Source organism: Saccharopolyspora ipomoeae, from assembly GCF_029952525.1.
Lineage (GTDB): Bacteria > Actinomycetota > Actinomycetes > Mycobacteriales > Pseudonocardiaceae > Saccharopolyspora > Saccharopolyspora ipomoeae.
In genome coordinates this window covers 55,998-113,137 of sequence record NZ_JASAOF010000011.1, presented here as the reverse complement: position 1 = coordinate 113,137, position 57,140 = coordinate 55,998, and the positions used below count along the sequence as shown (strand labels likewise).

The following is a 57,140-nucleotide window of genomic DNA, read 5'->3' as shown; positions in this document are numbered from 1 at the left end:
TACCCGGTGCGAACGATCCGCGCAGGTCGCAGCCGCACCGTGCTCGCCATCAGCGCTGAGCAGTCGGGGCGCGAGATCGTCACTGGGATGGTGTCCCTGGGGCCAGGAGAACCGAGCAGTTCCAGTGCGTCGATCCGGCCACCGCAGGTGCCCGATCCCGAATCGCTTCCCTCGCTGCCACAACGCCGGGCCGCGGGGATGGCGGCGGGAGGGGTGCGCCTGCCCCCGCTCGGCGACTGGCGCACCGCCTCCCGCCCGCTCGACGTGCGCCCGGTCGACGGGCCGCCGGGCGACACGGCCGCACCGCGCTGCCTGTGGCTGCGCGCCGAATCCGTGCCGGAAGCGAGCAGCCACCTGCGACGCGCCGTGCTGGCGTTCGCCTCCGACCGCTCGCTGTTGCCCGTGATCGCCCGCGCCCGCGGTGAACGGGCGGACCTGCACCGGCCCGCGGTCAGCGCGGACCACGCGATGTGGTTCCACGCCGACCTCGAACCCGGCGAGTGGTTCCTCTACGTGCAGGACTGCCCGGCTGCGGGAGAGGCCGGCGGCCTGGCCCGCGGGACGCTGCACGCTCGCGACGGCCGAGTCGTGGCGTCGGTCGCCCAGCACGCCGTGCTGCTCTGACTCCAGCGGGCGCATGAGTCAGCCCAGCAGGACAGGGTCACCTGGCTGGAAACCCCATCCGACGGCATTTTTCAGCCGTTCCAGGGCCGCTGCGTGATCCGCCGCCGAGCGGGTGCTCGCCCAGTGGCACGGTCCACCGAGGCTTTCCGGGAACCCGTACCCCCACGTCATCAGGACGTCGATGTCGCCGGGCCTGGCGGCGACTCCCTCGGCGAGCACGAGGGCCGCCTCGTTGGCCGTCGCGGTGAGCACCCTCTCGACGATCTCGACTCCGCGGATCTCCCGAGGGGTGATCCCGTTGGCCGCACGAGCGTCGTCGATCAGCCCCGCGGACTCCGGATCGTCCAGGGGCGTTCGGTCGCCGTCGAGGTAGCGGTACCAGCCGGCACCGGTCTTCTGCCCGAGCCGCCCCTTCTCCACGAACCGATCGGCGAGGTCCGAATAGCGTTCCCGCGGGTCCCGGCTCGCGTCCCGGCGCCGCCGCGCGTGCCAGGCGACGTCCAGTCCGGACATGTCGGCCACCGCGAACGGCCCCATCGCGAAGCCGACGTCTACCAGCGCATCGTCGACCTGGCGCGGCGTCGCGCCCTCTTCCACCAGCAGCTCGCACTGGTGCCGGTACGCGGAGAAGATCCGGTTGCCCGCGAAACCGTCGCAGACCCCGACGATCACCGGGAGCTTTCCCAGCGCCCGCGCTGCGGACAGCACGTGTTCCAGGGCTTCCCGCGACGTGGCGCTCCCGCGCACGACCTCCAGCACGCGGGTGCGATGCGCCGGTGCCAGGAAGTGCATTCCCAACACCCGCTCCGGATCGGCGACCGCTGCGGCCAAGGCATCGATGTCGAGATAGGAGGTGTTGGTCGCCAGCGGCACGCCCGGGCGGACGACACCGGCTGCCTCGCCGAGCACGGCGATCTTGACGTCGAGGTCCTCGACGACGGCTTCCACCACGAGGTCGACGTCCGAGATCAGGTCGAACGCGGTCCCCGTGCGCAGTCGTGCCACAGCATCGCCACCGGCGCGCGCCACGTGGTCGGTCGCGCGCTCCAGCGCAGCGGTATCGCGGTCGACGAGCGCCACGTCAACACCCGCCGAGGCGAATGCGCGGGCGATGCCGGCCCCCATCGTTCCGGCGCCGATCACTCCGACCGTCCGAACGGGACGCTCGACGCCAGGCCGTGCTTCGCGCGCGGCAGCTACCCGGGCGAAGAACACGTGCCTCCGGGCCGCGGCCTGCGGGCCGCGCCGCAGCCGGGTGAACTCGGCGCGCTCGTGCCGCAACGCGGTCGGCGCGGGCAGTGCGGTCGCGGTCAGCACCGCGCCCACAGCCGCGACGACTGCCGGGTCCGCGCCGCGCCCGGCGATCAGTCGACGAGCTCTGTCCTCGAGCAGACCCGGTGCACCTTCACGCGTCGGCAGGGAGGTGAGCACGCGCTTGGTCGTGGTTCTCGCCGCGGCAACCGCGGCCTCTCGCAAGTCGTCCACGACGTCATCGACCAGGCCGAGCTCCGCAGCGGATTCCACCGGAATCGGTTCGGCCGACACCACCAGGTCCAGCAGCTGGTCGGGTTCCAGCAGACGTGCGCTGCGCACGATTCCGCCGGCGCCCGGGATCATGCCGAGGCTGACTTCGGGCAGTCCGACCCGGCTCCCGGTGTGCGCGATCCGCCGATCGCAGGCCAGCGCGAGTTCGAGCCCCCCGCCGAGCGTGGAGCCGGACATCGCCGCGACCACCGGCCGGGGGTGGTTCTCGATCGCGGAGAGCACCTCGGGCAGCTGCGGTTCCGGGACGTCGTCGGCGGAGAACTCCCGCAGGTCCGATCCGGACATCAGGTGCTTGCCCGCACCGATGAGCACCACACCGGTCACCGCGTCGTCGTTCGCGGTCTGCCGCAACGCCTCCAGCAGACCAGACCTGATCCGAGCCGTGCTCGCGTTCACCGGTGGGTTGTCGAGCACGACGACGGCGACATCGCCGTCGTGCTCGACGCGCACCGGCCCGAATCCGGCGGTCACGACGTCGCTCGCTGCGGGAAGCGCCGGCCGAAGATCTCCTCCGCAATGCGGTTCTTCATCATCTCCAACGACCCGCCCGCGATCATCCAGCCGCGGGTGCGGCGCTGGCAGTACTCGACGAGTGACTCGGTGCTGTAGCCGAGCGCGCCCATCATCTGCATCGCCGCGTCCGCCGCTTTGAACCCGGCGGTGTTGGCCGCGTACTTCGCGACGGTGGTCTCGTACGCGGACGGCAGACCGTCTTCGGCGTTCGCCACCGCGCGAGCGAGCAGCGCGTCGGCGGAGTCCAGAGCGACTGCGGCTTCGGCGAAGGCCCACTGCACGCCTTGGAACTCGTTGAGCGTGCGGCCGAACTGGGTGCGGTGGGAGACGTGTTCCCTGGCGAGGTCGAACGCGAGCCTTCCCAGCGCCAGCGAGCGGGAAGCGTTGCCGATGCGTTCGACGTTGAAGCCGCTCATCTGCTTCTTGAATCCGCCCGGGCCGAGCAGGATCCGCGACTTCGGGATCCGGCAGTCCTCGAAGTAGAGCTGGGCCCAGGTCTCGCCGCTCATGTAGGACGATGGCTTGCCGACTTCGAGGCCGTGATCGCCGCGTTCCACCAGTACCGAACCGATGTTGCGGGTACCGGGACCGAAGCGGACGTAGACCAGGTACAGCGTGGCGTCCACGCTGTGGGTGCCCCAGATCTTGGTGCCGTTGATGACGAGGTCGTCGCCGTCCTCGACGGCGCTGGTGGCCAGCTCGGTCGCGGCCGAGCCGGCTTCCGGCTCGCTCATGCCGAGCGAGAGCAGGCCCCGTCCGGCGAGCAGGTCCGGGAGGTACGCCGCCTTCTGCTCCGGCGTTGCGAACTGGGCGAAGGTGCGGATGGCACCGAAGTTGCCTGCTTGCAGGATGTCCGCGCTCTTCGGGCAGTGCTGGGCGACCGCCTGGATCACCGCGACCGCCGTGGCCAAACCGGCTCCCTGCCCGCCGTCCTGTTCGGAGATCGTCAGGCCCAACAAGCCCTGCTCCCCCAGCTGGGCTGCGATGTCCCAGGAGTAGCTCGGCTCATGAGCCCGTTCCAGCGCGCCAGGTGCCAAGTGCCGTGCGGCGAACGCGTTGACCGATTCGAGCAGCTCGTTGCGCGCGAGGTCGTCATCGGCCGATCGGTCGAGGGTCGAAGTCATGCTGGGATTTCCTTGTCTTTGCGAGAGGTTGGTTCAGCCGATGAAGTTGAACTTCTGCTTCCACAGCGCCTGGTCGGCCTTCGCGTGGCGGGCGAAGCCCTCCTCGTCAAGCAGGTGGAAGCGCGGGGAGTCCGCGGCCGGCAGCTCGTACTCCCCGGCCTGCACCGGGCCGACGTCGGTGCGGACCGGGACGAAACCTTGGGAACCGACGAACTTCTGACCGGACTTGGACAACGACCAGTTGGCGAAGACCTGGGCGGCCGGATTGTCGGCTCCCTTCGGGGTCAGACCGAGCGGCCCTTCGGACGCCGACACGCCTTCCTCCGGAATGACCAGCCGGATCGGCGCGCCGTTGGTCTGCGCCCCGAACGCGTTATTGAAGCTGACGGTCGCGATCGAGATCTCACCGCGCGCGAGGGCGTCCACCTCCGTCGAGGTCGAGTTGAACACCCGGGGGTCCTGGGCAGCCATGCGGTCGAGGAATCCGACGCCGAACTGCTCGATCTGGAACCGCGTGAGCGCGCTCAACGTGCCGCCCGTGGTGATCGCCACGATGCCGAGCTGACCCTGGTACTTCGGGTTGGTGAGGTCTTCCCAACCGTTCGGCGGGTTCTCGGTGTGGATGGCCGAGTTGTAGGCCATCGCGTTCACGAAGTAGTAGCCGGGGAACCAGTTCGCGTCGACCGTGGCACCGGCTGCGGCCAGCTTGTCGTGGAACGGCGTCCGGTACGGCACGTACAACCCCGCCTCGCCGAACTTCCGCGCCGTGCGCGGGTCGGTCAGCCGGATCACGTCGGCCTCGAGCCGACCTGCGCCGTGTTCGGACAACGCCCGCTCGGCGAGCTTGTTGTTCGGCAAGCGGGTCAGCTCGACCTGGATCCCCGTCTCGGCCGTGAACCGCGCGATGGTGAGGTCTTCGGCCTCCTTGCCGGCTGCCGAGTACAGCACGACCTTCTTGCCCTTCGCGGCGTCGTAGAGCGCTTTGTCGGCGATATGCTCACCGTCGATGGTCAAACCGTTGCTGGTGTCCACCCGCGGCGGCGCGAGCAGCTTGGCCGCACGAGCGGTCGGGGTGTTGTGCGCCGAGCCACCACAGGCCGACACCAGCAGGCTCGCGGCGGCGACCAAGGCCACCAGCGCGCCACCGCGTCGCCGACCGGAGCGGGTGCGGGGAAACGTCGTCGTCTCAGGCACTGTGGCCTCCCGAGCCCGCGCCAAGCCGGCGGGGCAGGTAGCTGAGCAGGAACATGATCGCGCAGTAGATGAGCGCGGTGGCCGAGGCTTCGTTGAGCGCACCACCGTTCTCGAACTGGTCGTAGATGGCGATCGACAGGATTTCGGTGTCTGTGGTGTAGAGGAACAGCGGCACGGTCAGCTCACGCATGCTCAGCATGAGCAGCAGGAGGAACGTGGACAGCACGGACACCCGCAGCAGCGGCACCGTGATCACCGCGATCGCTCGGCTGCGACGGGCGCCGAGCATCACGGCGCTGTCCTCCAGGTCGCGGTCAGTGGCGCGGATCGAAGAGGCGATCCCCCGGAATCCCTGGGGCATCTGCACGGCCACGAACCCGATGATCAGCACCCAGAGCGTGCCGTAGACCGGCAACGGCATGACCAACCACGTCCAGAGAAGACCGATGCCGAGCACGACGTGGGGAATGGCCAGCGGGACCATCGACACATTCTCCAGCGCACCGCGACCCCACGACTTGGTCCGGTAGACCACGTAGCCGACGACGAAGGCCAGTGCGGTGCCGACGGCCGCGGCAGCGATCGAGACCACGACGCTGTTGGTGGTGGCCGCGAGGAATCCTTCGGACGACAGTGCCTCGGAGAACGAACTCGCGTCGAGCGCGCCCGGCTCGGCCAACGCGAAGAACGAGCTCATGTACGGCGAACTCCGCACGGCCGACAGCAACAGGGCGAGCAGTGGCAGCACGATCGACAGCACGAAGTACGCCAATGCGGCGACCAACGCCGGTGTCCGCCACCGGCCGAGTGCGATCTTGCGGGCCTTCACGCCCTTGCCCGACACCGTGGTGAAGGACCTCTTGGCCAGGTAGCGGCGCTGCATCCACGTCACCGCCAGCACCACCGCGACGAGCACGATCGCGATCACGGCGGCTTCGTTGCCCCGCGACGGGGTGGAGTTCATCAGCTTGTAGATGAAGGTCGGGAGGGTGTCGATCCCGCCTGGGGTTGCCAGCACCTGAGAGACCGGGAAGTTCTCGAACACGAGCACGAAGATCAGCAACCCGGAGCCCAGGATCGCGGGCAGCGCCAGCGGCACGGTGACCGATCGGATGGTCCGCCAGGGCGCGCTGCCGTGCACACCGGCGGCGTCTTCGAGGTCCGGGTTCATCAACGACATCGAGCTGTGGATCATCAGGAAGGCGTAGGGCGCGTAGTACATCGCCATCACTACGATGACCCCGGCGATCGTGTAGACGTTCACGACCGGCCCTGTCCCACCGAGGTCGCGGACCGCGACGTTGATCAGCCCGGCTCCTGGGCTGGCCAGGATCGACCAGGCCAGCGCGCCCACGTAGGACGGCAGGAACAGCGGCATCAGCCCGATCAAGTATAGGAACCCGCGGGCCCGGACATTGGTCCGCGCGGCCAGGAAGGCCAGCGACCCACCGATCAGCAGGGCCAGCACCGTCGCGCCCACCGCGATGAGCAGCGAGTTCAGCGCGGCGGTGAGCACCCCTTCGGCGGCGAGGACCTGCAGGTTCGCCAGGGTGAAGGACAGGTCGGAACTTCCCGGCCTCGGCACGTCGGTGGCGAAGGCGGCCACCGCGATCAACAGGGCCGGGACCAGGACCAGGAACGACACGAACGCCAGCAGCGGCAGTCCCAGGACTCGGGTGCGCAGCGGTACCGGGTTGCGGCGTCTGCGGGCTGTCGCGGTCGCAGGGGGCGCGGGTCTGGTCGGTGTGGTGGTCATACCGCGACGACCTCCTGCGCCTGCTGGAGCTCGGTCACGTCTTCCGGCAGCAGCCGGACAGCACGGGCGTCGACCTCGAGCGAGACCTCGGACCCGGTGGCGAGCGTCCCGGTGACCGGCGGCGGGCAGATCGCCTCGATCGCCAAACCTGTTCCAGTGCGCACGGTGCAGCGGATCGAAGCACCCTGGAAGACCGCGACTTCCACGGTCCCGCGCATCCGGTTCGTCGCCGTGGCCGCACCCTCGCCCGTGGCCGGGGTGACGCGGACGTGCTCGGGTCGGATGCAGGCGAAGCGCGTACCCGGGATACCGGCTTCGGCTTCGTCGACTAAGAGTTGTCCGCCCTGATCAGCCAGGACGGCACGGTTCCCGTCGAGGCTGTCGACCTCGAAGACGTTGGTGACGCCGAGGAAGCTCGCGATGGACGCGCTGGCAGGAGCTGCGTAGATCTCCTCGGGCGTTCCCAGCTGGGTGATCCGGCCTCCTTGCATGATGGCGATGCGGTCGGCCAGCGCGAGGGCCTCCTGCTGGTCGTGGGTGACGTAGAGGCTGGTCAGCCCTCGGTCGAGCTGGATCCTGCGCAGTTCGACCCGCAGCTCGTCGCGCAACCGCGCATCGAGGTTGGACAGCGGTTCGTCCAGCAGCAGCACCGCGGGTTCCATCGCCATCGATCGGGCCAGCGCAACCCGTTGCATCTGGCCGCCGGAGAGCATGCTGGCCCCGCGCTCCCCCAGGTGACCGAGCCCGACGACTTCGAGCACGTCGATCGCTTTGCGGCGAGCTTCGGCCCGCCCGACGCCCTTCATCTTCAGCGGGAACGCGACGTTGTCGAGGACGGTCATGTGCGGCCACACGGCGTAGGACTGGAAGACCATGCCGACGTTGCGCTTGTGCGACGGGATCGAGGTGCCGCTCGCGCCGTCGTAGACGGTCCGTTCGCCGATGGTGATCCGGCCGCCGGAGGGAGATTCGAGACCGGCGATGCACCGCATGGTGCTGGTCTTCCCGCACCCGGACTGCCCCAGGAGCACGACGGAACTGCCGTCGGGGATCGTCAGGTCCAGGTTCTTCACTGCTCGGTGCTCCCCGTAGGTGAGCTCCAGTGCTTCGACACCAACCTTCATTGGATGGCTCCTCGCAAGTGGTCTGGTGTGTGGTGGCGGGGTGCTGGTCAGCCGGCGACGAGTGCGCTGGACCGGATCGCCCGGTCGATGTCGGCCAGGAATCCCAGATCGTCGAATGCCTGGACCGAGGTGATGAGTTCGGTGGTCGCGGCCGCACCCACCACCGGTTCGCACAATCCGCGCACCTTGTCCTCGAGCGCCTCGTCGGACAGCGGGTTCGCCGGTTCTCCGTACGGGTGCTGCACCCAGGTGGTGTGCGCGCGCCTGTTCCCGAGCTCGATGGTGGTCCGGGCCGGGCGGCCGGACCGGGGGTAGGCGGCATCGGCATCCGGATCCACGGTCACCGAGATGCGCCCCATCAGATCCCGCACGGCGGTGTCAGCGCGACCGGCGGGCTCGAAGTCGGTCAAGGTCACCGACCCGCGGACGAGAGCGGCGGCGACCGTGTAGGGCAGGCTCAGCTGTGCCTGCAGGGTCGTGTTCAGATCGGTTCCGGTGTGCCGAGCGGCGATCGGGAACGTCTCGACCTTCACCGCGGTGATGTCGGCGGGGTCGATCGCGTGCTCGCGGCGCAGCTGCAGCGCACCGTCGATGGCGCCGTGGAGGTGGCGGCAGCACGGGTAGGGCTTGACGTAGGTCCTCAGCAGCACCCACCCCTCCCCGAGCCCGTCGATGACGTGCTCGGGGAACCACGCCTCGCCGGCCGCGCCCGCATAGGCGGCGAAGTAGCCGTCAGTGCCTTCCAGGACGGTGGTTGGACCCGTGAGCCCGGCGGCGGCGAGATCCGCTGCGGCGATGCCATCGCGCGCCGCCTTTCCGGGGTGGAAGCGCTTCACCTCCGCCGAGCCGCTGAGGAACTCGAACAACCCGCCCGCGTGCGAGCCGGCGATGCCGAGCGCGTTGGCGACTTCGGCCTCCGGCAGTCCGCGCAGCACGCACGCCGCGGCGGTCGCGCCGAACACGCCTGCCAGCGGGGTGTTGTGGAAATGCCGGTTGCGGGTGGCCGGGTGGCCGGCAGCGGCGATCCGGCACGCGAGTTCCATGCCGATCGCCGCAGCGATGCGCACGCGTCCCGCGTCGGCGCCGAGGCTCTGCCCGAGGGCGAACACCGTGGGCAGCACCACCGACGTGGGATGCATGCTGCCCGGCGTGTAGCCCTCGTCGGACTCGATGCCGTGGCCGCTGGTGCCGTTGACCAGTGCAGCGCCGAGCACCGACGAGCTCCCGCGTCCGATCGAGGTCGCCACGTCGCCGGGGTACAGAGCTGCGGCGTGACGTGCGACCGCAGCCGACACCGGCCCCACCGAGCTGGCGACCATGCCGGCCACCGCATCGAGCGTCAGCCGTCGCAGGTGCCGGTCCAGGTCCGCGGGCAGAGGCCGCGCCTGCTGTTCGACGATCCACTTCGCGACGTGCCAGGTCAGTCCCGTCTGCGCGTCCATGCACTTCTCCCGCTGGGTGATCGGGCCGCCCCCGTTGGCGGCAGCCAAGAAGCTACATACTCTATAGAGTGTTGTCCATGGATAAGACTCGGTTACCGTGGGTAAGTCGATAGGCAATAGACTGTTGACCGTTTCACCGCGCTGAACGATCAGAAGGGCGACACATGAGCTTCGGGAACGCGGACTCCCCTCCTCAGAGCCGCACCGCCTGGGTCGCCGACCGGATCCGCGAGGACGTCGCGGCCGGAACGCTCCGGCCCGGTGAGCTGATCAAGCAGACGGTCCTGGCCAAGCGGTACGGGGTCAGCCCCACCCCGGTCCGGGAAGCGCTGCGCATCCTGGAAGCCGACGGCATGATCGTCTACTCCACCCACAAGGGCGCCTCGGTCCGCGAGATGACCCCGGAGACCGCCGCAGACCTCTACCGGCTGCGCGCCGCCGTCGAATCCGTCGCCTCGGAGATGGCCGTCGAGCGGATGACTCCCGACAAGCTGCAGGAGATCGAGCAACAGCACGCCGAGATCGACCAGGCACTCCGGGACGGGGCTACTCCCGCTGAGCTGTCACGCCTGAACAAGCAGTTCCACTTTACGATTTACGAGCAAGCATCGCCGCTGGTCCTGCAGTACGTCGAGACCTTGTGGGTCCGTTTCACCCCACCCGCGACCATCTGGGGAAGCAAGGACGCCGCCGAGGCGCTGCAACGCGACCACGACGCCATCCTGAAAGCCCTGCGGGACGGCGATGCGAAGGCCGCTGCTCAGCTGGCAACCGACCACGTCCACCACGCCGCAGCCATCCGCGCGGCGAATCCGGACCTGCGTGCCTCCGGCGGACAGGATCGCGAAGACATCACCAGCATCTGACCACCGCGCCACCGACCGGGCCGCGCGGCTCGCGGTCAGCGCTGGCTGAAATCCTTGTGCAGCGCGAAGGTCCGCCGTTCTCGCTCGATCACGCGGCGGTGGATCCGGCTGCGCCACGAGGTCGTGGTCGCCGTCCTGTAGCCGTCGGTGTCGAACACGCCCGGACCGCTCAGCTCGTGCAAGGCGAGAAAGGCCGGTCCTCGACCGCTCGCCTTCCGATACCGGCGGATGCGGTTCCAACCCGGGATCGCCGTCAGCAGCGGGATGTGCTCCTGCTCGTACCAGTCGTCCAGCTCGGGCTCGTCCTCTGCCCGTACTGTCAGCGACGTCGCGACCAGCAGCGGCGCGGGCCGGCCGGTGTCGTGACCATGCTTACCGAGCAGTTCGTAGGTGCGCCGGTCCAGGATGGGCAGCGCCGCCATGACGGCCTTCTCCCGATCGCTTCGACACGCGCGCAGGCTCCGGTACCGGTCGGATTCCAAAACCTCGAGGTCGAGGTCGTAGAGCGCCAGCCAACCCGGCTCTCGTCTATCGGTGGCCCGGTAGCGGCGCGCCGTGCGAATGCCAGGAAGACGCGCCCTGGCGGGTGCGTGCTCTGTGTCGTACCAGTCGTCGAAGAGAACTTCCTGGCCCACCGCGGGCTCGGAGAGCACGAACAGCACACCTTCTGTCACCCGGACTCCTCACAGCATCGGTTCACCGACCAGGGACGCCGTCCACGGAGGTGAGGGAATCGAGCATGGTCGCCCCGTGCGCACCAGCGCGTTTCAGCGGTGGCTGATCTCCGCCGAAATGGAGTCGGCGTGTTCGCGAACGAGCGGTGCGCATCGCTGGCGAAGTTCGTCGGTCGACATGCGTGCGGCGTTGACCGAGATGTTGAGCGCAGCGATGACACCACTGCGATCCCTGACGGGTGCGGCGACCGATCGGACACCCTCCTCGCGCTCGCCGTCGATCAGGGCGTAACCGTCCTCGCGCACGGCCATCAGAGCCACGCGCAGCTCGCTGGGATCGGTGATCGTGCGTGTGGTGAGCGGCACCAGCTCGGCCTGCTCGAAGTAGGCGTCGAGCTCGTCGTCCGGCAGAGCAGCCAGCAGGACGCGTCCCAGCGAGGTCGGGTACGCCGGCAGCCGAGAACCGATGTTCAGCGTGATGGACACGCTTCGCGGGCTCGGCACTCGGGCCAGGTAGACGATCTCCGTGCCGTCCAAGGTCGCCAGCGAGGACGATTCCTGGGTCGCGTTGGACAGGCTGCGCATGTGCGGTTCTGCGTGTTCCCACCACGGGGAGGACGACAGGTACCCGTATCCGAGGCGCATGACCTTCGAGGTGAGCCTGAAACGGCGGTCGCGCTGTTCGGCGAACCCGATCCGCGAGAACGTGAGCAGCACGCGACGCACGGTCGCACGGGTGAGTCCGGTGAGCTCGGCCGCTTGGCTGATGGTCAGCTCCGGGTGTTCCGCTGAGAAGGCCATCATGACCTGCAATGCCTTGTCCACGGAATCGATGAAATCCGGATCTTCCCGCGACACTCCTGCGTCTCTCCGTTGCTCGTCCGCCTGCTTCTCTACCTCCGAACGGGCCAAATTTACCCCATCCCACAGCAGCGAAGAGCGGTCCTCGGCACCTCGGAGTGGCGGCTGCGCCGTCAAGCATGGAACCCGAAGCACTCAGCGGGGTTGTCCACCAGCAAACGCTTGCGGTCTGCCTCCGCTGGCACGACTTCGGCGAGCAGGTCGACGAGGTCGCCGTCGTCGGGCACGAAGCCGTGGGTGTTGGGATGGGGGAAGTCGGTGCCCCAAACAACGCGCTCCGGAGCACTCCTGGCGAGCAAGCGGGCCAGGGCCGTGGAGTCACACATGTCCGGCGGTGACGTGGCGATGCGATCCGCACCGCTGAGTTTGACCCAGACCCGACCGGTGTCGAGCAGCCTCCGCAACGCCGTCACCGCAGGCGAGTCAAGTCCTTGATGCAGGTCGACCCGGCCCATGTGGTCGATGACGACCGGGAGCGGGATCGACCGGATGAAGTCCTCGTGCTCGGCCAGCCCGTCGCCGGCGACGTGCAGCGCGATGTGCCAGCCGTAGGGACGAACCAGCGCGATAATCGCTTCAATCGCCTCGGGAGCCGGTGCTGCGCCGAGGTGTGGTGTGAAGTGCAGGCGGGTCCCCCGGACTCCGGCCTCGTGCAGCCGCGCGACGCCCGCGGCCGAGGTGTCGGGGCGGATCAGGGCGACACCGCGGTAGCGGCCTCGCCCCTCCTTCAACGCCGCGAGCAGCGACCTGTGGTCGGCTCCGTGGGCGGCCGACTGGACGATCACCGCCCGCTGGAACCCCAGCAGCCGGTGCAGATCCTGCAAATCGGCCAGTGGCGCTTCCGGTGGCGTGAACGTCCGATCCGCCGCGTACGGGAAGCGGCTCGTGGGGCCGAAGATGTGGCAGTGCGCGTCGCAGGCGTCATCCGGCACCTCGATCGTCGGGGCGTGTGGCGCGGGATGCGGTCCCGGGTTGAACGGTGTGGTCATCGGGTTCTCCTGCTCAGTCGCATCGGGCGGTCATGCCGCCGTCGACGACGATTTCGGTACCGGTGACGAATCGCGCTTCGTCGGAAGCCAGGAAGAGCGCGGCGTTCGCGGTGTCGCGACCGTCGCCCATGAACCCGAGTGGGATCCGTGCCTGGCGTTGCGCCAGCAGCGCATCGACGTCGCCTCCGGTACGCTGACCGGCGAGGCGGGCTCCCACCATGGGTGTGTGCAGCTGTCCCGGAACGACGGTGTTGACGCGGATGCCGTCAGGGGCGTGCTGCACGGCGACCACCTTGGACAGCTGGATGATGCCGGCCTTGGCCGAGGCGTAGCCCACCTGCGCCGAACCGGTCCACCGCAGGCCGGAAGTCGAGGCGACGTTGACGATCGCACCGCTCCCCTGCTCCTTCATGACCGGGATGACGTGCTTGCACCCCAGGTAGACGCTGGAGAGGTTGGTGTCCAGCTGCGCCTGCCAGGTTTGCTCGTCGAGCTCGACAGGCCCGCCGCGGCGAGATCCTCCGACGTTGTTGACGAGCACATCCACCCTGCCGAAGGCAGTGCGCGCAGCCTCGATCATCCCTGCGACGGAGTCGGAATCGGTCACATCGCACGTGTGCGCCGCCGCCGTACCACCTTCATCGGCGATCATTCTCAACGTGGGTTCCATGGGGCCTTCCTCGCGGTCCACGACCAGAACCCGCGCTCCCTCGCGGGCGAAGATGACCGCAGTGGCACGACCGTTTCCCCAGCCCTGAGCGACGCTTCCCGCACCGGTGACGATCGCGACCTTGCCTGCCAGTCGACCGCTCATGCCACAGCTCCGTCCTCGTCAATGGTGTCGGCTTCGGCCCCCTGATCCGACCGGCCCACGTGCAGGGCTACCAAGAATCGGGAAACCAGGTTGTAGGTACCGATCGTCGCGGTGAGCTCGACGATCTGCTGGTCGTCGAAGTGGCTGCGCAGCTCCAGGAAGATCTCGTCCGGTACCTCGATGCAGCGGGTCATCGCATCGGTGTAGGCCAGTGCAGCACGTTGCCCGGGATTGAGGACTCCGCCCGCGTTCTCAGCGTGTTCACGCAGCACCTCGGTCTGCTCGAGGGTCATGCCTGCCCGACGTGCCACCGGTTCGTGCGCGTTCCACTCGTAATCCGCGCCGTTGAGCGCCGCGACGCGCAGGATCGCCAGTTCCCGGACGTCATCGGCAAGACTCGCGCGAGCTCGGATCGCGCCGAGCAGGCTGTTCCAGCCGTCAGCGATGGCGGGGCTGTGGAGCAGCATCCTGTCCAACGGGGTGAGCTTCCCACCGCGTCGTTCGCGGATGCGCGCAGCGACCTCGCTGTCATCGCTGTGGTATTCCAGGCGGGCCATCAGTGTTGGATTCCTTCCGACAGGGGGCCGGAACGCTCTGCGTTCTCAAGACCCACGAGCAATGTGGGTAGCCGGACCGGTTGTTCGGCACACCACCGTTCCGAGATCAAGTTCAGGCGCTACTACCCGCGGGACTGACGACAGCAGCCGATTTCTCGCCCTCGTTGTCGTCTTCCACGAGTGGCTCAACAGACTCTCCATTGAGGACCGCGCGAGCGCGTTCGAGATCGAGCGCGCGTTCCCACCGCGACACGACCAAGCTGCCCATGATCTGACCGGACAGGCTGACCAAACCGCGCATGGTCGACAGGAAGCGGTCGATACCGAGGATCAACATGATCCCCACGACCGGGACCACTCCAGTCGTCGACAACGTCGCCGCGAGGATGACGAAGCCCGCACCCGCGACGCCCGCGCTGCCCTTCGACGTGATCACGAAAACGGCCAGCAGCCCGATCTGCTGCCACAAGGACAGCTCAACGTTGAACGCCTGCGCGATGTACAGCGACGCGAAGCCGAGGTAGAGGCACACGCCGTCCCCGTTGAACGCGTACCCGAACGGCACCACGAGTCCGACGATCCGCTTGGGCGCGCCGAGGTTCTCCAGCTTGCGCATCAGCTGCGGCATCACGACCTCGTAGTTGGAGGTGCCCAGGGTGATCAGCAGCTCGTCCTTGAAGTAGCGGTAGAGCTTGAGGATCCGCAGGCCGCACAAGCGAGCGATCACGCCGAACACCACGAGGCTGAAGCCGATCCCGGTCGCCCAGAACAGCCCGATCACACTGCCCAAGCTGGTCAGCGTCGCCAACCCGAACTTGCCGGTGGTGTAGGCCATCGCCCCGAACGCCCCCAGGGGCGCCAGGTACATCACGAGCTTGACCACGCCGAAAACCGCGTCACCGACGCGCGCGATGCCACGGACCAGCGGCTCACCTCTGCCCCCCAGGGCCTTGATGGCGATCGCGAACAGAATCGCGACGAGCAGCACCTGCAGCACGTTGCCTTCGGCAAAAGCGCTCACAACGCTGTGGGGAATGATCTGAATCAGGAAGTCGTACCAGTTCTGGCTTTCACCGGCCTGCAGGTACTTCTCCGCCGACCCCGACAAGTGCAGTGAGTTCGGATCCGCGTTGATGCCCTTGCCCGGCTCGAACACGTCCATCACGACCAAACCGGCCAACAGCGCGACCGTCGTGACGACCTCGAAGTAGACCAGGGCCTTCACGCCAACTCGCCCGACGGCGGTCAGCTCCCCGGCCGAGGCGATCCCAGTGACGATCGTGCAGAACACCACCGGGCCGATGAGCATCTGAATCAACGAGATGAAGCCGGTACCGACCGGTTCAAGCGACTCACCGACCTCGGGCGCGATGAGACCAAGAGCTGCACCAAGTGCGATCGCCACGAGGACTGTCACATACAGCTTTGAAGTGAACGCGCTGTGTAACACCGATCTTACCGACATCATTGTCTCCTTGTGCGACCAACGAACTTTTGTGCGTTGGACGTACAAGACGATGCGGGATGACGGAGGGGCTGTCAATAGGCACTAGTCCGCGACCGGCAACACAGCGGCCCTGTTCCAGTGACGACGAGAACCTCCGGCCAGTCGCCGCACCGAACAAGAGCTACCCGTGGCCACATGGCCGGTCTGACCCGCCGTGCCCCGCGCAGTCGTCCGCCACACTCCTCCGCGGGACCGAACCACCACATGGCACTTGATCGACTTCCTCGCAGCTGAGCGGCACGCACCGGAGTGAACCCCGATGCGCGTCAGCCACGAACTCGAGGAACACGGCAACCTTGGTTCTTCCACAGACGGGGGCCAGCACCTTGCGAGCTGGCGATCGGGTCACGGGCTTCTATTCCAAACCTTGGTGGACCTCAGATTTCAGTTACCGCTGATGGCATCACGAACACAAATAGGGATTGCCGGTTAGAAGATGATGTCGACGTGGTGGCCCTGCAGCCGAGGCCGCTATCGACTCAACCAGGACCACGCACGTGTCCCCAATAGCCAACGCCCTCTACGTGCATCACAGACCACGGCCGGGGACAAGCAGGGACACCGAATGGCAGGTGCCCCTGCGCCCACCCATCGACGTTTCCGCAGCTCACAAGGCACCACTGCCTGTCCCAAAACGATGTCCCAGGCTTCATCGGGCCGGGACACCTGGGACAACAAAAAGCCCTCTGCTTCAGCCTGTTTCAGGGAGCAGAAGGCGGGTGAATAGTGTGCAAGTCCGTCCTCGGACACAGAATTACCCCACGGGTTTGACCTTGGGGATCCCGGATATCAGCTGAGGCGAGACCACGGTCTCGCCTCAGTCGCGTCTAGGGTGGTTTTCGCAGCTCATCAGCTACACCGGAAAGGCCAGCTGTGTCCCGCTGGGTGGCGCTGTGGACGCCGTTTCCGGCTGGAGCTCTTCGAGTGTCCAGTCCGGGCCAAGGTAGACGATCACCAACCCGTTCGCGCGAAGATAGTCGACCACATCCTGGTCGCCGCCGGTGAGCTCGGGCAGCCGGGATCGCAGCCCGTCAAGTAGGTGTTCCTCCCTGACATAGACGCTCTTTAGACCCGGTGCCTCGGCGCGGGCGCTGGTGCGACCGTGCCGGCAGCGGTAACCGGGCCGGTTGTGCGCCCAATGCGAATCGAACCGCCGATCACACGCCCCACACACCACCAGTCCCGACAGTAGATACGTCCGGATCCCGCCGTCCTGGGATCTTCTCGCCGCCCGGATGCCCTGCACCGTACGAAACGTCGCCTCGTACACCAACGCCGCATGGGCAGGCGCGTGCGACACCGCCCACTCCCCCGAGTCCGTACGGCGCCCCGTACCACCGGCACGACGCGCCGCCCCAGGACTCCGGACCGTGCCGGTACGGTTCCACACCTGCCTACCCGTATAGCGCGGATTCTCCAGAATCCCGGCCACCGTCGGCGTCCTCCACGCCCGCCCCGAACGATGCCGATTCCGCCCCGGATCAGCACCCGACGGACACGGAACCCCACGATCATTCAGCTCCCGCGCGATCCCAGCAATGCTCCGCCCCACCGCACGCTGCTCGAAAACCCACCGCACCCACGGACCCGTCACCGGATCCGGCTCCAACTGATGCAACCGACGCCCCCACCGCGCATGCTCCGCAATCGGATGCGGACCCACATCAACAAGCCGATACCCATACGGCGGCCTCCCACCCAAAAACCGCCCCTGCTCGGACGCCTGCGTCCGCATCGCCGCCAACACCCGATGCCGCGACCGCACCGCCTCACGCCGCAACTGCGAACCCAACAACACCATCAACGCCCGATGCTCCGGATCCCCCAGATCCACCGGACCATCCGCCTCCGGCAGCCACAACTGGATGTCCCGCTCAGCAAGAACCGGCATGACCTCGCGGAACTGATTCCCACAAAACGCCCGCTCGTACTCCCCCACAATCACCGCATCAAAACCGCAATCCGAACTCCCCGCCGCAGCCAGCAACGCCGCCGCAGCCGGTCGTTTCCACCAGGAGGACCGGCGTGAACAGCCCTCATCGAAAAACTCCTCCACAACAACCCCACGGCCAGCGTTCGTGACCTCGGCAACCTCCCGCTGCCACGCCCGCGACGTCTCCCGATGCTGAAACTCCCTGGTCGACATCCGGCCGTAAAACGCAAACCGCACCCCCGACCCACCTTGGGCCATCCCACGACGCCACCTCTGGCTGTGACCGCAACCAGACACCCCAGATGCCCCTGACTCCGTTCCAGCCACTTCGCACCTCACATCCCGAACCGTTGACCAAGCAGTTCTGGAACGTCGGCGCACCGCCCCCATGACGCCACCCCTGCCAGCACCACCCGAATAGCCGTACAAAGACGCCACGGCAGACCCGTAGCTGGAACAGTGTCGGCTGCCCAGAGACCCGCCCCAGGCCAATAAGCGAATGCGGCAGGCTTCGCTCGTGACATCGGCGCCAGGCTGCTACCGCGATCGAGGCCTCAAGTTGGGCGCCGGTATCCACGGCTGCACACCAAGGGCACCGACCTCAGAGTGCCCCGTCTCCCCCCAGCCCTTGAACGCGGACACGTTCCAGGACGACGCCCTCCCCGGATAGCGCACCTCAATGGTGATACTGCGGTCTCAGGCATCCTCGTTCGGACACGAGGGAGCTGCAGCTGGCGAGCGGAACCTGGATCGAGACGAAGTACCGCGGCCGACGACGTCGGCCGTCTCAACAAATTCACTCCAATCGATTCCGAGGCCATCGACACTGTCGCCGACGCGGCCCTTAACCCACTCAATCCGAGCGGCCCGACCCCGGCTAGGCCAGAAAAATTCAGTTCTCGTACTACGATTGAGCTCCCATCCCGCCATCGATGCGATACTGCGCGCCGGTGATGAACCTGCTTTCATCGGAAGCAAGGAACAGCACCAGCGCGGCGATTTCATGTGGATCCGCGTACCGCTTCAGCGGGATTCCGTTTGTCCACGATTCTTTGACCGCTTCAGGATTGTCCGGATCAGTGTTCTTTTCGATCGATTCCATCATCTTCGTGTTCACTGGCGCGGGATGGATAGAATTCACACGCACCTTGTTCTCGGCCACTTCGAGCGCGGCGGTCCTCGTAATGCCGACAACGGCATGCTTGGACGCCGAGTACGGCACCATGCCCGGAACTCCCATGAGGCCAGCGGTAGACGACGTGTTGATGACGCTGCCGTTTCGCTGCTGAATCATGACGCGCAGTACGTGCTTCAGCCCCAGGAAAACGCCGCGCGCATTCACGGACATGACCTTTTCAAATTCCTCAAGCTTGTAATCTACGATCCTTGAGTGACCTCCCTCAACTCCTGCGTTGTTGAAGAAGGCATCAATCCTTCCGAATCGGTCAACAACCTCCCTGACGTATCTCTCAACATCGTCCTCTTTGGAGACATTTGCCTGAACAGTGATAACGTCGCCGAGAACACCAAGCTCTGCTCGTGCTTGATCCAGTTGTTCCGCGGACAGATCGACCAAGGCAACCTTCGCGCCTTCCTTCAAGAAAAGCTGGGCGGTTTCCTTGCCGATGCCACCAGCGCCGCCGGTGATGATCGCGACCTTGCCGTTTAGTTTTGCCATTCTCGCTTCCTCCTGATATTAGATGCGCACAGGGTGCGTTAAACCCTCTTTCCTGTCTGGGAAAGTGCGCTTTTAGCCACCGGCCGCGAAGCTGCTGCGCCGCCGCCCGCCTCGGCAATGAGCGGAGTGCCGAGAAGCGATCGACAACGGGAACTGACCAGGAACGCGGACTTTCCTGAAAATGTCATACTCGCCTCTGGGCCAGAAAGGTGCGTGGAAAACATCTGCTGACAGTAGAGCGCCAGTCGGCGCCGGATGCGTACCAGGTTGAGACAGTCAACGGGCATCAGGCTGGCGTTATGGTGCGGTCAGGCAACGACTCCACGACCTCAACACGGTCCGCGGCGGGGCGATGCCCTGCAGCCGGAATGTTTCGGTCAGGTGCGGGAGGTGAATCCGGATTGGCTAGGTCCTGGTAGTTCATTCCCCGTCGAGCAGATGCACGCGGCCGGGCGTGCACGTCCGCGTACTCACGCGATGCGGCCCGCGATCCCGTCGAGGCCTGCTACCGGGGGGATGCGGTCGAGAAGCGTGGGCTCATGCCCTGGGATTACCCGCTCGATATCGCCGCCCGCCAGATCTACCATGCGATCAAACCCCTCGTAGACCAGCGGCAGGTCGGTGAACACCGAGGCGGGGGCGTCACCACCGATGTTGTCTTGGAGATGTGTCGCGTCACCGGCGAGCACGATCGGACCGCTCCCGGTCTCGACCCGCACCACCTGCATGCCGGGGGTATGACCGCCGAGTTGGTGGACGGTCACTCCCGGAACGAGCTCCCGACTCCCATCCACGAACAGGACGCGTCCCGCATGGCTCATCCGCACGAGTCGCAGGACGTCCTCGGTTTCGATGTGCCGGAGCAGCTCGCGCCGGTGGATGTGGCGGCCGGTCCAGAACCGCAGTTCCTGGTCCTGCAGAACGATTCTGGCGGAGGTGAACGGGTCAAGGTCACCGGCGTGGTCGTAGTGCAGGTGGGTCAGCACGACGTAGGGAACGCAAGCAGGTTCGACCCCCAGCAGCTCGAGGGCTGCTGACGGGGAGCGGTAGTAATCCGGGCGACTGCGCTTGCGCGCGACCTCGGGGGTGAAACCGGCGTCGACGACGATGTCGGCCTCCGGTGAGCGGATCAGCCACACAAAGTAGTCGATTCCCACGGGACTATCCACCGGCTCGGCACCCGCCCCGTGGTAGAAGTCGACCCGCCGCGCACGGTGGTGCTGGGCGAACTTCACCGCGTACACCTCGTGCGTCGTCATGACGGCTCCCCCTCGGCGCGGTCGATTCCGCGCACCACCGCGGTGTGGTAGTTGTCCCCGTAGCCCAGGTCGATGGCGCTCTGCAGCAGCTCGCTCGCGAGAGTGGCTGCCGGCAGTGCGAGTCCGGCCGCTGTCGCGGCTTCAATCGCGTAGGCGATGTCCTTGTGCATGTAGCGCGAGGAGAAGATGCCCAGACCGTGCTCGTCGGGCAGGATCGCCTTCATCCCGTGGTGCCGCAGGGCAAAGCTGTCCGCGGAGCCGCCCGCGAAAGTCTTGAACAGCGTATCGGGATCAACCAGGCCAGAGCGGCGCGCGACGCTGATGGCCTCGGAGAGGGCGACGACCGTCTCGAAGACGACCATGTTGTTGAGGACCTTGACCATCGCCCCCGCGCCTGTCGGCCCACAGTGGGTCACTTCTGTTGCCATGCAGCCGAGCAGTGGCTTGATGCGGTGGAAGTCTTCCGGCGTGGGAGCTCCCACCATGATGCTCAGCGTTCCGTCGATCGCGGCCTGCCGCGTCCGCGCCACGGGAGCGTCGATGAACAGCACGCCGTTCCCGGCCAGCTCACGACCGAGTTCTTGCACCAGGTCGACCGGTGAGGTGCTGAGGTCGACCAGGACCTGCCCTGGCCGAAGGTGCTCGAGCAGCCCTCCCGCGCCCCTGACGACCGCTTCGACCTGCGGCCGACCTGGCAGCGACAGGAAGATCACTTCACAGGTCTCGGCCACGTCCGCGATTCCCGTAGCCGGCACGGCGCCATCGCGCTCGAGAGCCGCGATCTTGTCGGCATCTGTGTCGTAGATCTTGACCGGCAACCCGGACTTCCGCGCGATGTTCGCGCACTCGGGGCCACCCATCACACCCAAGCCGATGAATCCGACCGAACTGAACCCGCTGTCACTCATGCTCACCCTCCGGAAACGTCTTCCGCATGTCGAACTGGGCGCATCACGCCCGTCCCTCTCCCCCGCCGCACGATCAATCCAGGTTCGACCCGAGGTCGAACGTGTAGACCTGGTCGTCGAACATCGAGTAGCTCTGGTAGTCCACGAGCTTGTAGAGGCGCTTGCGGGTTTGCATGTCCGTCGTCCTCGACTTCAGCGACCCTTCGGCGAGAAGCGTGTCCAGGCCTCGTTCCGCCGCGCCCATTGCAAGGCGGAGCAGTGAAACCGGGAAGATCACGATGTTCACGCCTACGTCGTCCAGTTGCTGGACGCTGAAGAGCTCGCTCTTGCCGAACTCGGTCATGTTCGCCAGGATCGGCACGTCGACCGCGGCTCGTACCGCCGCGAACTCGTCGAGCGTTCTCATCGCCTCGGGGAAGAGCGCGTCGGCACCGGCGTCGACGAGCGCCTGGGCCCGGGCGATCGCGCTGGGCAGATCCGCGACACCTCGCATGTCGGTGCGGGCGGTGATCAGGAAGTTGGGATCGCGGCGTGCGTGCACGGCGGCCTTGATGCGCCGCACCGCGGTCATCTCGTCAACGACGTCCTTGCCGTCCAAATGCCCGCAGCGCTTGGGGTTGACCTGATCCTCGATGTGCATTCCGACGAGGCCGGCATCTTCGAGGAGTTGGACTGTGCGAGCGACGTTCATCGGCTCCCCGAACCCCGTGTCGGCGTCGATGAGCGTCGGTAGCGCGGTCATCCGCGCGATCTGACCGCCACGCTGCGCGACCTCGGTGATGCTGGTGAGCCCGATGTCAGGAAGCCCAAGATCAGCGCTCAGGACCGCCCCGGAGACGTAAACTCCTCCAAAACCCTTTTCCTCGATCAATTTGGCACTCAGCGGATTGAACGCGCCTGGCATGCAGAGGATCTCATTTCCGGACAGGCGAGCGCGAAGCTCCGTCCTCTTCTCTGCGGCGTTCGGGATGGCGTGAAGCATCTGAATGGACCTCCTCAGCTCGCGCGTCCGAGTCGGCCACCATCGATGACCAGCGTGTGCCCGGTGATGAACCCGGCCAGCGGCGAGGCGAGGAACACGATCGCCCCGACCACATCAGCCGGCTGACCGATCCGACCGATGGGTGATCTGGCCGCAGTGGCCGCCCGTTGTTCCGGGGTGTCGATCGTGCCCTTGACGAAGGGTGTTTCGATCGTGGCGGGCGCGACTGCGTTCACCCGCACTCCTTGTGGAGCGAGCTCGGTCGATGCCGCGGTGGTGAGCTGGCGTACGCCGGCTTTGGTCATCGCGTACGCCGTCGCCGGCAACCGGGCGGCCACGAAAGCCGCTGTGGAAGCCAGGTTCACGATGGCCCCGCCGCTCCCGCTGGTCATTTGCTTGGCGGCTTCCTGCAGGCAAAAGAAGGTTCCGCGCAGGTTCACCGCTAACAGCTGGTCGAAACTGTCCTCGTCCTGCTCCAGCAAGGAGGTGTACTTGATCAGTCCCGCGGTGTTGACCAGGATGTCGCACGGGCGCTCGAGCGCGGCGAACGCTGACCGCACCTGGTCGACATCCGAAAGATCCAGCACCGCTGCGTGAGCGGTACCGCCCGCAGTCGTGATCTTGTCGACGACGCTTTGCGCCCGGTCACGATCCTGATCCAGCACCGTGACCGTCGCACCGAGGTCAGCCATCTCGACGGCTGTGGCACCGCCGATTCCACCTCCACCTCCCGTGATCACAACGTGTTTGCCTGCAATGTCGAAGCTCAACAACTGTGGTCTCCTTCCTCAGCTGCGATGTCGTGCAGTACCTGGTACTCGCCGGATCTCGTCACGCAATCCGGTTCGGTACCGCTTCTGCCGAGCTCTGCTCGTCGTTGAGGCCCGCGTCCCGCAACGAGTTCCCGCGGGATTCCCGGGCGAAGAACAGCGCGACGAGCGACAGGAGGGCCGCGGTGGCAACGTAGAGCGAGATGGGCAACGACGCACCGTAGGTCTGCAGCAGAGCGGTCGCGATGATCGGTGCCAGCGAGCCGGCGAAGATGGACGAGAACTGGTAGCCGATGGATACGCCCGAGTAGCGAACCCGAGTCGGGAACATCTCCGCCATGAGCGCTGACTGCGGCGCGTACATCGCCGACCAGGTGATGAGCCCGACGCAGATCCCGAGCAACGTCAACACCATGCTCTCGCTCCGGTACAAGGGGAAGATCGCAAACGAGAAGGCCGCAGAGGTGACGATCCCGAACAGGTAGACCGGTTTGCGGCCGATCCGGTCGCACAGGTGCCCGAAGAACACGATCGCCAGACAGGCCAGGAACTGCGCGGTCAGCAGGAGCAACAGGATGTTGCCCGTCTTGATGCCCAGGTAGTTGAGGTAGGTCACAGAGAAGGCCGCCACGATCCAGTACCAGATGTTCTCCGCCAACTTGAGGCCGATCGCGATCAGCAAGTTGCGCGGCTGGGTGCGGATGACCTCCAGCATCGGTGGGCGGGAGGGCTTGGCCGTCTTGGCGCGATTGGCGGCCTCCTTGAAGATCGGCGCGTCCTCGATGCGAGTCCGCACATACCACCCGACCAAGGCGATGACCGCGGAGAGCAAGAACGCGATGCGCCAACCCCAGCTCAGGAAGCTCGCGTCGTCGAGAACGCTGGAGAGCGCCCAGAGCACCAGCGCCGCGATGACATTGCCCACGGGCGCGGCTGCTTGTACGAAGCTCGTCCAGAAACCCCGCCTGTTGTCCGGGCTGTGCTCGGCGATCAACAGGACCGCGCCGCCCCACTCGCCGCCGACGGCGAAGCCTTGGACGAATCGCAGGATCACCAGCGCCAGCGGTGCCGCGTAGCCGACCTGCTGGAAGGTCGGTAGCAAGCCCATGAGGAAGGTGCTGGTACCGATCAGGACGAGCGACACCTGCAGCAAGCGCTTACGGCCGTACTTGTCACCGAAGTGCCCGAACACCGCGCCGCCCAGCGGCCTGGCGGCGAAACCGACGGCGTAGGTCACGAACGCCTCGATGACCCCGGAGAGCGGATCACCGCCACCAGGGAAGAACAGCTTGCTGAACACCAAGGTCGCCGCTGTGCCGTAAACGGCGAAGTCGTACCACTCAACAGCGGTGCCCGACATCGCCGCGGCGACGACCCGGTACAGCTTGCGCTTCTCAGCAGACTCAGTCATGGCGACCAGCCCCCAGCAGACCGGTCAGCTCCGTCAGGTCAGGTGCGTCATCGAGCGCGCCCACGGCAGCCTCGAGCGCGGCAACGTGCTCCGGGGTGTACACGGTCCCGGCCAACCCGCGGAACTTCCCACGCACCTCGCCGACCGTCATCGGTTCCCGCGCGCTGCCGTGCGCATGATCGCGGGAGGCCGTGAACACGGTGCCGTCGCGCAGCGTCACCGCCAGCCGCGTCTTGTGCCGGGCCGTGTCGCCGAGCGCGTCGATCTCCGGATCGGCGACCACGTGTACCCGCCGCGTCATCGCGAGCAGGTGGGGGTCGCGGATCCTCTCGTCGGTGAACTGGTCCACGAAGGCCTCTCCGTCCGTGAGCACCACCGCGGTGATGTAGGGCAGATTCATCTGGGCAGTGGTCACCGTGTCCGGCTCATACGGCCAGCCGACGTGCTTGACCGTGGCCGTGGACACCGAGATCGTCACCGCATCGACGTCAGCGGCGCGAACACCGTGCTGGTGGTACATCTCGCGCAGGCAATCGATCGACGGGTGACAGCTGCCGTTGGTGGAGTAGGGCTTGAACCCCACCGCGAGGGTCTCCCACCGAGTACCGAGCTCGGCGGTGAGCATCGCCGGATCAGCGCGCGGTGAGAACGTCCCGAGATAGCCCCCGTACTCGGCCTCGAACAGGTCACGGATGCCGGTGTAACCGCGCTCCCCGAGCAAGGCCGCGTACAGCCCGCTCTGTGCGGCCCGGCCAGCGTGGAACCGCTTGACCATCGACTCGTACTGCGCGGCCATCAGGCCGGCCGATTGCGAGCCGGCGGTGCCCAGCGCGTCGGCGAGTTGGGCCGCGTCAAGGCCGAGCACGGTGCCCGCGCCCGCCGCGGCTCCAAGCGCGCCGTGCGTGCCCGTGGGATGCCAGCCGGCGAGCAGGTGCGCCGCGCCCATGGTCGAACCGACACGTGCGGCCACCTCGTATCCGAGGACCATGGCAGCCAGGAACTGGCGTCCCGTGGTCGCCGGGCGCAGCGTGGCGGCCGCGAGCGCGGCCGTGACCACGACCGAACCGGGGTGCACGATCGAACGCGGATGCAGATCATCGAGTTCGAAGGCGTGGACCGCGGTGCCGTTGGCCAACGTCGCGTCCGCCGGGCTCAAGCGAACGTCGGAACCTAGGACCACGGCGTCGCCTCCACCTTGCGCGGCGAGCATGTCGCGCACGATCGACGCCTGCGGGGTGGTCGACCCGTACAGGCCGCAGCCGAGCGTGTCGAGCAGGCACAACTTGGCGTGTTCGAGCACCTCGGCGGGGATATCCGCCTCCGTAGTGGCCGCGACGAACTTGGAGAGCACATCTGTTGACGTCATGCCGCCACCTCCCGGCGGGCGTCGAGGTTGAGCAAGCGCGCTGGCGACTCGTGCGTCATCTGGTGCACGGCTCCCTCGGACACGCCAAGGGCGAGCATGGTAGCGATGAACATCCGCAGCACCTCCGGTGCGGGCGGATTCCAGGCCTCGATCGCATCGCTGGCCATCACGCAGTTCTCTGCGCCGACCGCCTCAACGGCTTCCACGATGCGTTTCGGGTCCATCCGCTGGTGCATCGGCATGCAGCCGATGAAGACGTGCTCGATCGTGCCTCCGTGCCGGACCACGGTGCGTTGCTCGTCGATGGTCGCGCCCACCGAACCGGACAGCGGGTGGGTCAGCAGCAGTCGAACGCCTTTGGCCTCGGCCTCTTCTGCGAGGATGAGGCTCGCCTTGATCGGTAGGTGGCCGGTGGCCAGCACCATGTCGTAGGTCTTACACAGCTCGACGATGCGCGCGACCTCGGGCAGCAGGGTGCCGTCGGCGGCCAGGATTCCGAGGTCGGGCACGAACTCCGGATCGGTCGTCAGGGTGCTGACCCAGGGTTTCATCCGTTCCCGGAAGATGCTCGGCTTCGGCGGGTCCTGAAGGGCGGACCACGTGGGCATCCAGACGATGCCGCCGCCAGTCTGTCCCGCCAGCTCCACCGTCAACGGGCTGAGTCCGCCCGACGACGGGTTGCAGGAGATGCCTCCGACGATGTCGAGTTCCGGCTCGAGTTCGCGAAGCATGTGCGCCACGTTGGTGGTCGGGAAGATGTGCGACTTCACGACGAAACCGCGCATTCCGGCTGCGGCCGCCAATCGAGCCCATCCGGCGTTGTCGACTCGCGGCCGCATGCCGAGGGTGAACTCCGGGTAGCCGTGCGCGTGAGTGTCGAACGCGCCCTCGAGCAACCTGTCCTCACGCTCCATCGCGCGCCTCCCCCGCAGCGCACAGCGCGATCAGCTCGTCAACCGGGGAGACCTCGCGAACGGCCCGCACGATCTCCTCCGGTGCCCCCTTGGGAAGCACCGGAGCGACCAGGCGCGTGAACTTGGCCTCCAGATCCGCATCGGTCATCGGGTTCCCCAGCGAGCCCTTGGCGTCGTCCACCTGAACGGTCACCGTATTGCCGTCGGTCCGCGTGACCTCCAGGCGGCACGAGACGCCCCGAGACAGGCTTGGATCGGTCTCGACGCGCATTTTGCCCATGAGCGCCACCAGGTCGGGACGGCGAACCTGGTCGTCGGAGTACTGGGCCGGCAGTGCGGCGCCGTCGATCAGGGCCACCGCCGTGGAGTAGGGCAGGCTGACCTGTGCCTCGTGGTAGGTCGCCGGTGCGAAGTTGCGGTGGTACTCCGACCAGTCTGGGTGGCGGAACACCACAAGGCGCTCGATCTCCGACGCGGTAACCCCGAGTTGCTTGAGCTGCAGCGCGCCGTCGATGGCGTTGTGGATCGGCCTGGCCGCGGAGTAGGCCTTGTACTCAACCGCCACCGGGACCTCGGCGCCGAGATCTTCGAGCAGGACGTCGACGTCGATGCCACCGGCGAAGGCCTGCCCGAAACCTCGCTCCCCCTCGAACACCGTGTCCGCGCCGGTGAAACCGGCTTGAGCCAGCATGGCCGCGACCACGCCGTTGCGCGCGGCCGGTCCCGGGTTGATGCGCTTCTGCATCGACGGCCCATACATCTCCATCAGGCCAGACGCTTGCGCACCGGCGAGGCCCAGCGCGCTGACCAGCTGGTCGGCGTCCAGACGTAGCAATCGAGACGCGGCGACCGTCGCGCCAAACACGCCGCAGGCCGGCGTGGTGTGGTAGCCACGGTCTCGCAGCGCTGGGTTGGTGGCAAGGCTGAGGCGGTTCATCATCTCGCAACCGCACAGCATCGCGGCAAGCAGTTCGTGGCCGGAACTGTTGGTCCACTCCGCGGTCGCCAGTGCGGCCGAGACCACTGGCGGACCGTGGTGAAACAAGGCCAGGTCATCGACGTCGTCCATTTCGATCGAGTGCTCGGAGACCGCGTTGGCGAACGCCGCGTGCACTGCGGGGACCTTGTCGCCGCGACCGAGCACCGTGGCCTGCGGGACTCCTCCCAGACCGATCATCACCTCACCGGCGATCCGGCCGGATTCGGTGCGGCTCCCGGACAACGCCACCCCGAGGTAGTCCAGCAGCAGTCGACGCATCTCGGACAGTGGCGCCTCTGGAAGCGATTCGGCGGAGACGGTGGTGAAGTGCTTGGCGAGCTCAGTAGCAGCTGGCATCTGGCTTTCCCTCTCGAAAAACGGGCCCAGGCGACCGATCGACCTTGGATGAGGGCCATTCCCAGGCCCTCGATCCCACGCCAGATCGAATCAATCCGCGCATTCAGAGATTCAGGCGTTTCGAACACGTTGGACCAGAACGTAGGACGCTGCGCCATGCCGAACCCGTACCAAGTTGAGACAGTCGCCAGACAGCGGAGAAGTAAGCTATCGTCTGGATCGCACGGCGGTTCCCTTGATCCTCCACAGTAGATCTTGAATGTTCAGAACGCCCTGCGATACTTGTTTTTCTGCGATGCGAATGGGAGTTTGCCCGCGTGTCTGAACATGCGACCTTGATGCTCGTGCGGCACGGGCAGAGCACCTGGAACGCGCTCGTGCGGTTCGGCGGCTGGGTCGACGTGCCGCTCACGGAACGTGGCCGCGACGAAGCCCGGCGGTGCGGCGAGCTGTTGTCGAAGGCCCGGCTTCTGCCGGACGTCGTGCACACTTCCTTGCTGCGCCGCGCGATCTCCACGGCGGATCTCGCTCTCGACGCGGCCGACCGCACCTGGATCGATGTGCGTCGCAGTTGGCGCCTCAACGAGCGGCATTACGGTTCGCTCCAGGGCAAGAGCAAGGAGCAGATCCGGGCCGAATTCGGCGAGGATCAGTACATGCGGTGGCGCCGGTCCTACCACGCGGCGCCACCGCCGATCGATCTGGACAGCGAGCACCACCAGAGCACCGACCCCCGCTACGCCGAGCTGCGCGACGGCGTGCCCAGGACCGAGAGCCTCGAGGACGTGGTGGCGCGATTGGTGCCGTACTGGGAATCCGCGATCGTACCGGACTTGCGAGCGGGCCGGACAGTCCTGGTCGTTGCCCACGGAAACTCGCTGCGCGCCCTCGTCAAACACCTGGAAAACCTCTCCGACAGCGCCATCAGCGGGGTCAACATCCCGACGGGCGTCCCGATGCGCTACGACCTGACCGAGGAGCTCGAACCGGTCACCCGAGGCGGCATCTACCTCGACCCTGAGGCGGCCGAGCAGGGCGCCGCGGCCGTAGCCGCCGAGGGACGAACACCGACGCCGGTTCCCGCCGACAAGCGGGGAGTCACCGGAGGCACGTCGATGAACGAAATGATCTGAGGCGGCCCGCTCACTTCGCGAGCGGACCGCCTCAGATCATTTTCAATCCCGGACTGCGGCGCCCTTTTCGTCCTCGTGGCTTCTCCGTTGGCGGCGTGGCCTACCGGAGAGATGAATACAGCACGAACGTATTGCGCCAGGGATCCCGAACCACCGCGCGGACCTCGTGGGGCCCACGTTCGGCAGGCCGCACGACCTCGCCGCCTCGCGCGATGACCGCCTTTACCGTGGCGTTCAGGTCCGCGACCTTGAACGAGGCTGCCACCACGCCACCGGTGACGTCCTCGACCGGGCCCGCGAGCGCAAGCGTGGTGCTGCCGCCGTCGAGGGCGCTGAAACGGTCGCCGTCGGTGAACTTCACACCGAGCCCGAGGCATTCACCGTAGAACTGCCTCGCGGCCGCGACATCGCCGACCGGGTACAGGACGTTTCCGATCTTCGGAAGGTCATCGCTCATCTGGATCTCCCTCATCTCTCGTGCTGTTGGTCTGTTGTGCCACGGACCGGAGTCGCGCCTCCGCCGTCGCTCTCGTGCCGATGACCGGTTTAGGAGCCGTGAGGCGTGAGCATGGTTGCGAACGCTCCCGCCTGTCCTGGGTAGGGCGGGAAGTGCTCCCGCACCCGGCTGTCATGCCCGGGCACGACGACGGCGCCTGTTTGGGCGGCGAGATCATCGATCACCCTGTAGGCGATCTTGACCTGATCCAGGTCCGAGTGAGCGAAAAACGGCCAGCCGTAGTGGATCTGCTCATAGAGGTGCGCTGCATCGGAGGTCAGGATGGCCGATCCGGTCCGCCCTCGCACCAGCGTGATCAACTGTCCAGGGGTGTGCCCGCCCACCGGGTAGACCGTGACGCCCGGCACGACCTCGGTCGGTCCTTCGGGGACGAGCACGAGGCGGCCTTCGGACTCCGCCCGGTAGATCTCGTCGAGATCAGGACTTGCGACGAAATGATCCTCGAAACGAGCACCCGGACCTCGTAGCACCGTCCAATGGTCGTACTCCGCCTGCGCCGCGATGACGCGAGCATTGCCGAAGAGCCGCAGGAAGCCGATGTGGTCGTAGTGGAAGTGGGAAGCGATGACCGTCGAGACGCCAAGCGGGTCGATGTCCAACGCAGCGAGGGATTCCAGCGGGCTTGCCGTCGGAGATTCGTCCAGCCAGTTGCACCCGGCGACGTCATAGCCGGTGTCGAGCAGCACTACCTCGTCGTCATTACGGATGACCCAGAAGTTGTAGTCCATCAGGATCTTCTCGTCCGGTCGACCGTACGACGCGAAATTCAGGAACGCATCGCTCATCCAAGACATTCTCTCGGCGTACTTCACCTGAATGATTTCCAGGTCGTGATCGTTTCGAGGTTGCACGTGAGGTTCACCTTCCGTTTCGAGGATTGGGCGCGCGAATGCTCCTGGAGGCACACGCACACCAGGGTCAACGGCGCTGCGACAGCGTCTTTCGATTCAGCCGCGGCGCGGGCTCACACAACCCGCCGGCTACTACGAGACATGCCGCCCGGAAACCGGAATCGCGAGGCTGCGCATCTTGCGGTACAAGGTGGCCCTGCCGATCCCGAGAATTCTGGCCGCCTGCGTCCGGTTGTTGCCGACGCCGTGAAGCGTCTCGATGATCAGATCTCGTTCAGCTCGTTCAAAAGTCGACAATGCGCGACCACTCGATTCCGCGACCAGCCACTGTGGAAGATCTCCAGGTTGGAGATCCACACCTCGTGCCGCCGAGCAAGCGTGCCGGAGCGCCCGTTCGATGCCCTCCACGTTGTCCCGCCACTGATCCTTCATCAGCATCTGCATCGCGCTCGGCGAGCAGCGCAGGCGAGAGCCGCCTTGCAGGGAACGGAGAACCACAGGCACGATGTCCGCGACGTCCTCGGGGCGCCTCCGCAACGGCGGAAGTTGAACTGACCGCGCTATCCCGGTGAGCCCGCGCTGGATCTCCCGTTCCGCCGCGCAGGGCGACCGAAGCGTCACGACGAGCCGGCCAACCCGCGAGTCGGCTTCGACTGCGGTCTTCGCTCGGGTGACGAGCTCGGACAACTCACCTGCCGAAGGTGCGCCAGTGCAGCGCAGGACCACCCCGACTCCCTGCTGCAGGGGCTGGAGGACCTCACCGGAGATCACCTCACCTGCTTCGACGATCTGCGCTTCGCCACGGCGTGCGGCAGCTTCCAGCAGCTGCTTGCCCAAAGTGACCTTGCCGAGCCCGTCCTCGCCGAGGATGACGACCGGAGTCGGATCGTTGACGCACTGCCGCAACTCGCCGATGGCCCGCCGCCAGAGGGCGCTCCTGCCCGGCAGATCGAACGCGCGCGCCGTGCCCCTGGTCCCGCCGCGCCGCCGCCCGCCACTGGACCCGGCGGTGTAATCGAGACGAAGCACGTAACCGCGTTCCTTCGCAAGGCTGGGAGCCACCGGGATGCAGGTCACCACGCACGGGCCCGCCCCCAGCTCGACCGCAGCGTCGAACTGGTCCGTTGTGGCCTTCGACGTCGCGAGCTCCCAGAGCAGCGTGTGGTCGTACGGATGGATCACCCCGGTCGCGGCGGTGTTGCAGAGGAACACGTTCGACGCGATCCCCACCACCGGGCCATGACATTTGGTGGAGGTGCGTGTGAACTCTTCCATCAAGGCGACTTCATGGGCGCTGGAGAATTGGGTCAGCCTGGTCTCGATGTGCTTCACCGCCTCCAGCACCAGCGGAGCCATCAGCGGGTTGTAGTCCTCGACCAGGGTTGTGAGATCCAGGACCCCTCGAAGCGAGTTCGTGATGGGATGCCGAATCGGCGAGCCGACGCACGAGAGGTGCCGCATGTACTCGGCAAAATGCTGGTCGCCATGAACGGTGGTGACCGAGGCATCCTCCAAAGCGGTGCCGACGCCATTCGTTCCCGCGAATTCTTCCGCGAACAAGACCCCTGGAGCCGCGCCCGACTTCTGAAGCGCTTGCTGCAGCGTCTGAAGATCACCAATGCGCTGATCCAGGATGCAGCCGTTCTCGTCGGCGAGCATCACGCTGGCCGGCGCTCCGGACAGCGTCTGACCGAATCGGTCGAGCACCGGCCGCGCCGCCCGCAACAACGGACTGTCATCGAGCGCGCCCTCAGAGTAAGGAAGCTCCTTCCGGTCGCTTCGCTGCAGGCCACAGGCCAGCGAGCGGTGCCACGAGGCCGCGATGCGGTTGGGCAACGCCGAGGAGACGATCTCGACTGCAGAAGGATTGCGTGACATCCGGAACTCCACTCTGAGCTCACTGAGTGATGCAACTGCCGAGCTGCGCTCGTTTTTTGGGCTACTGTATCTTATTTTTCTTTCCTGGCGAAGCCACTGCCCTCAACAATCTTGAGGGCAGATTTTGATCACCAAACACTTCCAGCGGGTGCCTTGATATCTGGGATCGCATGACCCAGCCGATCGCGCTTGGTCTGCAAATACGACAGGTTGTGCTCGGTCGCATTCAGGGGCAACGCCACGCGTTCCACCACTGTGATCCCATTTTCCGAAAGGTCGGTGCATTTAGCGGAATTGTTGGTGATCAGATTGATCGCTGCCACTCCCAGATGGGTCAGGATGGCCGCGCCGTCGCGGTAGTCGCGTGAATCCACCGGGAGTCCGAGCGCCGTGTTGGCATCGACCGTGTCCAAGCCTGATTCCTGCAGCGAATAGGCCTGTAGCTTTCGTCCCAGACCGATACCGCGGCCCTCCTGACCGCGCAGGTAGACGACCACGCCGACACCTTCGGCGTCGATCAGGCGCAGCGCTTCGCGCAGCTGGGCCCCGCAGTCGCATCTCATCGAGCACATGATGTCGCCGGTCGCGCACTCGCTGTGCACCCGCACCAGCACCGGTTCACGTGCGGTTGAGAGATCTCCACGCACCAGCACCAGATGCTCGATCCCGGTTTCCGTGCTCCGGAAGGCGTAGGCGCGAAATGCCCCGAACTCGGTCGGTAGCCATGATTCACCCGTCACCTCGACGGCGGACTCTCGCAGCACGTGCTGGCGATACCGGATGACGTCGGCAACGGTGACGAGCTCCAGGTCGTGCACACGGGCGAAGGCTTCCGCAGACGGTCCCCGCATCATCGAGCCCGACGGTTCGACCAGCTCGCTGATCAGCCCTGTCTCGGGCATGCCGGCCAGGCGCAGCAGGTCGACCGAGGCCTCGGTGTGGCCTGCGCGGCGCAGCACTCCCCCCTCGCGATACCGCAGCGGGAACACGTGGCCCGGCTTGCGCAGATGATCTGACTTCGTCGCCGGGTCACTGAGCGACCGAATGGTCCGCGCCCGGTCCTCCGCCGAGACACCGGTTGAGGTCTCATGGTGGTCCACGCTGACGGTGAACGCGGTCTGGTGCGTATCCGTGTTCCGCTCGACCATGAGTGGAAGTTCGAGCGAATCAAGTCGGTCGCCGCGCATCGGGCAGCACAGGATGCCCGTGGTGTGGGCGACCATGAACGCGACGCTGGTCTCCGTGGCCGCCGATGCGGCCATCACCAGATCCGCCTCGTTCTCGCGGTCCGCGTCGTCGAGCAGCACGACCATCTCACCGCGGGCCAGGGCCGCCAGTGCCCGGACCACTGCTCCGCCTTCCTGCACGTCCTTGTTTTCCATCGTTACCTCAGCTGTTTTGAGTCGCCATCGGGGTATGTGAGCCGAAGGTGCCTTGGTGGTAGACCAATGGCGGATACGGTGCGTGGTCCAATGACACGACGTCACCGAGCACGAGGACGTGATCGCCCCCGTCGACCATTTTCGCGACGTCGCACGCGATCCAGCCGCTGGTGTCGTCGATCCGGGGTAGTCCAGAATCGACGATCCACGCGAGTTCGGCCATCTTGTCGGTGCCTTTGCGCGCGAAAGCGGTTGCGATGGCTGACTGGTGAGCCGCTAGCACGTTGATCCCGAACTGTTGCGCATCATCGATGTAGCGGAGCAGGTCCGATGATCGGTCGAGGGACACAACGGTCATCGGTGGTTCCTTGGACAGGGACATGAAGGCGCTCACAGTGGTGCCGTGCGGCCGGTCGCGGTCGAAGGCCGATACGACTGCCACGGGCGTGGCGATCGAACCCATGACCGCGCGGAACTCGTCGTGAGTGACTGCTGGTGTGGTGCTCATCGGGCAGAAACCCCTTTCCGGCAGGTCATTTGATGAGGAATCCGGCATCAATGGGCATGGTGATACCGGTGATGTATCGAGCCTCGTCCGAAGCGAGGAAGGCCACGGCGTTGCTCACGTCGGCGGTTTCGACCCAGGGAACGGGCAACACGCTCACGGTGGTGAACGCCGACCTGGCAGATTCCTTGGTCGGGGCTGGGTTGCTTGGATCGAACAGTCCCCACACGCGTCCGTTTTGAATCATGCTTGTGTCGACGTTGGTGGGATTGACCGTGTTCACGCGGATAGAGTGTTCGCCGAGCTCCTTGGCCAGTGTCTTCATCAGACCAACAACTCCATGTTTGGACGCCGTGTAAGGAGCGGCGTTGGACAGTCCCTTCAGCCCCGCGGTCGAACTCGTCAGGACGATGGAACCGCCGGTACCTTGGCTAGTCATGTGCGGTAACGCTGCTTGGACGGTGTTCCACACTCCGGTGAGGTTGATGTCGATGATGTCTCGCCAGCTCTCAGCTCGGACCTCGGCGACTGGGTCCAGTTCGAGGATTCCGGCGTTCGCCACGACTATGTCGAGTCGGCCCAACTCCGTGACCCCGTTCCGAACTGCCCTCGTCAGCGCGTCGGCGTCTCGAACATCGACCCGCGCCGAGACGACCCTCCGCCCGGTGAACTCGACGGCGGCGGCGGTTTGCTTCAAATCATCCGCGCTGGCCGGGGCGTAGCACTTCACGGAGGGGATCGAGTCGCACAGGTCGACGGCGATGATGTCGGCGCCTTCCTCCGCGAGGCGCACCGCATGACTGCGGCCCTGCCCGCGGGCGGCGCCCGTGACGAATGCGACTTTGCCTTCCAAACGGCCCATGGTGCCGATCCCCTCCGGTACGTGCTTGATTGCGATTTCGTCGTTCCGCCACCTAGGCAGGTGCGGGGTTCGGGTTCATCCCGGGAAGCGTCAGATGGCCCCCGTCGACGGGCAGAGCGACTCCGGTGACATCGGACGTCTCCTCCGAAGCGAGCCACAGCACCGCGTTGCTCGTCGATTGCGGCGGGAGCAAGTTGCGGCCGGCCAGGGCGGACCAATGGGCCGCGCCGGAACGCCTGTCTTCGGCGGTGCCGTGATCGTGACCGGCCATGAAGTTGCGCGCGCCCTGCCAGTTGTTCATCTCGGTGCCGATGATTCCCGGGCAGATCGCGTTGCATCGCACGTTGTGGGGTGCGAGTTCCAGTGCCGCGGTCTTCATCAGCCCGAGCACGCCGTGCTTGGCTGCGGTGTAGTGGGCGTAGCCGTCTCCACCTTCAAGACCGTTGATGGAGGAGACAAGCACGATCGATCCGGTTCTACGCTCGATCATGTGCGGGGCGACCGCCTTGATCGTTCGCCAGGCTCCGGTGAGGTTGACGTCGACGACGTCGTGCCACTCCCCTTCGGAGATTTCCCACAAGCGGCCCAGGTTCCAGACGCCCGCATTGGCGACGACGATGTCCAGCTGTCCGAACTCGGCGATCGCATCGCCTACGAGTTCCGACAGCCCCTCAGACGATCTGACATCGCACACACGCGTCAGCGCACCGCGTCCGAGCGCTTCGATCTCTTCCGCAAGTGACTCGAGTTGTCCTTCTCGTCCCTGCGGATACGGGACCGTCGCGACGTCGGTACCAATGTCGATCGCAACCACGTCCGCGCCGTGCTGCGCGAGCGTGAGTGCGTGCGATCGACCTTGTCCGCGAGCGGCGCCGGTGACCAGCGCCGTCTTACCGATCAACCTTCCCATGATTCCTCCCTTGGACGGACTGGATGCTTCCGGCGCCCCGGCACCGCAGTGACAGGGCGCCGATCCGCGCGGCTCAGAACCAGTTGGGGGCGACCTCGGTCATGTAGAGCTCGTGGCTCCGCATCTGGACGTCGTGCGGCTTCGGCCCGGAGTGCTGGAAGTGAACCAAGTACTCGGGTCCATGCTGGTTGACCATCTTCTCGATGTGACGGTTGACGTCGTCCGGAGTACCGACGAACTCGAAACCGCGGTCCCGCAGCGTCGCGTAGTCCGACCCGATCGAGCCCGTCTCGCCTTTATTGCGGAACACCTCTGAGAAGCCGACCGGACCGAACCAGGCCGGAAAGACAAATCCGTTGCCGCGCTCGGCCCAGTAGTGGGCCTCGTCGGCGTCGCGCGAGAGGAGAACGTCCCGGAAGATCCCAACCCGCTCACCACGCTTAAGCGCACCGTGGCCGGAGGCTTCGGCTTCCTCCTGGTAGACGTCCATCAGCTGGTTGATGATCGTCGGGTCGGTGTTCATGACGATCGGCACGATGCCCTCGCGAGCGCAGAACCGGAACGATTCCTCGCTGAAGCTGAACGGCTGGAACACCGGAGGATACGGGTTCTGGTGCGGCTTGGGGGCGATGCCGACCTCTTTGACCATGCCGTTCTCGTCGAGCCCGGTGCCGTACTGATTGACCGCCTCGTGCCCGAAGTGGACGTCCGCCGGCGGAATCTGCCAGTTTTCCGTCTGGATCGAGACCGTGCGCTCGGTCCAGAGCTTCTTCATGATCTCCCAGTGCTCGACGAAGCGCGCACGGTTGGCGTTGTCCTGCTTCGACTTGTCCGAGCCGGTCGCGCCCACGTGATAGCCCTGGCCCAGAACATCGGCCCAACGCTTCTGATACCCACGAGCGATACCCGTGAACGCCCGGCCACGCGTCATGTGATCCAGCATCGCGATGTCCTCGGCGAGCCGGATCGGGTTCTGGAACGGCAGCACGTTCGCCATCTGGCCGACCCGCAGACGCTGGGTCTGCATGCCGATGTAGAGGTCCAGCAAGATCGGGTTGTTGGATTCCTCGAAGCCTTCGATGTGGAAGTGGTGCTCCGTGAAGGCGACGCCCCAGAACCCCAGCTCATCCGCCAGCTTCGACTGCTCAGAAATCTGCCAGAGCATGTTCTGGTAATTCCGGTCATTAATACCGGAGAACCCGCGCTTGAGCTGATCATAACTCCCAACGACGGGCAGATGGAAGAGAATGTCCTTCATCGTGAATCGCACTCCTGCAGATCGGTTTTATTGCCGACATGAGCGGCATTTTCGACAATTCCTATTTCGTTTCCTGCGCAAGGCCTTGTGCAGCCTCGCCCTACCGAAAACCAGCGACGGCTGAGCGCCACCGCATCAGGACGGGTGCCGCGTCGACGGCGACACCGGTGCGCTCTCCGGTATCGCTGCACCTGTCGTGTGCCCGTCGTTGGACGTGCTGTGGAAGCATGGGATCGACCGTATGGCGGTGGCCCGCGTCCGATCCGTACCAGGATGAGACAGTCCGGGCGGGACTCGAGAACGGCACAGCGATCACCGGCGCAAATCACATCGGAAACACCGACCACCGCCGCCAACACCCGGGCGAATAATGCCGAGCAAAGGGACAGCTTCCGCACGCCAGGCCATCAGCACCGAGGTAAACCGGGATTCTGACGCAAAGGCCCTCGATAATTCCGCGACCGAGAAGCGTCGGAAATCCGGCCCACGGTACTGGGTCCGAGGCCGTACGACTGGTGTTCATGGCTGCTGGGGTGCGACACCATCACGCTCGGAGCACACTGCACCAAGCCATTCGCTGGGCAGGCTCATTGATGAGAGGCCAGCGTGGCACACTCGGCTTCCCGACGCCGCCGTCCACCACGGCCATACCGGGCTCGCCCTGACTGGCCGGTCCCCTCTGACTCGCCCGTCGCGCACCTTCCGTCCGGACCACTGACCAAGCAGTCCTGGAACGTCGGCACACAGCCCCCATGACGCCGTACCGCCGACACCACCCGAACAGCCGCACACCAGACACCCACGATCAGACCCCCGAGCGCGGCAAGACACTGCCCGCAACACGCCCACAAAACCCACCGGTCGACTCCCCGCACCCAGCCACGCAAACTCGTACCAGGACACACCACCGACTGCTATAGTTTTGGTGTGATTTCCCCAAACACGGGAAATTGCACGCATATGGGGGATCGAGTCCCCCCTCGGACACGCACACTATTCACCCGGTTCGCCGGGTGAATTTTTATTTCGGCAGCTCTCTCACCCGGCTCGTACCGAACCTGCAGGTCAACGGACTCGTAGAGGCTGGCCAGCCGCTCGGGCTTTGCGCTCGACAGCGCCGCGCCGACATCGCCGAGGGAATCGACCATCGCGTAGACCTCCGCCTCGGAGATCGCTGCACTCGTCGCCGGTGTGTTCTCCAGTTCGGCGCGAGCCGCGGCGCGTTCTGACTGAGCGTTGTTGATCACGTCGGTCAGCGCGGCGGGGTCGACTCCGGCACCGATCGCGGTCCGGTGGAGCTCCGAACAGCTGGCGAGCACCGTGACCAACGTGCTGTGGCCGCGCGGCCGGTTGCGGGTGGCGGCCTCGGCCTACCAGGGCGTGACGATTTTCGAACCCGAGACCGATCGGATCACCAACACCCTGGCCGCTCCCGGCGCGATCTCCGGTTTGGCGGCCGCGCCGAACGGCCGCTGGATCGTCGGCGGCAGCCAGGACGCCACGCTGCACGGCTGGAAGGTCGGCGACAGCGCGGACTTCGAGATGCACGGTTTCCCGGCCACCGTCTCCCACCTGGCCTTCGAGGACAGCGGACGCTGGATGGCCTGCGAATCAGCCGAAGTCCTCACCTGCTGGGACTTCTCCGGCCCCGGCCCGACCGGCCGCGCCGGAGTCGTCTGCACCGGCCACCAGGCGTCGGTCACGGCCTTCGCGTGGCTCCCCGGCGACCGCCGCACCCTGATCAGCGGCGACACCGACGGCACCGTGCTCGTGTGGCGGATCGACCCCTCCACCGGGCCCGGCGACGAGCTGCGCCCCGTCGGCGGAGCACGCGATGAGGACCCGGTCACCGCGATCACCACCGACCGGGACACCGCCTACACCGCACGACGATCCGGGCGCATCGACGCTCTCGCCGTCGCCTGAGCAGCGGGCCCTGACGGCCACCCGGGCCCGCGCAACGCGGCGGAGAGGACGCCCCACCCTGCGGCCTCTCCGCCGCGCTCCCCCACCACGTCGAGGTGATCGGAATCGCGTGTCATGCCAGCAAACGCGAGCTCGCTTGTCAGCCACGCCACCACTCCACAACAACGAGCCGTCCTCCGAGCGCTGTCGCGAACGCGCGGTTTCGTCAGCGCCCAGTCACTGCACCTGGCGATCCGCTCAACCGGCGAGCGAATCGGCCTGTCCACCGTCTACCGCGCGCTGCACACCTTCGTCGAGTTCGGACTCGCGCACACCATGCCCGACACCGACGGCACGCAGCTGTTCAGCATCGCGCCCGCCGACGGACTCGGTTACCACCTGATCTGCCGCGAATGCCGACGACACGTCCCCGTGTCGGTGACCTTCGTCGAGGACTGGGCCGCCAGCGTCGCTGACGCCCACGGATTCACCGGTGTGGAAGTCGTCATCGAGATCGCCGGCCAGTGCCCCAGCTGCACGACGCAGATCCATCACGACGAGGCAGCAGCCTCCACACGCAGTCGCACCGCATCAGCCCGGCGCCGACGCTGGGCAGCACGCCGATCGACACCCGCCCACCTTGCAGGCTGCGCACGGCGGCGGCGCCCGCCCGCGCCCGGTCGAGGTGCGCCAACGCCTGCTGGACGTGGGCGACGAACTCCTCACCGGCCGCGGTGAGCACCACCCTGCGGCCCAGCCGGTCGAAGAGGGCGATGCCGAGCTCCTTCTCGAGCTTGCGGATCTGAACCGACAACGACGGCTGGGCCAGGTAGAGGTCCTCGGCCGCTCGGCTGAAGCTCCCGGCGCGCGCGACCGCGAGCACGTAGCGCAGTTGGTGGAGCTCCATGCCGACATCATGCGCGAACAGACCGCTGCTCGGTAGCCGACGACGAGCTCCGCTCTCCGGACCACCGGGTCGCGTGCGGGTGTGGCAACGACAGGGCGTCCAGCGCGCGAGCGACGGTGTGGGTGACCATCTCGTCGATCGACGAGGGCTGGGTGTAGAACGCCGGCACGGGCGGCATCAGCACCGCTCCAGCTTCGGCGGCCTGCGCCATCAACCGGATGTGCCCGGGGTGCAGCGGTGTCTCGCGCAACATCAGCACCAGGGGCCTGCGCTCCTTCAACGTCACATCAGCAGCGCGCACCAGCAGGTTGTCGTCGAAGCTGTTGGCGATCGCCGACAAGGTCTTGACGCTGCACGGCGCGACGAGCATTCCGTCGACCGGGAACGACCCGCTCGCGATCGCGGCCCCCAGATCGTGCTCCGAGTGCGTCACCGACGCCCGCTCCCGCGCGTCCGCGGCCGTCCAGGACGTCTCCTGCGCCAAGGTCGCCCGCGCCGCGCGGGTGAGCACCAGGTGCGTTTCGACTCCCAACTGTGCGAGCAGCTCCAGCGCGCGGATCCCGTAGATCGCACCGGACGCACCGGTGATGCCGACGACGATGCGAGGTGGGAACTCGTCGGGACGCATCACACGAACACCCCTCCGCCGTCCACCACGATCGTCTGCCCGGTCACGAAACCGCTGCCGTCGCCGCACAACCACACCACCGCACCGACCAGGTCCTCGGGTTCCATGGAACGCGGCACGGAACGCGTGGTCTTCATGCGTTCCAAGTAGTTCGCATCGTTGATGTCGCGAGAAGCCGCGTCGTCGACCAAGCCGGGCGAGACCGCGTTCACCGCGATGCCCTCCGGCCCCAGCTCGCGCGCCGCGGCGCGGGTCAAACCCTCGACCGCCGCCTTGGACGCCACGTAGTGCGCGAAACCGGCCGCCCCGGTCCGGGACACGACGGAGGCGATGTTGACGATCCGCCCGCCACCCCGCTCCCGCATGGCGGGGGCAACGGCGCGGATCGACTGCCAGCAACCGCGAACGTTGACGCGGAGCACGAGGTCCCACTCGTCGTTGGTCAGCTCCGTGAGCGTCCTCTTCGGCCCCAGCGTCCGGTAGATCGCCGCGTTGTTGACCAGGCAATCCAGGCCGCCGAACCGCTCACCGGCCAGGTCCACCACGCGCTGCAGGTCTTCGTCCGACGTGATGTCGCAACCGGCGAAAACAGCTTGACCCGCACCTTGCGCCGTGGCCTTCTCCGCGATCTCCCGACCCGTTTCGGAGAAGCCGTCCAGGTCGGTGGCCACCACGTTCGCCCCCTGCCCGGTCAACGCCATGGTGTACGCAACGCCGATATCACCGGTCGCACCCGTCAGCAGGACGACCTTGCCGGTCAGGTCAGCACCCATCACCGCACCCCTCTCCATCCGCACGAGCCCGCCAGGCGCTGTTGCCTCGCGGACGCCCTGTCATCCACTGAGTCAAAGCGCTCGTGCGGGGCGCCGACAATGAGCGATGCCCTACTCCGGCCATAGGCAACGCGTATGGGAGATCTCGCGTGAACTCGCTCCGCGATTGATCGTCTCGAAGGCGCCGAAATTACCTGGCCGCCAGCAGCCAAGTGCAACCGCAGAAGGCGGATGGATGGTGCGCAACTCCCCCTCGGACACGCGCACCATTCACCCGGTTCGCCGGGTGAATTCTTGTTTCCGCCGCTCTCTCACCTGGCTCGTGGCGAACCTGCAGGTCGCTGGTCAGCCGTTCTGGCTTGGCGCTCGGCAGCGGCGTCCTGACGTCGCCGAGAGAACCGTCGCGTAGACGTCGGTTCCCGGAGATCGCTCCACCCGCCGCCCGCGTTCTCCAGTTCGGCACGAGCAACCGCGCATTCCACCCGGCCCGTCTTGATCACGTGAGCCAGTTCCGCGGGTCCGCTCCGGCGCCGATCGCATGCTGGAACCCGCACACAGCCGAGTCCGCGCGATTCCACTGATTGCCCCCAGCCAGGCGGTAGGTCAGCCGCGGCCGAGGAGGCTGTCGGCGACGTGCTGGAGGTGGCGGCGCATGGCGTCGCCCGCGCCGTCGGGGTCGCGGTCGCGGAGTGCTTCGACGATCTCGGTGTGTTCGCGGTGGTAGCAGCGGCGCAGTTCGGGGGTGGAGGTGCGCCGCTTGAGGTTTCCCCACACCGGCAGTGAGCGGGCGGTGTTCATGACCTCGAACATCGACATGAGCAGCCCGTTGTGGGCGGCGGTGGCGATGGAGCGGTGCAGCACGGCGTCGAAGCGTTCGAAGCCCTCGAAATCGTCGGCGGAGCCGCCGGCCTCGAGCGCTTCGGTGATGCGGGCGAGGTCGGCTTGGGTGGCCACTCGTGCTGCGAGCGTGGCCACCTGCGGCTCGAGGAGTTGCCGGACCTGCATGATCTCGGCCGGGCTGGTGTCGGCGGGTGCGCCGTCGGCCTGGGGTGCGATGGCGTCGGTGAGGAAGGTGCCGCGCCCGACGTGCCGGATGACCAGCCCGTCGTCCTCCAGCCGTTCCAGAGCTCGGCGCACGGCGCTGCGCGGCGCGGACAACCGTTCGACGAGGTCGCGTTCGGTGGGCAGCTTGTCCCCGGGAGCGAGCGTGCCCGCGTTGGTGCCTTCGGCCACCAGTGCCCGCAGCGACCGTTCCACTGATGTCACGCGCTCACTCTAGCATCCAATTCGAGACCAATGAAGACCAATGTGGTTGACCTTGGTTTCGGCCTTGCCAGGTATCGACAAGGCCGAAACTGCGGCGTAGGGTCCTGGCTATCTCCTATTGGTCACAAATGGTCAGGATTGGTTCGCATGAGACTGGTGACGTACTCCGCCGAGGCGGGCGATCGAGTCGGGGTCATCGACTCCGAGGCCGGAGTGGTGCGCGATGTCAACGGGTTGCTGCCCGCGGGGTTCGGTGTGGTCGAGGTGATCGAGCACTGGACCGAACTCGGGCAGGTTCTGGCCGCCAACGCCGCGACCCAGCCGGCAACGCCCTTGCACGACGTCACTCTGCGCGCGCCAATTCCGCGGCCGCGGCGCAACGTGTTCTGCGTGGGCAAGAACTACAAGGCGCACGTCGCCGAGTTCGGCCGCAGCGGGTACGACACACCCAGCCGCTCCGAGGAGTTGCCCGAGCGCCCGGTGGTGTTCTCGAAGGCGACCACGTCGGTGACCGGGCCCTACGACGTCGTGGAGTCGCATCCGGGCGTCACCTCGGAGCTGGACTACGAGGGCGAGCTGGCCGTGATCATCGGTCGTGGCGGGCGCGGGATCACCCGCGATGAGGCCTTCGACCACGTGTGGGGCTACTCGATCATCAACGACGTCACCGCCCGGGACGTGCAGCGCGACCACAAGCAGTGGCTGCTCGGCAAGTCGCTGGACACGCACTGCCCGATGGGACCGTACGCGGTGACCGCCGACGAGATCACCGACGTCGCCGCGCTTGAGCTGGAGACGACCGTCAACGGTGAAAGTCGCCAGCTCGCGCTGGTCAAGGACCTCATCTTCGACATTCCCGACCTGATCTCGACGATCTCCGGCGGGATCACCCTCGAACCGGGCGACGTCATCGCCACCGGCACCCCGGCCGGGGTCGGGATCGGGTTCGACCCGCCCCGGTTCCTCAGCAGCGGCGATGTCGTCGAGGTGTCGATCAGCGGCCTCGGACGACTCCGGAACCGAATTCAGTGAGGAAAGGAGCAGCGCTCGTGAAGATCAATGGTGCCGAGCTCGCCGTCGAGGTCGACGGGGACGGCCCCGCGGTGCTGATGGTGCACGGCCTCGGCGGAACGTCGAACTTCTACCAGGTGCAGGCCGAAGCGTTGGCCGCAACGCACCGCGTCATCCGGGTGGACTCCGCGGGCGCCGGCCGCTCGGCCACCCGAGAGGGCATCAGCATCACCTCGCACGCCGACGACCTCGCCGCCGTGCTCGACGAACTCGACGTGGACTCCGCCGCCGTGGTCGGGCACTCGATGGGCACGCTCGTGGTGCGCGAGCTCGCCGCGCGTCACCCGGGCAAGGTCGCCTCGCTGGCGTTGCTGGGCGCGGTGGCCGAACCCGCCGAGGCCGGGCGCCAGGCCCAGCGCGACCGCGCCGGAGTGCTGCGATCCCAGGGCACCGGCGCCGTGGCGCCGGGCGTGGTGGCCAACGCGCTGTCCGAGGCCACGCGGCGGGACAAACCGGAGGTCGCCGCGCTCGTGCGCGAGCTGGTCATGCGCCAAGACCCGGAAGGCTACGCCCGCAACTGCGAAGCCCTGGCCGCCGCCACCGATCCCGGCCCGGTACCGGCGCACCTGCCGCTGCTGCTGATCACCGGCTCCGAAGACAAGGTCGGCCCTCCTGCGGTCAGCGAGCAGCTCGCCGCCGACCACGGCAACGCCGTGGTGGAGGTGCTCCCGGGCGTCGGTCACTGGACCGCCGTCGAAGCCGCAGGTGAGGTCACCGACCACCTGCGGAAGTTCCTCTGATCCACAAGAAAAGACTTCGGTACACCACCGGGCACCCGGATCTCACCCAGAGAGATCAGGACTGCCGCGAGGGGCGTACCCACCCTCAATGACGAGGAGAAACCCATGTCCATCAACGCGAAAAAGGTCCTGTTCCGCGACGTGTCCATCTTGGACTCCACAGGCGCCGAGCCCTACCGCGGCGACGTGCTGGTCGACCACGACCGGATCACCTCCGTCGGCACCACCGCGCCCGGTGCCGCTGAGGGCGCCCGCGTGATCGAGGGGCGGGGCCGGACGCTCATGTCCGGCCTGTGCGACGCCCACACGCACCTGACTTGGAACAACAGTGCCGATATGGACGGGCTGGGCGCGCTGCCGGTCGAGGAACACCTGTTGTTCACCGTCGATTCGGCGAAGACGTTCCTGGATTCCGGCTACACCATGGGGTTCGGTGCCGCCTCCGCGAAGATGCGGCTGGACGTCGTCGTGCGTGATGCCATCGAGGCCGGGCGCATCCCCGGTCCGCGATACCGGGCCAACGGCCCGGAGATCGCCGTCACCGGCGGCGCTCTGGTCAAGGGGATCACGCTGTTCGCCGACGGACCCGAAGGGATGCGCAAGGCCGTCCGGGAACTCATCGACCTCGGCGTGGACCAGATCAAGCTGTCCATGACCGGAGAGGAGATCACCGGCACCCAGCGCGCGGAGGACACGTACTTCTCCGACGAGGAGGTCGCGGCCTGCGTCGCCGAGGCGCACCGGCGGGGCAAGATGGTCTGCGCCCACGCGCGCAGCGCCGAGAGCGTGAAGATGTGCGTGCGCCACGGCGTCGACGTCGTCTACCACGCCAGCTTCACCGACCCCGAGGGCATGGACATGCTCGAGCAGGCCAAGGACTGGGTGTTCGTGGCCCCGGCGGTGAACTGGCTGATCGCCACCCTCTACGAGGCCGCCGACTTCGGCTACCCGCAGGAGGCCGCCGAAGCCGCCGGCTACAAGCGCGAGCTGGAAATCGCCACCGAAGCGATGATCGAGATGCACAAGCGCGGCATCAAGGTCCTCCCGGGCGGTGACTACGGCTTCGCCTGGACACCGCACGGCACCTACGCCCGCGACCTGCAGCACTTCGTCGAGCGCTTCGGGTTCAGCCCGATGGAAGCCATCGTGTCCGCCACCGCGCTCGGCGGCGAGATCATGCAGCGCCCGGACGAACTCGGCAAGGTCCAGCCCGGCTACCTCGCCGACCTCCTCCTGGTCGACGGTGACCCGCTGGCCGACATCACCGTGCTCCAAGACCACGACAAGCTCCACTACATCATGAAGGACGGCAAGTTCCACAAGGAAACACCCGAGGCGTCCTGACCGGTGGCTCGCCGAGCCCGCCCGCTGCGGCTCGGCGAGCCATCCTTTCCTTCACATTCCAGGAGATTCCGGATCGAGCACCCCCGCGTGCCAGATCCCAGTTCGCCGAAGGTCGGCGAACTGGGAGTTCAGCGGAACTCCTGTCGTGCACCAGCACGACACCGAGCTTGCCCGGAGGCACCAGTGACGCTGCTCGTCTGCCGCACCTGCCCGCGCTACGACCCCGAGCAAAGCGGCGATTTCGGACGGTCGCTGACCGCCGCGCTCGCCGCCGATCCCGCCGCCGACAAGATCGACGTCCGCAACGTGCACTGCCTCGGCGGGTGCCCGAACCACGGCGTCGTGGCCGTCGACGGACCCGGCAAAGCCCGCATCCGCTTCACCGGCCTCACCGCCGACGACGCCGAAGCCATCGTCAAAGCCGCCGTCAACCACGACGCCTGCCTCACCGGAACCCCCGACGACTGGAACATCCCGGACGCGCTCGCCGACCGCATCAGCTCCATCACGCTCAAACGCGCACCCCGCCACGAGTGACCGTGGAATCAGCCACCAGGCACAAGTCCCAGCCCGGCACGAGACAGGATCGCGGAACCGCGAGGCGGGTGAATAGTGTGCAAGTCCTCCGAAACAGAATTCCCCACGGTTTGACCTTGGGGAGCCCACATCAACTGAGGCGAGACTACGGTCTTCGCCTTAGCTGCGTCTTGGGTGGGTTTCGCAGCGCATTAGCTATACCGGAAGGCCAGCTGGGCCTCGCTTGGCGGCATCGCTGTGGGCGCCACATCCGACTGGAGCTGTTCGAGCTTCCAGTCCGGAACCGAGGTAGCCGATCACCATCTCGCGCGAAAAAAGTCGACCGCATCCTGGTGCTGCCTCGACGACCACAATGATCATGCTCCCTACCGGAAACCGCTTGGGAGCCTGGCCTCGGCCAGAACCGCGACCTCGCACTCCACCGAGGCCACCTCGTCGCGGGATCGTGCGGGAATCAGTACTCACTCGCCGCGGCTCAGGCCCACCCAGTGGAGCTTCACCTGCTCGCGCTTGGGAAGCCCGGCGACGACGAGGTCGTAAGAATCCTCGATCATCTCCCGCACGAGGTGTTCCGGAACGGAACCGTCGAGCACGACCGTGTTCCAATGGCGCTTGTTCAGGTGGTAGCCGGGCGTGATGGCCGGGAACGTCGACCGCAGCTGCACCGCCAACTCCGGGTCGCACTTCAAGCTCACCCGCAGCGGCACACCTGACAACCGGCTGATCGCGAAGATCTTCCCACGAACCTTGAACACGCTGTTGGCCTCGTCGAACGGGAACTCCTCCCCGGCACCGGCGAAGGCCAAACACGCGTTCCTGAGCTCATCCGGGGTCATACCGCCAGCGTAAACCCGCGCCCCGACAACACCGGTCTGATCATTGCTCTCAAGGGTTCAGGAGGACGAGAGGCGTTGGAAGTCAACTGGTTCGTAGGCTCGGTCGAAGAATTCCGGTTCGGGGCCGTTCGGGGCCGACGTGTACGGTGAACGTGCCGTCGTCGTTGGGTTCGATGGGGTCCATCGAGTTCAGCGACGGGTAGACCTGGCCGGGCGCGTCGACGCCTGCGGCGGTTTCGGCGTCGTACACGGTGAGGAACCACAGGATCTCCGCGGGCGGGTCTGCGGGCAGGTCGATCCGGTAGGTGCGCTCTCCGCGCAGGTGCTCGCCGTCGGCGTCCTTGTACGCGTTGCAGTACTTGGCGCCGTGTCCCGGAACGACGGTGACCATGCCGGTCGAGATCGAGAAGTGGTTGATGAACATGTGCGCCTTGGCGTTGACGTCCGTGTGCCCGCTCTCCCGGTCTCGCCCGGTCTCGTCGAGCAAGGTGCGGCGGAAGTCGTCCGGTGGGGTCTTCACGTGCGCGACCCAGTGCCGGTCGAGCCACCACAGCGCGTTGTCCTGCTGGTCGTAGTCCGCGGCGATTCCCTTCGCCATCCGCCACGCGGTCCTCGCCGCGAGGTCGAGCAGCTCGCGCTCTTGAGGTGCCGGGTCGAACACGTGGCCGCGGCGGATCCCGAGCGCGGCGAGCATGCCGTGCATGTACGGATCCGTCCGGTCATCGACCTCGCCCAGGATGACGTCGTCGAGCATGTCGAAGAAGGTCCCGTCCGAGGGGAAGAGCGCGTGGGCCGCCACGTCGGAGGCGTTGACGAACACCATCGGCTTCGCCTCGCCGTGAAGCGGGGCCAAGGTGATCCCCTCGATCTGCACCACACCGGGCGCCAAGTCGTCCACCGACCTGAAAAAGCCCCGCAGGAGCAGGTAAACGGCGTTCGTCGGGCTCGCGTAGACGTAGTAGCCGGTGACATCGACCCCGGGATCGTCGCCCTCGCGCACGATCAGGTACTTGCCACCCGCACCCTGATCAGGCCCGGGGATCCCGACATCGCCCAGGTGCTGCACACCATCGACCACCGGACCGACCAGCGGGCGGTGCCACGCATCGTCGATCAGTCCTTGCACGCGCGGCGGAGCGTTGAACACCAGCGGCCCGGTCTCGGACAGGTCGGCGAACACGAGACCGTAGATCACGTCCGAGTTCGGGGTGGTGATGAGCGTCTTCGGCTTCAACCGCTTCTCGTACACCGCGACGACGTTGCACCCGAACCCGAACAGCTCCCCCGTGCTCTGGCGATGGCCTGCCCGTTCACCGCGGGCAACACCCACAGGTACACCTGCACGGCTCGCTGGAAGTACGACTCGGCCCAGAGCTCCTGAGCCACCTCCCTCGACGGGTAGCCCCGTTCAGAGGCAGCTCCGCCAGCGCCCGGAACCGGTCCACGATGCCGCCCCTGTCCCCTCCCCACCGAGGAATCCGGAGCTCAACCCACCCCTCAGCGAACACGACGACGCACAGCGCAGCCACTCGGAACCGATACCTGCAGGTCGAGGTCTGAGGCCGCGCTCTCGGCCATCGCGGTCCTTCCCGCGAAACACACCCGGCGTGTCAAAACCACTCACCCGATCAGGTGATAGCCCCCGCCGTGATGAACGCCGATCAGACGGCCGTGTAGCCGCCGTCGACGGGGACGGCGGTGCCGGTCATGAACGATGCACTCGGGGAGCACAGGAACGCGATGACCTTCGCGATCTCCTCCGGTGAACCTGCGCGAGGCACGGGCGGAATCGTTCTCCGCTGGGGGCCGGCCGGTGTCACGGACGCGCCGTAGACGCCCTCGCTGTTGGCCGCCAGGTTCGTCGAGACATGACCGGGGCACACGCAGTTGGCTCGGATCCCGTGTTCGGCGTACTCCGCCGCGATTCCACGCGTGAGCTGTACGACGCCGCCCTTCGTCGCGTCGTAGGCGGCGCTGCGTCCCGCAGCGACGAGCGATCCGACTGACCCGACGGTCACCAGGGAGCCGCCACCGGCCGCGAGCAGGTGCCGCAAGGCGTGCTTGACCGTGAAGAACATCCCCGTGAGGTTGACTCGAACGAGGTCGTGCCACTCTTCCGAAGACATCTCGTGCGCGGGACCGCCCATCACGATGCCGGCCGCGCCGACGACCGAGTCCAGCCCACCGAACCGCTGTCCGCCGACCATCATCGCGTGAGCGACGCTGTCTTCGTCGCTCACGTCGCACTGCACAGCGACACATGCATCGCCGAGCGCATCGGCGACTTCCGCTGCGGCATCGCCTCGCACGTCGCAGACCACGACGGAGGCGCCGTCACGGGCGAAGCACTCCGCCGTTGCTCGTCCGATGCCGCTACCCGCACCGGTCACCAGAACCCGCTGTGCAGTCATAGACCGCTCTCCTTCATGTCGATGCTGTGGAACGTTGAGTCGAAGTCGTTTCGAGAACGGTTCGAAGCCGGGATTCCTTCACCGCACGTCACGAACGCCGATGCCGTCCGTGCGCGCGTACCGCTTCACCCCCGCCACGATCTCGACCGCGAGTTGTCCACGTTCGGCCAGCACGTCAAGGTGCGCGGCTGTCTCGTTCACCGCGAGCATCTGGTTGAAGGCGTTGAGCTCTGCGAAAGGAACCTCGTGCCTGGTCCACATCAGGTCCCGTGCCGCGGTGAACGCATCGCTTGCGCGGCGTCCGAGCACGTTGAGGGTGTCCTCCAGCCGCGTTTCGTGATGTTCGAGGAGTTCGGTGGCTCTCGCGTGCGCACTGCCTCCAGCTGGTCCGTGCGCCGGCAGCAGCTCCGCGTCCGCGAACGTCGTGATGAGGTGCAGCGAGTCCAGGTAGTCCGCGAGCGGCCGACCGGATGTGGTCAACTCGAAGCCGATCGACGGGGTGATGTGCGGAAGCACGTGGTCACCGGAGAACAGCAGTCCCCGCTCCTCATCGAGGTACACCACATGCCCTCTGGTATGACCGGGCGTCGGGACCACGCGCAGCGCGTGCCGCTCGAATTGGACCACCCCGGGCCTCAACCAGTGATCCGGCTTCTCCCAGACGCTCGCTTCGAAACCGCTCCAGTCCATCTCGCGCAGGAGGCGCTCAGCGAGTTGGTCGGCGCCTGCCCGCCGCAAGGTGTCCAGAGAGGTGACCGGAACGTCCGTGCGAACCTCGTCCAGCATGTCCAGTCCCGGGCGCTCACCAGCGCCCAGGTAGACCCGGGACCCGACCAGCCTGCGCAGCTCGACGGCCTGGGTGTAGTGGTCCCGGTGCACGTGCGTGACCAGGATGTGGCTCACCTCGCCGAGATCGTGGCCGAGCGCGGCCAGTCCGACTTCCAGTGCGCGGAGTGATTCCGAGATCGCCCAGCCGCCATCGATCAGGATGAGGTCGTCGCCGTCTTCCAGCACGTAGACGTTGACGGCCCGGAGGCCGTCATTGGGCAGCGGCAGCGGTATCCGGTGCACGTCCGGTCGGATCGTCTCGACTCCGCTGCTGGCCCACGGTCCCCTGTCCAGATTCGTCTTCACACGCGTCCCTTCGCTCGATAGGGCCTGGTTCAGTTCATTTGGCGTGAGCGGAGGCTCTTTTTCGCACCGGCGCGGTAACCGCTCGGAGAGAGCGGGGCCGGGCTACGGCTCAGCCCTCGGTCGGATGCGGAAAGCGCGGTGAGCGTTTCGCGAGAAAAGCGGCCACGCCCTCGATTCCCTCGGGTGATGCCGCCGCTGCAGCCAGCGACCGGGACTCGCGGTCCAGTTGGGCGTCGAGTCCACTGCAGAGCCCTTGGGCAACGAGGTGTTTCGTGGCACCGAATGCGCCCGTCGCGCCATGACTCAATTGATCGGCGAGCTGCTCAGCCTCGTCGATCAGAGTCTCGCCATCGGTGACTCGGGTGATCAGACCCATGGCAGCCGCCTCGTCCGCAGTGATCCGCGGGTTCGTCAGCAGCAGTTCCGTGGCACGTTTCGGGCCTACCAGTCGCGGCAGCCACCAGGTCACACCGGCGTCCGGCGAATAGCCGATTCGGGTGTAGGCGAGTCGGAACACCGCATCAGCGGAGGCGATCGTCAGATCCGCAGCAGCGGCAAGGCCGACCCCGGCTCCGGCCACCGAGCCGTGCACTGCGGTGATGAGCGGTGCTTCCATCGACGCGAAGATGCGCAGCGCGTCGTGCAGGGCGTCCGTGACGGAGATCAGGTGGTCGCGCCGGTTCTCGACATCCACCGACGAGAAGTCGCGAAGGTCCCCTCCGACGCAGAACGAGTGCCCCTCACCCCGCAGCAGCACGACCCGGGGGTTTGCGCGGCGGCAGACTCGCGCGGCGTCCAGGAGCGCGCATGCCATCACGAGATCAATGGGGTTGCCCCGCTCGCCGCGTCGCATCACCACGTGGGCGATCGAATCCCGCACCTCGACGGTGACAGGTGCCCCCTCCGAACTGCTCCCCCTCATGAACCCAGCTCCCCGTTGACGATCGACGAACAGCTCCTCGGTCATCTCAGACCCGCTCCTGTGCCGTCAGATGCGTTCGATCACTATCGCGTTCGCCATTCCGCCGCCCTCGCACATGGTCTGCAGGCCGTACCGGCCTCCGGTCCGGCCCAAGTGGTGGACCAGGGTGGTCATGAGCCTGGCCCCGGTCGCGCCGAGCGGGTGCCCCAGCGCGATGGCACCGCCGAGCACGTTCGTCTTCTCCCAAGCGGCTCCGGACTCCTTCAGCCAGGCCAGGACAACCGAGGCGAACGCCTCGTTGACCTCGAACAGGTCGATCTCGTCGATGCTGAGGCCGGCCTTGGCCAGGATCGCCTCCGTCGCGGGGATCGGACCCGTGAGCATGAACACCGGGTCGGACCCCACGACCGCCATGGTGTGAATCCGCGCCAGCGGTGTGAGCCCGTGAACCCGGACCGCTTTCTCCGATGCGATCAGCAGAGCGGACGCCCCATCGGAGATCTGGCTCGACACGGCAGCCGTGAGTCGACCGCCCTCGCGGAGGGGCCTCAGCGCAGCCATCTTCTCCAGCGAGCTGTCCGGCCGCGGCCCCTCGTCCGCGGTGGCATCACCGACCGGCACGACTTCGTCGGCGAACAGACCATCGGATGTGGCCGCGGTGGCACGCTGATGGCTGTCGAAGGCCAGCCACTCCATGTCCTCGCGCGAGATGTTCCACTTCTCGGCGATGAGCTCCGCGCCGCGGAACTGGGAGATCTCCTGGTCCCCGTACCGGTTCGCCCAACCGTCGCCGCCGTAGGGGAACCCCATCCCCTCGCGCCGGCCGACGACGGCCGGGCTCGCGAGCGGCACTAACGACATCACCTCGACGCCACCGGCTATCACGAGGTCCTGGGTACCGGACATCACGGCCTGCGCCGCGAAGTGGACCGCCTGCTGAGAAGACCCGCACTGACGGTCGATCGTGGTCGCGGGCACTGCTTCCGGCATTCCGGCGCCCAGCCACGCGTTCCGGGCTACGTTCCCGGCCTGCGCTCCCATCTGGTCGACGCACCCGAAGATCACGTCATCGACCGCGGCCGGATCGACGCCGGTCTTGGCCATCAACGCGGCCAGAACGCGCGCGCCGAGATCATTCGGGTGGAGGGAGCTGAGCCCGCCACCACGACGACCGACCGGCGTGCGAAGGGCCTCGACGATGTATGCCTCGGGCATGGTTTCTCCAGGTACGACGAAGTTGAAGAACGCGAGACGGCCGAACCGGATGGGGCCGCTTGGGGACTTCCGGCGCACCGGGCTTGCGAACTCCACGGCCGCTCAAGCAAACCGAGGTTAACAGAACTGAATTCAGTTGTATAGACGTCGACAGCTGGGAACAGCCGGCCCGGCCGTCTAAACTGACTCCAGTTCAGTTCCTGAGGAGGTCATGTGACCAGACGACTCGACCGCAGCACAGCACTCGTCACCGGGGCCACCGGTGGGCTCGGTGTCCCCATCGTGCGCAGGCTCATCGAGGAAGGCGCTCGGGTGGTCATCACGGACGTCGACGCCGACGCTTGCGAACGGCTGGCCGCCGACCTCGGCGCCGAAGGGGCGCTCCACGCGCTCGACGTCGCCGATGAGCAGCGGTGGATCGAGGTGACGACGGCGGTGGAGGACGAGCACGGAGGCCTTGACGTGCTGGTCAACAACGCCGGCATCGGCAGCCTGGCCACCGTCGAGAACGAGACGGCGCAGCACTGGGAACGCGTGATCGACATCGATCAGCGGGGCACCTGGCTCGGCATGAAGCACTGCGGACCGCTGATCGAGCGCAGCGGCGGAGGCTCGATCGTCAACATCGCGTCGATCCTCGGCACCGGAGGCGGGCTGGCCAACAGCTTCGGCTACGCCGCCGCGAAGGGAGCCGTGCGCTCGATGACCGCGAACGCCGCCTTGCACTGGGCCCAGCGCGGGGTCCGCGTCAACGCGGTGGTGCCCGGATTCATCGGCACCGACCAGCTGCACGAGCGCTTCGACGGCAGCGAACGGCACCGGGCCATGCTCGCCAACACGCCGATGGGCAGGTTGGGGCGCCCCGAGGAGGTCGCCGCCGCGGTCGCCCACCTGGCCAGCGACGACGCTGGATACACCACCGGTTCGGAGCTCTACGTCGACGGCGGCTGGAGCGCCAGGTAGCCCTGACAGATCAACGGGCCGTTCCTCGCGTCGAAGGACGGCCCGTTGATCTCTTCCCGTGCGGCCGTCAGACGGCGCTGCGCTCACTGAGCTCGCGGGCCATGCGGGCGGCATCCGCCCGCGACAGCTTGCCAACCCGGTTCAGCGGCAGCTCGCCCACTCGGAACAGGTACTCGGGCCACTTGCCCTTCATCAGCCCGCGCTGGTCCAGATACGCCGTCGCGGTGTCGAGGTCGAAACCGGCATCCGGTGTCACGACCAGCGCGGCGACCCGCTCGCCCAGGAGCTCGTCCGGCACCGGCACGATGCACAGCTGCTCGACGGCCGGGTGCGAGGCGAGGGCCGTCTCCACCTCGACGATGTCGATGTTGCGGCCACCGCGGATGATCACGTCCTTCTCCCGGCCGCGCACCGACACCACGCCGTCGGCCCGAATCGACATCAGATCTCCGGTCGGGAAGTACCCGTCCGGTGTCAGCTCGGGCGCTTCGACGGTTCCGCTGCGCGCGTACCCGAGGAACAGCGACGGCCCCCGCACCTGCGCCCGCCCGACCTCGGCAGCTGGAACCGGCGCGCCGTCCAGGTCGACCACGCGCAGGTCCGTACCCGGGAACGGCCGACCATCGGTGCCCAGACGCGTCTCGTCGGGGTCGTCCAGTCGCGGCGACGTGTGTCCCAGGCACTCGGACATGCCGAACACGCGCAGGATCCGCGTGCCCAGGCGCTCCTCCGCGCGCGCGAGCGCCGCCTCCTCCATCGGGCCGCCGCCGATCGTCATCGCCCGGACATCGCGCAGCGGCAGGTCGCTCTCCACCGCGCTCGCCAGCTGCAGGGCCATCGTCGGCACGCACATCGTCCAGCGGACGTCGTGTTCGGCCATCAGCCTCAGCGCGGTCGGCGGGTGCCACCGGTCCAGGAACACGATCCGGCCGCCGAGCATGAGCGGCAGGTACAGCCCGAAGCAGAACGCCGCTGCCGACGACAGCGGAACCAGCGCCGCAACGGAGTCACCGGGGGCGAGGCCGACCGCATCGATGGTGCTCTGCCCGGCGTAGCGCAGCGCCGTCTCCGATTGCACCACGCCCTTGGCGCGGCCGGTCGAACCGGAAGTCAGCCCGATCACCACGCCGCCGTTCCAACGCGGTCCCGGCCTCGCCGTCCGCGTTCGACTGCCCCACCCGTCGAGCACCTGCCGGCCGTCGGAATCCGGTAACCACTCACCGAGGCATTCCGGCGAGGCGATCACCACCGCCGGGTCGATGTCCTCGCACGCCGCGTCGCACTCGGCGCGGGTGGCGTGGTGGCTGAGCAGACCGATGGTGCCGTCCAGCTTGCCCGCGGCGAGGGCCGCGACCACGGTTCGCCAGGAGTTGTCGGCCTGCACCAAGATCGTCGCGTGCGGTCCGGCGGCCTCGCGCACCGCGGTCGACAACTCATCGGCGGCGCGCAGCAACTCCCCGAGCGAATGCTCTCCGTCGGCATCGACCGCGATGACCGCATCGCCACCTGCGGCCGACGTGGCAGCTCTCGACTCGAGTTCGGCCACCAGTTCCCGCATTGAATTCGCCTCCGTTGGCTCAGGGACTCAGCCCAGGAACATCTCTCGCTCTTCGCCGAACACCGCGATCCGCTTGCCCCGCATGCGCCCGACGTGCCGGACCGCTGCGTCCCACTCGGGGCCGGCCAGCGCCGCGCGCGCCGCCTCCTCCGAATCGAAGCTCAACACGGACAGCCCGTCCCAGCCCTCCGAGCGCGGCTCCATCGCGCTGGTGATGGCGGTGTGCCGCCATGCCCGCAGGCCCGGCAGCGGATACGTCACCTCGGCGTGTTCGCCCCGCCACCACTCGATGAACTGCTCGTGGGTCCATTCCGGGGGGCGGGACGCCAGCAAGGCCAAATTGAACATGTTCGCGTTCGTCCTTCCACTTCTGCGCTCGCTCAGCGGGGATCGTGCAGCTCCAACATGGGCGAGCGACCGATCATCAAATTCCTGACCTCGCCGTCGGATCCGATTCGGGCGGCCGCGACGAAAGTCGACTCGAACACATCGCCGCGCCTGGTCTCGCCCAGCACGAATTCGTCATGGCCGTTGACGCTCGCCGACACCACGTGGTGCGTGAGCACCCCTTTCTCGCGCTGGCGCAGGTATCCTTCGAGCGCCTCGCGTTCCCCCGCGAAGTCCGTCGCCTGTCCCGCGCCCGTGCCGAACACGATCGAGAACCGGAAATCCGGCGCGATCAAGTCGAGGATGCCTTCGGGGCGGTCGGAGTCGATGAGCGCGAACCACCGGGTCAGGGTGGGCGCACCTGCCGTGGTCGTCATGCCGCCTCCTCGGGGAACATGGAGAACGTCGGGTGGAAGAACGCCTGGTAGCGCGCCAGCTTCCCGTCGGGCGAGACCACACCGACCGAGGCGAACGAGCCGGTGGGTTTCTCCTCCGGTCCTTCGACGACCACGCCGTAGACCATTTCCAGCTCGTGGTCCCGGCTGGACCGGAGAACGCGGTGCTTGCGCCCGACCGCCGGGCGACCCGAGATGTAGGAGCCGAGATCGTCCAGGCCACGCCCTGACACTTCGTTGCCCGGTAGCGCGAGGAGGAACTCGATATCGGAGTCCACCAGCTCCAGCCCGCTCAACGGATCCGGGCCGTCCAGCCGTGCGAAGTAGTCTGCGATGAGCACGTGCGGTTCCTCCCTGTCGCCGTTGACGAGGTGGTACACCAGCCGGAACGAGTTCGGCCGCTGGAGGGATCATCCAGCCCGTCCGACAACTAAGCTGAATTCAGTTCGCTTCAACGAAGCTAGCGCGCCGCAGAACTCGCCGCAAGACTCAAAATCGTCCGGAACGCTGAAGTTGCAGAAGACGAGGTGGAAGCGCGCGGACCTTGAGGTCAACGCGCGGCAACCGCACCGGATCGTCGCTGATCGCGGCGGTATCGAACCAAGGGGAATGCGACGCGGCAATCGCGTGGGGCTGCGTCGACCGGCGGTCGGACATCAGCGGTGAGCTCTCGGGATCGCTCGGCGACCCGGGCGCACCGCCACC

Annotated in this window: 54 protein-coding genes and 1 pseudogene (1 of these 55 only partly in view); 10 read left to right on the top strand and 45 right to left on the bottom strand. The window is 66.8% G+C overall.

The features are described from left to right. Positions 1-624 carry the 3' portion of an acyl-CoA thioesterase gene (locus QFW96_RS18245; RefSeq protein ID WP_281456893.1) on the top strand. Its footprint begins 285 nt before the window's first position, so the window shows 624 of its 909 coding nt (coding positions 286-909); its start codon lies beyond the left edge, outside the window; the stop codon is at positions 622-624. Between the two features lie 18 nt (positions 625-642). Here the strand turns inward: QFW96_RS18245 and QFW96_RS18240 are convergent, their stop codons facing one another. From QFW96_RS18240 to QFW96_RS18215, 6 genes are read right to left on the bottom strand one after another with little or no spacing between them, the layout of a single operon-like run. Next, positions 643-2,640 carry a 3-hydroxyacyl-CoA dehydrogenase NAD-binding domain-containing protein gene (locus QFW96_RS18240; protein ID WP_281456892.1) on the bottom strand — a complete coding sequence of 666 codons (1,998 nt, stop codon included), beginning with the start codon at positions 2,638-2,640 and terminating at the stop codon, positions 643-645. Further along, complete coding sequence (locus QFW96_RS18235) at positions 2,637-3,806, bottom strand: acyl-CoA dehydrogenase family protein (protein ID WP_281456891.1); 1,170 nt, start codon at positions 3,804-3,806, stop codon at positions 2,637-2,639. Before QFW96_RS18235 ends, QFW96_RS18240 begins: the two co-directional genes overlap by 4 nt. Positions 3,807-3,839: 33 nt before the next feature. Then, the gene (locus QFW96_RS18230) at positions 3,840-5,000 is read right to left on the bottom strand and encodes an ABC transporter substrate-binding protein (protein ID WP_281456890.1); all 1,161 of its coding nucleotides are present in this window, start codon (positions 4,998-5,000) and stop codon (positions 3,840-3,842) included. Beyond that, the gene (locus QFW96_RS18225) at positions 4,993-6,756 is read right to left on the bottom strand and encodes an ABC transporter permease (RefSeq protein WP_281456889.1); all 1,764 of its coding nucleotides are present in this window, start codon (positions 6,754-6,756) and stop codon (positions 4,993-4,995) included. The genes QFW96_RS18230 and QFW96_RS18225 overlap by 8 nt, the downstream gene beginning before the upstream one ends. Further along, positions 6,753-7,880, bottom strand: coding sequence for an ABC transporter ATP-binding protein (locus QFW96_RS18220; RefSeq protein ID WP_281456888.1), 1,128 nt, complete (start codon positions 7,878-7,880; stop codon positions 6,753-6,755). Before QFW96_RS18220 ends, QFW96_RS18225 begins: the two co-directional genes overlap by 4 nt. A gap of 47 nt (positions 7,881-7,927) precedes the next feature. Beyond that, a complete protein-coding gene (locus tag QFW96_RS18215) occupies positions 7,928-9,322 on the bottom strand; it encodes an MmgE/PrpD family protein (RefSeq protein ID WP_281456887.1) in 1,395 nt (464 codons plus the stop codon). A gap of 164 nt (positions 9,323-9,486) precedes the next feature. On the opposite strand from QFW96_RS18215, the gene QFW96_RS18210 reads away from it, so the two are divergent. Further along, positions 9,487-10,188 carry a GntR family transcriptional regulator gene (locus QFW96_RS18210; protein WP_281456886.1) on the top strand — a complete coding sequence of 234 codons (702 nt, stop codon included), beginning with the start codon at positions 9,487-9,489 and terminating at the stop codon, positions 10,186-10,188. 35 nt (positions 10,189-10,223) lie between these two features. Here the strand turns inward: QFW96_RS18210 and QFW96_RS18205 are convergent, their stop codons facing one another. From QFW96_RS18205 to QFW96_RS18130, 16 genes are all read right to left on the bottom strand, one after another. After that, positions 10,224-10,862, bottom strand: a complete 639-nt coding sequence (locus QFW96_RS18205) for an EthD domain-containing protein (RefSeq protein ID WP_281456885.1) — start codon at positions 10,860-10,862, stop codon at positions 10,224-10,226. 93 nt (positions 10,863-10,955) lie between these two features. Further along, on the bottom strand, positions 10,956-11,840 hold the full coding sequence (locus QFW96_RS18200) for an IclR family transcriptional regulator domain-containing protein (RefSeq protein WP_281456884.1): 885 nt from the start codon (positions 11,838-11,840) through the stop codon (positions 10,956-10,958). Next, entirely contained in the window at positions 11,837-12,712 is an 876-nt protein-coding gene (locus QFW96_RS18195; protein WP_281456883.1) for an amidohydrolase family protein, read from the bottom strand. The genes QFW96_RS18200 and QFW96_RS18195 overlap by 4 nt, the downstream gene beginning before the upstream one ends. A gap of 13 nt (positions 12,713-12,725) precedes the next feature. Then, positions 12,726-13,526, bottom strand: coding sequence for an SDR family NAD(P)-dependent oxidoreductase (locus QFW96_RS18190; protein ID WP_281456882.1), 801 nt, complete (start codon positions 13,524-13,526; stop codon positions 12,726-12,728). Next, positions 13,523-14,083 (bottom strand): carboxymuconolactone decarboxylase family protein, encoded by a 561-nt coding sequence (locus tag QFW96_RS18185; protein ID WP_281456881.1) that lies wholly within the window; start codon positions 14,081-14,083, stop codon positions 13,523-13,525. The genes QFW96_RS18190 and QFW96_RS18185 overlap by 4 nt, the downstream gene beginning before the upstream one ends. 112 nt (positions 14,084-14,195) lie before the next feature. Beyond that, positions 14,196-15,548, bottom strand: coding sequence for a cation:dicarboxylate symporter family transporter (locus tag QFW96_RS18180; RefSeq protein WP_281456880.1), 1,353 nt, complete (start codon positions 15,546-15,548; stop codon positions 14,196-14,198). An 895-nt stretch (positions 15,549-16,443) separates the two neighbouring features. Continuing rightward, complete coding sequence (locus QFW96_RS18175; protein ID WP_281456879.1) at positions 16,444-17,760, bottom strand: recombinase family protein; 1,317 nt, start codon at positions 17,758-17,760, stop codon at positions 16,444-16,446. A gap of 667 nt (positions 17,761-18,427) precedes the next feature. Then, positions 18,428-19,201, bottom strand: a complete 774-nt coding sequence (locus QFW96_RS18170; RefSeq protein WP_281456878.1) for an SDR family NAD(P)-dependent oxidoreductase — start codon at positions 19,199-19,201, stop codon at positions 18,428-18,430. A 470-nt stretch (positions 19,202-19,671) separates the two neighbouring features. Beyond that, positions 19,672-20,460, bottom strand: a complete 789-nt coding sequence (locus tag QFW96_RS18165) for an N-acyl homoserine lactonase family protein (protein ID WP_281456877.1) — start codon at positions 20,458-20,460, stop codon at positions 19,672-19,674. Continuing rightward, on the bottom strand, positions 20,457-21,368 hold the full coding sequence (locus QFW96_RS18160; protein WP_281456876.1) for an NAD(P)-dependent oxidoreductase: 912 nt from the start codon (positions 21,366-21,368) through the stop codon (positions 20,457-20,459). The genes QFW96_RS18165 and QFW96_RS18160 overlap by 4 nt, the downstream gene beginning before the upstream one ends. 73 nt (positions 21,369-21,441) lie before the next feature. Beyond that, a complete protein-coding gene (gene prpB / locus QFW96_RS18155; protein ID WP_281456875.1) occupies positions 21,442-22,350 on the bottom strand; it encodes a methylisocitrate lyase in 909 nt (302 codons plus the stop codon). A 14-nt stretch (positions 22,351-22,364) separates the two neighbouring features. Beyond that, on the bottom strand, positions 22,365-23,123 hold the full coding sequence (locus QFW96_RS18150) for an SDR family NAD(P)-dependent oxidoreductase (protein WP_281456874.1): 759 nt from the start codon (positions 23,121-23,123) through the stop codon (positions 22,365-22,367). 58 nt (positions 23,124-23,181) lie between these two features. Then, the gene (locus QFW96_RS18145; RefSeq protein ID WP_281456873.1) at positions 23,182-24,531 is read right to left on the bottom strand and encodes an MFS transporter; all 1,350 of its coding nucleotides are present in this window, start codon (positions 24,529-24,531) and stop codon (positions 23,182-23,184) included. Then, the gene (locus QFW96_RS18140) at positions 24,524-25,897 is read right to left on the bottom strand and encodes an MmgE/PrpD family protein (protein ID WP_281456872.1); all 1,374 of its coding nucleotides are present in this window, start codon (positions 25,895-25,897) and stop codon (positions 24,524-24,526) included. The genes QFW96_RS18145 and QFW96_RS18140 overlap by 8 nt, the downstream gene beginning before the upstream one ends. Beyond that, complete coding sequence (locus tag QFW96_RS18135; RefSeq protein WP_281456871.1) at positions 25,894-26,811, bottom strand: DUF6282 family protein; 918 nt, start codon at positions 26,809-26,811, stop codon at positions 25,894-25,896. The genes QFW96_RS18140 and QFW96_RS18135 overlap by 4 nt, the downstream gene beginning before the upstream one ends. Next, positions 26,801-28,147 carry an MmgE/PrpD family protein gene (locus tag QFW96_RS18130; protein WP_281456870.1) on the bottom strand — a complete coding sequence of 449 codons (1,347 nt, stop codon included), beginning with the start codon at positions 28,145-28,147 and terminating at the stop codon, positions 26,801-26,803. Before QFW96_RS18130 ends, QFW96_RS18135 begins: the two co-directional genes overlap by 11 nt. 317 nt (positions 28,148-28,464) lie before the next feature. Between QFW96_RS18130 and QFW96_RS18125 the strand changes: the two genes are divergently transcribed. After that, positions 28,465-29,280, top strand: a complete 816-nt coding sequence (locus tag QFW96_RS18125; protein ID WP_281456869.1) for a phosphoglyceromutase — start codon at positions 28,465-28,467, stop codon at positions 29,278-29,280. A 100-nt stretch (positions 29,281-29,380) separates the two neighbouring features. Here the strand turns inward: QFW96_RS18125 and QFW96_RS18120 are convergent, their stop codons facing one another. The 9 genes from QFW96_RS18120 to QFW96_RS18080 all read right to left on the bottom strand — a co-directional run bounded on the left by QFW96_RS18120 (position 29,381) and on the right by QFW96_RS18080 (position 38,762). Continuing rightward, a complete protein-coding gene (locus QFW96_RS18120; protein ID WP_281456868.1) occupies positions 29,381-29,737 on the bottom strand; it encodes a VOC family protein in 357 nt (118 codons plus the stop codon). Positions 29,738-29,826: 89 nt separating this feature from the next. Further along, the gene (locus QFW96_RS18115; protein WP_281456867.1) at positions 29,827-30,582 is read right to left on the bottom strand and encodes an N-acyl homoserine lactonase family protein; all 756 of its coding nucleotides are present in this window, start codon (positions 30,580-30,582) and stop codon (positions 29,827-29,829) included. Positions 30,583-30,780: 198 nt separating this feature from the next. Further along, on the bottom strand, positions 30,781-32,526 hold the full coding sequence (locus QFW96_RS18110) for a sigma-54-dependent Fis family transcriptional regulator (protein ID WP_281456866.1): 1,746 nt from the start codon (positions 32,524-32,526) through the stop codon (positions 30,781-30,783). A 128-nt stretch (positions 32,527-32,654) separates the two neighbouring features. Then, entirely contained in the window at positions 32,655-33,908 is a 1,254-nt protein-coding gene (ribA, locus tag QFW96_RS18105; RefSeq protein WP_281456865.1) for a GTP cyclohydrolase II, read from the bottom strand. A 7-nt stretch (positions 33,909-33,915) separates the two neighbouring features. Then, positions 33,916-34,416 (bottom strand): flavin reductase family protein, encoded by a 501-nt coding sequence (locus QFW96_RS18100; RefSeq protein WP_281456864.1) that lies wholly within the window; start codon positions 34,414-34,416, stop codon positions 33,916-33,918. 25 nt (positions 34,417-34,441) lie between these two features. After that, entirely contained in the window at positions 34,442-35,275 is an 834-nt protein-coding gene (locus QFW96_RS18095; RefSeq protein WP_281456863.1) for a mycofactocin-coupled SDR family oxidoreductase, read from the bottom strand. 52 nt (positions 35,276-35,327) lie between these two features. Then, on the bottom strand, positions 35,328-36,185 hold the full coding sequence (locus QFW96_RS18090) for a mycofactocin-coupled SDR family oxidoreductase (RefSeq protein WP_281456862.1): 858 nt from the start codon (positions 36,183-36,185) through the stop codon (positions 35,328-35,330). A 73-nt stretch (positions 36,186-36,258) separates the two neighbouring features. Beyond that, on the bottom strand, positions 36,259-37,443 hold the full coding sequence (locus QFW96_RS18085; protein WP_281456861.1) for an LLM class flavin-dependent oxidoreductase: 1,185 nt from the start codon (positions 37,441-37,443) through the stop codon (positions 36,259-36,261). A 914-nt stretch (positions 37,444-38,357) separates the two neighbouring features. Next, positions 38,358-38,762 (bottom strand): hypothetical protein, encoded by a 405-nt coding sequence (locus QFW96_RS18080; protein ID WP_281456860.1) that lies wholly within the window; start codon positions 38,760-38,762, stop codon positions 38,358-38,360. A 1-nt stretch (position 38,763) separates the two neighbouring features. On the opposite strand from QFW96_RS18080, the gene QFW96_RS18075 reads away from it, so the two are divergent. Together QFW96_RS18075 and QFW96_RS30220 are read left to right on the top strand one after the other, a co-directional pair. Next, positions 38,764-39,369: a WD40 repeat domain-containing protein gene (locus tag QFW96_RS18075; protein ID WP_281456859.1), complete on the top strand. Its 606-nt coding sequence runs from the start codon at positions 38,764-38,766 to the stop codon at positions 39,367-39,369. Between the two features lie 114 nt (positions 39,370-39,483). After that, a pseudogene (locus tag QFW96_RS30220) lies at positions 39,484-39,804 on the top strand (Fur family transcriptional regulator); the annotation flags it as partial. A 49-nt stretch (positions 39,805-39,853) separates the two neighbouring features. Here QFW96_RS30220 and QFW96_RS18065 read toward each other — a convergent pair. The 4 genes from QFW96_RS18065 to QFW96_RS18050 form a co-directional block, all read right to left on the bottom strand. Beyond that, positions 39,854-40,255, bottom strand: a complete 402-nt coding sequence (locus QFW96_RS18065) for a LysR family transcriptional regulator (protein WP_281456857.1) — start codon at positions 40,253-40,255, stop codon at positions 39,854-39,856. A 7-nt stretch (positions 40,256-40,262) separates the two neighbouring features. Continuing rightward, on the bottom strand, positions 40,263-40,883 hold the full coding sequence (locus QFW96_RS18060; protein ID WP_281456856.1) for a UbiX family flavin prenyltransferase: 621 nt from the start codon (positions 40,881-40,883) through the stop codon (positions 40,263-40,265). Next, positions 40,883-41,656, bottom strand: a complete 774-nt coding sequence (locus QFW96_RS18055) for an SDR family NAD(P)-dependent oxidoreductase (RefSeq protein WP_281456855.1) — start codon at positions 41,654-41,656, stop codon at positions 40,883-40,885. Before QFW96_RS18055 ends, QFW96_RS18060 begins: the two co-directional genes overlap by 1 nt. 603 nt (positions 41,657-42,259) lie before the next feature. Beyond that, complete coding sequence (locus tag QFW96_RS18050) at positions 42,260-42,922, bottom strand: FadR/GntR family transcriptional regulator (protein ID WP_281456854.1); 663 nt, start codon at positions 42,920-42,922, stop codon at positions 42,260-42,262. Positions 42,923-43,069: 147 nt separating this feature from the next. Between QFW96_RS18050 and QFW96_RS18045 the strand changes: the two genes are divergently transcribed. The 4 genes from QFW96_RS18045 to QFW96_RS18030 all read left to right on the top strand — a co-directional run bounded on the left by QFW96_RS18045 (position 43,070) and on the right by QFW96_RS18030 (position 46,614). Next, entirely contained in the window at positions 43,070-43,954 is an 885-nt protein-coding gene (locus QFW96_RS18045; RefSeq protein WP_281456853.1) for a fumarylacetoacetate hydrolase family protein, read from the top strand. Positions 43,955-43,971: 17 nt separating this feature from the next. Continuing rightward, positions 43,972-44,733: an alpha/beta fold hydrolase gene (locus tag QFW96_RS18040; protein WP_281456852.1), complete on the top strand. Its 762-nt coding sequence runs from the start codon at positions 43,972-43,974 to the stop codon at positions 44,731-44,733. Between the two features lie 105 nt (positions 44,734-44,838). Then, on the top strand, positions 44,839-46,077 hold the full coding sequence (locus QFW96_RS18035) for a metal-dependent hydrolase family protein (protein ID WP_281456851.1): 1,239 nt from the start codon (positions 44,839-44,841) through the stop codon (positions 46,075-46,077). A 183-nt stretch (positions 46,078-46,260) separates the two neighbouring features. After that, the gene (locus QFW96_RS18030) at positions 46,261-46,614 is read left to right on the top strand and encodes a DUF1636 family protein (RefSeq protein ID WP_281456850.1); all 354 of its coding nucleotides are present in this window, start codon (positions 46,261-46,263) and stop codon (positions 46,612-46,614) included. Between the two features lie 461 nt (positions 46,615-47,075). Here the strand turns inward: QFW96_RS18030 and QFW96_RS18025 are convergent, their stop codons facing one another. From QFW96_RS18025 to QFW96_RS18000, 6 genes are all read right to left on the bottom strand, one after another. Continuing rightward, positions 47,076-47,450: an MmcQ/YjbR family DNA-binding protein gene (locus QFW96_RS18025; RefSeq protein WP_281456849.1), complete on the bottom strand. Its 375-nt coding sequence runs from the start codon at positions 47,448-47,450 to the stop codon at positions 47,076-47,078. Between the two features lie 82 nt (positions 47,451-47,532). Further along, entirely contained in the window at positions 47,533-48,780 is a 1,248-nt protein-coding gene (locus QFW96_RS18020) for a DUF1254 domain-containing protein (RefSeq protein ID WP_281456848.1), read from the bottom strand. Between the two features lie 331 nt (positions 48,781-49,111). Further along, positions 49,112-49,861, bottom strand: coding sequence for an SDR family NAD(P)-dependent oxidoreductase (locus tag QFW96_RS18015; RefSeq protein WP_281456847.1), 750 nt, complete (start codon positions 49,859-49,861; stop codon positions 49,112-49,114). 78 nt (positions 49,862-49,939) lie between these two features. Next, complete coding sequence (locus tag QFW96_RS18010) at positions 49,940-50,995, bottom strand: MBL fold metallo-hydrolase (protein ID WP_281456846.1); 1,056 nt, start codon at positions 50,993-50,995, stop codon at positions 49,940-49,942. Between the two features lie 109 nt (positions 50,996-51,104). Continuing rightward, positions 51,105-51,962 (bottom strand): enoyl-CoA hydratase/isomerase family protein, encoded by an 858-nt coding sequence (locus QFW96_RS18005; RefSeq protein WP_281456845.1) that lies wholly within the window; start codon positions 51,960-51,962, stop codon positions 51,105-51,107. A gap of 21 nt (positions 51,963-51,983) precedes the next feature. Next, positions 51,984-53,132: an acetyl-CoA C-acetyltransferase gene (locus QFW96_RS18000; RefSeq protein WP_281456936.1), complete on the bottom strand. Its 1,149-nt coding sequence runs from the start codon at positions 53,130-53,132 to the stop codon at positions 51,984-51,986. Between the two features lie 213 nt (positions 53,133-53,345). Between QFW96_RS18000 and QFW96_RS17995 the strand changes: the two genes are divergently transcribed. Then, entirely contained in the window at positions 53,346-54,095 is a 750-nt protein-coding gene (locus QFW96_RS17995; protein ID WP_281456844.1) for an SDR family NAD(P)-dependent oxidoreductase, read from the top strand. Positions 54,096-54,162: 67 nt separating this feature from the next. On the opposite strand, the gene QFW96_RS17990 is transcribed toward QFW96_RS17995, so the two are convergent. Genes QFW96_RS17990 through QFW96_RS17975 form a run of 4 tightly spaced genes read right to left on the bottom strand, consistent with a single transcriptional unit; the run spans position 54,163 to position 56,776 of the window. Beyond that, the gene (locus QFW96_RS17990) at positions 54,163-55,653 is read right to left on the bottom strand and encodes a class I adenylate-forming enzyme family protein (RefSeq protein WP_281456843.1); all 1,491 of its coding nucleotides are present in this window, start codon (positions 55,651-55,653) and stop codon (positions 54,163-54,165) included. A 27-nt stretch (positions 55,654-55,680) separates the two neighbouring features. After that, positions 55,681-56,001, bottom strand: a complete 321-nt coding sequence (locus QFW96_RS17985) for an EthD family reductase (protein ID WP_281456842.1) — start codon at positions 55,999-56,001, stop codon at positions 55,681-55,683. A 32-nt stretch (positions 56,002-56,033) separates the two neighbouring features. Further along, entirely contained in the window at positions 56,034-56,417 is a 384-nt protein-coding gene (locus QFW96_RS17980) for a nuclear transport factor 2 family protein (RefSeq protein ID WP_281456841.1), read from the bottom strand. Further along, complete coding sequence (locus QFW96_RS17975; RefSeq protein WP_281456840.1) at positions 56,414-56,776, bottom strand: nuclear transport factor 2 family protein; 363 nt, start codon at positions 56,774-56,776, stop codon at positions 56,414-56,416. Before QFW96_RS17975 ends, QFW96_RS17980 begins: the two co-directional genes overlap by 4 nt. Positions 56,777-57,140: the final 364 nt, after the last annotated feature.

Coding starts and splice junctions, on each gene's coding strand:
- QFW96_RS18235 (WP_281456891.1), bottom strand. CDS start 3,806: ATGACTTCGACCCTCGACCGATCGGCCGATGACGACCTCGCGCGCAAC.
- QFW96_RS18225 (WP_281456889.1), bottom strand. CDS start 6,756: ATGACCACCACACCGACCAGACCCGCGCCCCCTGCGACCGCGACAGCC.
- QFW96_RS18220 (WP_281456888.1), bottom strand. CDS start 7,880: ATGAAGGTTGGTGTCGAAGCACTGGAGCTCACCTACGGGGAGCACCGA.
- QFW96_RS18215 (WP_281456887.1), bottom strand. CDS start 9,322: ATGGACGCGCAGACGGGACTGACCTGGCACGTCGCGAAGTGGATCGTC.
- QFW96_RS18210 (WP_281456886.1), top strand. CDS start 9,487: ATGAGCTTCGGGAACGCGGACTCCCCTCCTCAGAGCCGCACCGCCTGG.
- QFW96_RS18195 (WP_281456883.1), bottom strand. CDS start 12,712: ATGACCACACCGTTCAACCCGGGACCGCATCCCGCGCCACACGCCCCG.
- QFW96_RS18190 (WP_281456882.1), bottom strand. CDS start 13,526: ATGAGCGGTCGACTGGCAGGCAAGGTCGCGATCGTCACCGGTGCGGGA.
- QFW96_RS18185 (WP_281456881.1), bottom strand. CDS start 14,083: ATGGCCCGCCTGGAATACCACAGCGATGACAGCGAGGTCGCTGCGCGC.
- QFW96_RS18180 (WP_281456880.1), bottom strand. CDS start 15,548: ATGTCGGTAAGATCGGTGTTACACAGCGCGTTCACTTCAAAGCTGTAT.
- QFW96_RS18170 (WP_281456878.1), bottom strand. CDS start 19,201: ATGGCAAAACTAAACGGCAAGGTCGCGATCATCACCGGCGGCGCTGGT.
- QFW96_RS18165 (WP_281456877.1), bottom strand. CDS start 20,460: ATGACGACGCACGAGGTGTACGCGGTGAAGTTCGCCCAGCACCACCGT.
- QFW96_RS18160 (WP_281456876.1), bottom strand. CDS start 21,368: ATGAGTGACAGCGGGTTCAGTTCGGTCGGATTCATCGGCTTGGGTGTG.
- prpB (WP_281456875.1), bottom strand. CDS start 22,350: ATGCTTCACGCCATCCCGAACGCCGCAGAGAAGAGGACGGAGCTTCGC.
- QFW96_RS18145 (WP_281456873.1), bottom strand. CDS start 24,531: ATGACTGAGTCTGCTGAGAAGCGCAAGCTGTACCGGGTCGTCGCCGCG.
- QFW96_RS18140 (WP_281456872.1), bottom strand. CDS start 25,897: ATGACGTCAACAGATGTGCTCTCCAAGTTCGTCGCGGCCACTACGGAG.
- QFW96_RS18135 (WP_281456871.1), bottom strand. CDS start 26,811: ATGGAGCGTGAGGACAGGTTGCTCGAGGGCGCGTTCGACACTCACGCG.
- QFW96_RS18130 (WP_281456870.1), bottom strand. CDS start 28,147: ATGCCAGCTGCTACTGAGCTCGCCAAGCACTTCACCACCGTCTCCGCC.
- QFW96_RS18120 (WP_281456868.1), bottom strand. CDS start 29,737: ATGAGCGATGACCTTCCGAAGATCGGAAACGTCCTGTACCCGGTCGGC.
- QFW96_RS18115 (WP_281456867.1), bottom strand. CDS start 30,582: ATGAGCGATGCGTTCCTGAATTTCGCGTCGTACGGTCGACCGGACGAG.
- QFW96_RS18110 (WP_281456866.1), bottom strand. CDS start 32,526: ATGTCACGCAATCCTTCTGCAGTCGAGATCGTCTCCTCGGCGTTGCCC.
- ribA (WP_281456865.1), bottom strand. CDS start 33,908: ATGGAAAACAAGGACGTGCAGGAAGGCGGAGCAGTGGTCCGGGCACTG.
- QFW96_RS18100 (WP_281456864.1), bottom strand. CDS start 34,416: ATGAGCACCACACCAGCAGTCACTCACGACGAGTTCCGCGCGGTCATG.
- QFW96_RS18095 (WP_281456863.1), bottom strand. CDS start 35,275: ATGGGCCGTTTGGAAGGCAAAGTCGCATTCGTCACGGGCGCCGCCCGC.
- QFW96_RS18090 (WP_281456862.1), bottom strand. CDS start 36,185: ATGGGAAGGTTGATCGGTAAGACGGCGCTGGTCACCGGCGCCGCTCGC.
- QFW96_RS18085 (WP_281456861.1), bottom strand. CDS start 37,443: ATGAAGGACATTCTCTTCCATCTGCCCGTCGTTGGGAGTTATGATCAG.
- QFW96_RS18065 (WP_281456857.1), bottom strand. CDS start 40,255: ATGGAGCTCCACCAACTGCGCTACGTGCTCGCGGTCGCGCGCGCCGGG.
- QFW96_RS18060 (WP_281456856.1), bottom strand. CDS start 40,883: ATGCGTCCCGACGAGTTCCCACCTCGCATCGTCGTCGGCATCACCGGT.
- QFW96_RS18055 (WP_281456855.1), bottom strand. CDS start 41,656: ATGGGTGCTGACCTGACCGGCAAGGTCGTCCTGCTGACGGGTGCGACC.
- QFW96_RS18045 (WP_281456853.1), top strand. CDS start 43,070: ATGAGACTGGTGACGTACTCCGCCGAGGCGGGCGATCGAGTCGGGGTC.
- QFW96_RS18035 (WP_281456851.1), top strand. CDS start 44,839: ATGTCCATCAACGCGAAAAAGGTCCTGTTCCGCGACGTGTCCATCTTG.
- QFW96_RS18025 (WP_281456849.1), bottom strand. CDS start 47,450: ATGACCCCGGATGAGCTCAGGAACGCGTGTTTGGCCTTCGCCGGTGCC.
- QFW96_RS18015 (WP_281456847.1), bottom strand. CDS start 49,861: ATGACTGCACAGCGGGTTCTGGTGACCGGTGCGGGTAGCGGCATCGGA.
- QFW96_RS18005 (WP_281456845.1), bottom strand. CDS start 51,962: ATGACCGAGGAGCTGTTCGTCGATCGTCAACGGGGAGCTGGGTTCATG.
- QFW96_RS18000 (WP_281456936.1), bottom strand. CDS start 53,132: ATGCCCGAGGCATACATCGTCGAGGCCCTTCGCACGCCGGTCGGTCGT.
- QFW96_RS17990 (WP_281456843.1), bottom strand. CDS start 55,653: ATGCGGGAACTGGTGGCCGAACTCGAGTCGAGAGCTGCCACGTCGGCC.
- QFW96_RS17985 (WP_281456842.1), bottom strand. CDS start 56,001: ATGTTCAATTTGGCCTTGCTGGCGTCCCGCCCCCCGGAATGGACCCAC.
- QFW96_RS17980 (WP_281456841.1), bottom strand. CDS start 56,417: ATGACGACCACGGCAGGTGCGCCCACCCTGACCCGGTGGTTCGCGCTC.